Source organism: Ruegeria sp. BF12 (assembly GCF_056538705.1).
Genome location: NZ_JBQFTP010000017.1, coordinates 1 through 56042, shown reverse-complemented (window position 1 = coordinate 56042; position 56042 = coordinate 1). Strand labels below are relative to the sequence as shown.

The window sequence follows — 56042 nt, the reverse complement described above, 5'->3', positions numbered from 1 at the left end:
CATGCGCAACAGGGTGGACTTTCCGCAACCGGACGGTCCGACGAAGACGATGAACTCACCTTCCTCAATTTTAAGGTCAACGCCCTTGATGACCTGCGCCGAGCCGAACCACTTTTCGACGGACTTTAGTTCGATGCTACCCATCAGGCCCTCCCTGCCCAGTGAAGCCAGACAGCGGCTGTCCAGGTGAATGCCTGGCCGCCCGCTGGGCTGCCAGTTTTGGGGTCGAAGTATTCTGCGAACCCAAACCCTGAGATCAGTTCGGCGGTTTTCTGGCGTAATGCTTCTGCCTGTTGCGTATGTCCCATATCCGCCAGTCCGAAACCGATCATCATGTTCATAAAAGCCCAGGTCGGGCCGCGCCAATATCGGCGCGCGTCGAATTTCGGCATATCCGGATCGTAGCTTGGAACGGGGTAGGGCACGGTATCAAGTGCGGACTTCAGCCGTTCAAGCATTTGGTCAGACTCGATACTGGCGTACCAGCACAGGTAGGACGCGTTCGAAACACTGTTGGCCATCTCTTTGGTATGTGCGTCACGCGAGTCGAAACTTCCCAAGTCTTCGTTCCATAGCGAACGCGCTCCGGTTTCCAGCAGTTCGATGTCCGCACTCAGGCCTTCGACCACCAGTCCAAGCTTGTCGCTGATTACCAGCAAGTCCCGTGCGGCGCGCAGAGTTGTAAACGTCATCGTCGGGTCCGCAACGCGGAACGGGTTTAAGGACAATAACTCTTGCTGGTCCCAGCCCGCATCTCGGCCGATCTGCACCAATTTGATATATCGGTCATAATCGAACTTTGTGGGCCGGTCGTCGCTGTTTACATGGCTGGTGTCGCGGCGCTGGTATTCCCCCACATCCGACGCATCCATGCGCGCCATAGAATTGTCCCAATCCGGGGCGTTGTCGCGGCCAGCCTCCCACGGATGGGTGGTGCAAACTGCACCGAAATCATCAAGGCGCCATTTTATGATCCAGCGATGCCAAGCCAGAAGTTTGGGGAACAACGCCTTCATGCGAGTATCCCCGAATGCGGTATCCTGTTCCCAGATTTTGCGGGCCATCGTCGCGGCGATCGGGGGCTGTATGATACCCGAAGACGGAATTGGACCATTGCACCCCCAAACGTCGGGGCCGGGGAAATACCCGTCATCCTGCTGGTGGAACAGGATATGCGGGACCATGCCGTCTTCCCATTGTCCGGTGAACAGCGTCTCGATCTCAGTCCAGGCGCGGTCGAGGTCGAATTGGGCAAAACCAAGCGCGGCAATCGCGCTGTCCCAGTTCCACTGGTATGGGTACAGCCCCTCGGTCGGGATGGTGTAGCCTCCGCGATCATTGGCAATCAGGATATTGCGCGCTTCGCGGTCGGGGTTTGTATGTTGGTTCATCTGTGTCATCCTTTGACAGACCCCGCTGTGAGGCCTTTGGTCATGAAACGTTCAAGCCCCAGGAACAGCGCCATGATCGGAACGGTGGCGATCACCGCACCGGCCATCAGGTGCTGACGGGGAATTTCTGAGGAGTTCAGCATCGTGACCCCTCGGGTCAGGGTGAATTTCGACGGGTCGTCCAGCAGCATGAAAGCCAGCAGGAATTCATTCCAGGCGATCATGAAAACGTAAAGCGAGACCGACGCCAGCGCCGGCAGGCTGAGGGGCAGGGTGATCTTCCAGATCACCGCCAGACGCGACAGGCCATCCATCAGCCCGGCCTCTTCCACCTCGGTCGGCAGACCCCGGAAATAGCCTTGCAGCATGTACAGCGCGACCGGGATCGTGGTGACCGGATAGATCATGACGATGCCGAGGATCGAGTTGCGCAAGCCGGTCAGTGAGAAAGCGATATAGATCGGCAGCGCCAGAACGATCATCGGCACCATGTAGATCAACAAGATCGAACGCGAGAACGCCTTTTGACCCTGAAACCGGAACCGCGCCACCGCATAAGCGCCGGGGACGCTGAACAGCAGCGTGATAAACACGGTCAGGACCGAGACGTAAAGCGAGGTCCATAGGTATGTACCGAAGTTGAAGTCCCGGAACAGTTCGGTGTAGCTGCGGAACAGTTCGGTGCCCTGAGACAGGTCGACCGAGAAGTCCAGCGGGTTCTGCAATAGCGCCTGCTGGGATTTCAGGCTGGTCATCACCATCACGTAGAAGGGGATCACGACGATTGCCGTGAAAAAGATATAGCCGAACCCTGTGCAGAAGCGGATCACCGCCTCTTCGTATTCATGGCGCGTGAGCTCCCCGAATGGTGTTTCTTTCAGGATCGCCCCCAAGGAAAGGTGCATGACGACGGCCATGGCGATAACCGTGACCACAACAGCCTGCAGAGATGTGTCTGAGCCGATCAGAACCGGACCAAATCCGGTCAACCCGGACAGCCCCAGCAACGCCGATATCCCCAGACGGGCCGGAGCACGCTGCGCGGGAAAGCGGACATAGACTAAACCGGCGACTGAACCCCAGATCAGACTGAGCAGAACTTGCGGGCGAAAAGCGGCCCCGGTTGAGAACGACATGGTGATGGCAACGGTGGTGGCAACCACGACAAGCCACAGAGCGCCCAGAACCGGGGCAGTAAGATACCCTTTGCGCATCACAGGCCCTCCTCTCGGCTGATGAAACGGAAGAAGACAAAGCTGAAGGCGATCAGGCACACCAGGATCACGACGGCCACCGCCGCACCGGCACCAATATTCGAGATCGCAAAGGCCTGCTCATAGACGTTCACGGTCAACGTGCGGGTGCCCGCATTGCCGCCGGTCAGCAGGAAAATGTCGTCGAACTTGTTGAACGTCCAAATGAAGCGCAGCAGGAACAAGACCGACAGGATGCCCAACAGTTGCGGGATGCTCAGCAGCCAGAACTTCTGGAACGGAGAGGCCCCGTCCATATCCGCCGCCTCGTACATGCTGGAGTCTATGGACTGCATTCGCGCCAGGATGAACAGGAACGACAGCGGGAAATAGCGCCAGATCTCAAACACGGTGACCATGATCAGCGCTAGCGGGCGTTCACCGAAGAAATTGATCGGCTCGCCGCTCAGCCCCATCTGCACCAGCAAAGCGTTAGCGGAACCCGAGAAGGGGTCAAACAGCGTCACCCATGTGAAAGCGACGGCGATGACGGGGGCGACATAAGGGAACAGGTAAAGGCCGCGGATGAAGCCTTGTCCCCTGAAGCTCTTGTTCAACAGCAAAGCTGCGAACAAGCCCATGACCAAAGCGCCAATCGTGCCGAAGACTGTATAGAACAGCGTGACCCAGAGGACGCCCCAGAACTCTGACCCATCAAAGACACGAGCAAAGTTCTCGAGGCTGAATTCAAAGTTGGTCAGAACGTTTGGCCCACTGCCCGTGAGGCGAGGTTCGGAGTCTTCGACGATTTCCTCGAATGCGTCGGGATCGCTGTTGATCGTGACCGGGATGCGGACACGCTCACGCTGGCCGCCGTTTAAAGTGCCGAAATCGCAAAACAATTCCTGCCCGTCTAAAACGCACGGCGCGGCAATTTCTCCGACGGCAACACCGTCGGGTAGCACATCAGTCAGGGTTACGCCGTCGATGGCGATTTCCTGACTGGAATTGCGCAGCCGGTATTCAATCCGCAGATCGTCACCAGAGCCGCGCAGGCTTTCGCGAACGACCGGAGCAGGCGGGCGGAGGTCGGACAGGGTAAACGGTTTGAAGCTGATCCAGATGATCGCCAGCAAGGGCAAAATCACCACAAGCGACACGCTGATCACGGTCGGAGCCAGCAGCGCCCAGGCCAGACGCGCCTCGCGTTTGGCAAGAGCCCCGGTTCCGGTCGGTGGGGTGGCCGAAGACATGAGTTACCTCGAAGGTTTGGGTGCAGCGGCACGAACGCCGCTGCAGATGCCAATAATTGGTGGCGTTACTCGACCTTGGCGAGTTCTTCATTCATCGCGGCAACGGCTGCTGCTGCGTCGATTTCGTCATCGATATATTGGCGGACAACGCGGTTGATGGCCTGACTGTTGATCATCTTCGACGCCAGCGCCAACTGACCTTCGGCCACGCCCCAGCGCTGTGCAACGTCCAGGCCGCCTACGATCTCGTCGATCATCGCTTGGTCATAAAGCTCACCCAAAGGTGCTTTGCGGTCAACGCCTACAGGCAGCTCGGCCCATGCTTCGGCAAAGGCCGTCGGATTGTCGGCGTTGCCGCGACGAACCGGGAACTTGCCCTCGGGCGCAATCGCCAGGGTTTGCGTGTATCCATCATCCATCGCGAATTTCACGAACTCCATCGCGGCATCCGTATCCGCATCGTTGGTAATGCCGAAATACCGCACGTCGCCCCACGCTGCGCCATCCGGGTTAGATGGGCCCGCGAAATTGGTCACGATACCGGTTTTGCTCGCCAGTTCGCTTGAGGTCGGATCGTCTGAAATTGTTGGCGGCGCGCTGTCACGCAATCCGGCAAGTTCATCCAGAATGAAGGGCGACCAGATGATCATCGCGGCCTTGCCGTCGAAATAAAGTTCGCGCGACTGCTTCCAGTAAAGCTCACCCGGAGGCGAGGCTTTCGAGATCGCCTTGTAGAAATCCAGAACTTCGGTTGTCTTGGCCTCATCCAGCGGCTGGAAACCATCCGCGCCAACCGGCGAGACGCCGTTGGCAAGGAACACATGCTCCAGCACCTGGCTCATGAAGTTCTCATCGACCTTGGTCGCGGCAACAAAGCCATACATTTCGGGCGGGTTGTGCAGTTTTTCCAGCGCGGCCAATACGTTGTCGAAAGAATTCGGCGCTTCCAATCCCGCCTCGTCAAACAGGTCTTTGCGATAGACAACCATCTGGGTCCAGCCATCAACCGGAACCGAGGCCGTTTCGCCATTGAATGCAGCCATCCCCAGCGCACCGGGGGCGAAAGTGTCGGCACCCAGTTCCTCGATCACTTCGGTTGCAGCTTCGGTGTCAAGGATGCCTGCTTCGGCCCAGGGCAGGGCGTATTGCAGCGGGTGGTAGACCACGTCAGGCAGGTCTCCGGCAGCGAATGCAGCAGTGGCTCGGGTACCGAGATCGGTTTCTGTCACCGGGATCACTTCAACCGTGGTGCCGGTTTCCGCCTTGAACTGGTCCGCCATTTCCTGCTGCTTTGCAAGCCGCTCTGGCTGTTCTTCGGTTGTCCAAAAGCGAATTGTATCTGCCTGTGCGGACATTGCTGCCAAAGCCAGTGCAAGTGATGTTCCCAGCATCAGTCGAGATGCCTTGGGTGTGAGTTTCATGGTCGGTCTCCTCCCCGGTTACCATTTTTGAATTGCGTAATTTTTTGCGCCAGTTCCTCGGGTGTCAGGCGCGGTGGTCCATCAGATTCCCGTTCCAAAAGAACGGCTTCGCCAAGCTCACGCAGGCTTTCAGGCGCTTCACCACGGGTCTGCCGTATGAGCATTTCAGCAAGACGCTCTCCGGCCCGCTGTGAGTCGACGCTGAATGTCGTAAGCCCCGGGCTGACATATTGGCATTCAGGTATGCCATCATAGCCAAGGATCGAAACATCCCGTCCGATCTGCAGGCCAAATTCGGCGCAAACAGAATAAGACCCCAACGCAGCCAGATCTGTCGCAAAGACGATTCCGGTAGGCGGGTTCTCAAGCTCCAACAAGGCCCGCGCTTGGGTTGCCCCTTCATCGCGGGTGCGCGCGCCTTCACGGATCAGATCAGGATCGATAGGCAAACCAGCGGCCTTCAGGCCGTCAAGATACCCATCGCGGCGGAGGTGGCTGTAGTTGAATTTCGGATCGCTACCGACAAAGCCGATGCGACGATGGCCAAACCCGCTCAAACGGCTGACCGCACTGCGGATTGCCGTTTCGCCGGAGATATCAAACCATGACGTATCGCCGTGAAGGTCGCCCTGACCATACCCTGTTCGACCATAGAGAATGAATGGAACCTTCAACGCCCTCAGGTACTCGACACGGGCGTCGTCGACTTCGGTTCTGGGCAGGATAAACCCATCCGCCTTGCGCTCTTCCACAAGCCGTCCCAGAACGTCGAGCATATCTTTTTCGGACTTGGCCGTTGATATGGTCATCGTCCAATCGAATACGCTGGCGGCTTCGCAAGCACCTGCCAGAAAGTCCTGAAGAAACGGATTGTGCCGGTCCGGTTCTCCGCTGTTGATAACCATCGCAATGGCACGCACTTTTCCTGTGCGGATCGCCTGCGCGTGGCTGAGCGGGCGATAGCCCATCTTTCGCGCAGTGGCTTCAACCCTCTTCCTCGTGGACTCAGAGATATCGGAATACCCGTTCAAAGCGCGTGACACTGTGCTCTTTGAAAGACCGAGATGATCAGCCAGTTCGTCCAACTTCACCCGGCCGGACGCCGAGTGGCGCCGGAGCTGAGTTTGAGGCTGTGGTAGACTAGGATTCGGTCTCATCTTGCCAATTGTTCGTTCCGAAACCGGTTTCGGCAACGAGAAATTTGAATGCTCGACATTCCGGTTTCTGCAAAAAGGGTGAACGGAGAGGCTCGGTTTTCAGGAACGTGGCACGAAAACTACAAAGCCCGCTATTTGCAGCATCGCTGCCGCTTGCGTCGATTAACGCCCTTAAACGTGTTGCGGTGCAGTATGCGCGCTATCAGTACGTTAGGCATTATCAGCCCAAAGAAGATACTCGGCCGGGCCACCTAAGGCGGATAGTTGTCATTTGTCGCTTAACACTCTGACGTGCGCATTGAACTCAAACGGTTCAACTCGTGATGGTGGACGTCCTTTTGTGATCCCTGTCAGGCGACGCTTAGGTTCTTCTCTACCATTTCCACAAAGGCAACCGCTGCCGGGGATGGCGTTGCATGGGGATGCATCGCGAGACCGATGGTGCGTGTTCTGACCGGACTCAATGGTTTTCTGATCCAACCTTCCTTTTCGGTCCAGGGTGGCAGAGCCATTTCGGCCACGACCGACACGCCTTGCCCGCGAGCCACCATAGTCAGGGTGCTTAGGACCTGAGAGGTCCGATAACGGACCTTGGGGCTTAGGCGAGATTGGGTGAACAGACGACGGATGATACCGGCGGAACCAGATTCTGGCATTATGAAGGGCGCTTCGCACAATTCGTTCAGCCGGATGGAGGGTTGCCGCGCCAATGGGCTTTCAGCGGCAACCAAGGCGACAAACTGGTCTTTCGCAACGGGCCATGTCCGAAAACGGTCATCAGGCAAAACGACAAAACCAAGGTCGACACGCCTATCTTCGATCCACCGGATGACCTCTTCGTCGGCAGCTTCTTCGACCATCACCTCGATGCCTGGGTGGGCTTTGTGAAATGTTTCGAGAAGGCGCGGCAAGATTTGCAATGAAGATGTCGCGCCGAAGGACCCGATGCGCAAACTGCCGGTCTGAACACCGCGATATTCGGACGCCTCTTGCAGCATGGCATCCGACAGCCCGAGAATCTGGCGGGCGCGGGCCAAAAGGCTCTTGCCCAGTGGTGTCAGTGCGATCGGCGAGGAACTGCGATCGAACAGAATGACGCCAAGCTCTTCTTCGAGATTTTTGAGCGCAAGCGACACTGCTGGCTGACTGACGCCCAGTCTGAGGGCCGCCGCGGTGAAACCGCGTGTCTCAGCCAATGTGGCGAAGATTTTAAGCTGCCCGAAAGTCATAAGTAAATCCTTATTTGACTATACTACTGTATAACTGAAATCAGGTGCAGGCAATTGGATCTATCAGGTGGCCCGTATGTCCCAAACCCTGTCACACTCAATCAGCCCGCTGAACTTCCTGCTCTATCTCCGGCTCACCATGATGGCTTTCCTCTGGGGCGGCACCTTTGTCGCCGGACGCATAGTTGCAAACGAACTATCCCCTCTGGTGGCTGCAACGGCTCGGTTTGGCTTGGCCGCAATGGTGTTGTTGTCGATCTTGTGGAGGATCGAAGGCCGTTTGCCGCGGCTCACCTGGCGGCAGGCCGTATTGATAGGGCTGCTTGGGCTGACCGGTGTTTGCCTTTACAACCTGTTCTTCTTTGCCGCTTTGTCAGAGATGCCCGCCTCCAGAACGGCTCTGTTCGTGGCTTTCAATCCTATCGCTGTGGCTTTGACTGGCGGTGTAATCGCACGTCGGCTCTTACCGTTTGGGCAGGTTGCCGGGATTTCAGTGGCTTTTGTCGGGGCGCTCATAGTCCTCACCCAGGGAAATGTTGTCGGAGTGCTAGCTGGCGTTCGGCAAAGTTTTGGGCAAGGAGAGATGTTTATGCTGGCCGCAGTGGGCAGCTGGGTAGCCTTTACCCTTCTGGGACGAAGGGTACTTGGGGATATCTCACCTCTGGCGGCTACCACCTGGGCGGCGCTGATCGGTTTTCTGTTGCTGATGTTGGGGCTGTTGTTCACCGGTCCGGCTCAGGTGCCGCAGCTTCCGACGCCAACTTGCGCCTTAGCCATCGTCTATCTGGCTATCGGCGGTACTGTGGTGCCTTTTGTTTGGTTTTGCCACGGGGTGAGCGCGCTTGGACCTGAACGTACTGCGGTCTTTACCAATCTCGTCCCTGTATTTGGGGTGTTGCTCGGCGCCACACTTTTGCAAGAGCCGTTGAGCCTTGCCATGCTGGTCGGCGGCGCAATGGTGCTTGTCGGGGTGTCCCTCACCAACCGTGGCTAGTGCCTTGGATCACAAAGCGTTGTGGCTGATTTGGGTGTCGGGGCAAGTAAACCGATTCGTCGTTTAGAAGCTCTGAAGCTGGATCACCTGTCTCCCGGGTCAGTTCGGAAACGTTAAAAAGCTCAGACATTTTGTTTTCATGGATACAAATGTGGCGTCAAACAGGCCGGGCACCTCTCCAATCGACGCGAGTTGCCACATTGCGGCCACAGACCAAAGGTGCATAACTTATTAGTGAAGTTTGATCTGATTTTCCCCCTTAACGTGTGCTGTGACCTTTGTTAGCGAGAAGCTAATAAAATAAACAAAAGGTTACGGAATGCGTATTTTGAAGACCGCTTTTGGCGGAGCTGCTTCCGCATCTATTGCGTGTGCTGCATTTGCTGACGTTCCCGCGGGCATAGCCGCCCTTGAAGCTGGTAATGTTTCGGGCGCAGTCGAGGAGTTCCAGGCTGGTTTTGATGACGGTGACGCGGATGGTGCGTTTTTCATCGGGCGCCTGTTTGAGATGGGTCTGGGAACTGAGCGCGACATGCGCCGTGCTGTCGAGCTCTATAGCGCGGCCGCTGATCAGGGGAGCGCGCTGGCGCAGAACCGGCTCGGTTTAATGTACCTGAACGGTGAACTTGTCTTGCAGGACTACAAGCGCGCTGCAGAGTTAATTTGTGCGGCGGCTGAGTCTGGAGATGCCAACAGCGCATTCAACTGCGGGTTGCTATTCACAGGTGGACAAGGCGTGGAGCAGGATGCGGTCAAAGCCGTGACCTATTGGCAGCAAGCCGCAGAGCAGAACCACGTGGCGGCAATCAACTACCTCGGTCAAGCCTATTACGATGGTGACGGCGTTGCGCAGAGCTATGAAACCGCCTTCAAGAACTTCTCGCGCACCGGAGGGGCTGGCAATCCTCTGGGTCTCTTCGAGCTGGCCAAAGCCTATCAGTCAGGCAACGGCGTGGAGAGGGATCTGATTAAAGCGCATGGCTATGCCAATCTGGCGTCTGCGCGGGGCATGGAAGAGGCCCGTGTGCTGCGAGATACGCTGAGTGCACAGCTGGATCGTGATGATCTGGAGGCAGCACAGAGTTTTGCCCGCGAATGGGAAGCAATGCCGCTGGATCAGGCTGCGCAGTAGCGCGCTTTCAGGCTTTGAGTTCTCGTCGGTTCAGATTGGTTCATCTGTTATGAAAACCCCACTTCTATTCTCCGTGGCTGTTGTGTGCCTCCTGAGCGGTTGTTCAGAAACTTCACCAGAACGGCTGAAGGAGATTTATAGCGTTTCTCCGTCAAGCGACGGCGACTATGCGGCATCCATAGAAGTGCGCGCAAACCATGCCGATCAGCAGGGTACGTTCAGCCAGAACGCATTCAACGAGATTTGTGCGGGACCCGCGACCATCACGTCCCGAAGCGTTTCGGCGCCATTCGACAAACAAACCACATACACACAAAAGACATGGAATGCAGCTGCCGGGCAATTGGTCCAGACGGCGAGCTTTCCCGTAAACACGCCGCATGTTCGCATAACCTACAGGTTTGAATGCGCATGAGGAGCGGATCTCTATACCGGTTGGCGATGAGTGTGGGTCTCGCCCTCTTCCAGTCGACGGCTTTGGCACAAGTGGCTGAGCCCCAGTCTACGGAAGAGGTGTTTTCGGACTGGCGGGTATTGTGTCAGTCCGTGAAGCAAGGTTCCGCATGCCAGATGCTCCAAAGTGTTGCCGCCGAAGAGAATGGCCCTCCTGTATTCCTGCTGAGTGTTTCTGACGATGAGGACACGGGCCAAAGCTATGCGGTCATAACGGTGCCTGTTGGTGTCTATCTGGCTCCGGGCATCGAGTTGCACGTGGACAAACGCCGTCCCTTCAAGGTTCTGTACGAGGTCTGCGACCAACTTGGTTGTCACGCGGGGTTTCGGATGGACGGCGATGTCCTGGCGGCATTCCGGAAGGGACTGGAAGTCAAAGCCCGAGTTTGGACAGCCCGCGACAAGGCGGTTGATTTCCCGGTTTCTCTGCGCGGGTTCACCGCTGCTTACAATCGGATCAGAACGGCGGGGGACAACTGATGGGTTTGCGATCCCTCTTCCTGACAACAGCACTCGGTCTCAACGCGATCTTGCTGATGGCAGCAGCTGTTTCAGCGCAAGGCGTCGCGCCGGGTGATTTGCAGCGCATCGGCAACGATATTCTTCAACAGCAAACTCAGCAGACGGAAGAACAGGAACGTCGTCGCCGGGAATTCGAAGAACGTGAGGATGTGGTGCAGGATCAAACTGCTGGAGCGGAACTCTATGTCCCTCCTCCGGGCGGGCCGTGCTTTGAGATCCGCAGCATTGACCTCGAGGGTTTTGAAGCGTTCAAACGTAAGCCGGTAGGCTATCGCAATCTGATTGGCACCTGTGCGACAGCGGCCGACATCGCGCAGACATTGAACCTGATCAATACATTCTATCAGGAGCTGGGGTTCATCACGACCCGCGCTTACGTGCCAGAACAGGATATTGCAGACGGGTCTCTTGCGATCACCATCGTGCCGGGCCGCATCGAAGGCTATGTCTACGGAACTGGCAAGCCTGCGGATGTGCGTCTGAATACGGCCTTTCCGACTGCACGCGGAGACCTCTTGAACCTGCGCGATCTGGAACAGGGGTTAGAGAATATTAACGCGCCCCGGTCGGCGAGCGGACAATTCCAGCTAGTGCCCGGAGAGACGCCTGGTGGTTCGTTCATCCAGGTTGACGTGCAGGACCGCCGCCCATGGTACTTGGATTTCCAATTCGACAATTCCGGTTTCGAATCCACCGGCCGGATAAAAGGTACCAGCACCTTTGGTCTCGACAATGCATTGAATCTTAATGACCAGCTGCGGATTGGGATCACCACCACCCCCTTTGAAGAACGCGGTGAGCGTTATTCGGATTCTGTTTCTCTCAACTGGGGTCTGCCGGTGGGCAACTGGTTGTTCAATGCGGATCTTGGAGCCAGTGACTATCGCTTCATCACCCAGGGCATCAATCAATCCTTTGTCACAGAGGGGCGCAGCCAGTACCTGATCCTTCTGACCGAACGGCTATTGATGCGAAACCAGACATCCAAGGTTTATGCCTATGGCGATCTGAAGCTGAACAGAACCAAAACCTCGATCAATGGCATTGAGATCACCAGTCAGCGCCAGCGCCTGACAATCGCCTCGCTGGGCCTGAGAGGTGAACAGACCATCGGACAGGGGCGGCTGTTCTGGAACATAGGCTTAAAGGCCGGACTCGATGCGCTGGGAGCTGACATTCCAGAACGGAGCGTCATTGATCAGGATTTCAGACTGGTAAAACTCCGCGCTGATTTCTCTACTCCGATTGGGGAAAGCGGTTTGACCTATCGGGGTACGCTGGCCGGGCAATATTCGGACGATATCCTGCCGGGGATTGAGCAGTTCGGTATCGGTGGCTGGAGCACGGTTCGCGGCTTTCACGACAATAGCCTCTATGGCGATACCGGTATCTATCTGCGCAACACCGTAGAATGGGGTGCTTACAAGGCACCCAGATTTGAGGTGCGCATGAATGCTGGCCTCGATCTTGGGTATATCAAGCCGTCGGCCTTGCGCCGCTGGTCACAGGATCATCTGGCAGGTGTCAGTCTCGGCGCGGATATTATCATGAACAGTCAGGTCACGTTGCAGATGCAGGTGGCGCACGCGTTAAGCCGACCTGAAGATTCCCCACCCAACAACAATCCAGCCTTCGAGTCCGACAAGACCGTTGGGTATGTCAGTCTGAGGTTGCAATTCTGATGAGATTTCCGGCCGTTCAAAGTAATTTGGGAAGTGTTGTCCATGCGTAGAAGTGTTTTTGAGAAAGTCGTTTCTTCAATTCTGACGCTGGCGCTGACGATACAACCCGCCCTGCTACATGCGCAGAACATCCAACCTGTGAACCCAAATACAGGTCCGCGTCCACATGTCGACCAGTCTCTGAACGGCACCTCCGTAATCAACATCTCGACTCCGAATGGTGCGGGCGTCAGCCACGATGTCTACACCAACTTTCAGGCTAATGACCTTATCCTGAACAACTCGGCCACGATTACCAATACGCAACTGGGCGGCGTGATCGAAGGCAACGGGAATCTGACGCCGGGACAAGAGGCCAATCTGTGGATCGGTGAGGTTGTCGGCGGCAATCAGACCCAGCTGGGCGGCATTCTCGAAGTGGCCGGAAAGCGCATGGATGTGGTGGTCGCCAACGAGTTTGGCATCACCTGCAACGGCTGTGGTTTCATCAACACAGGACGTGCGACCCTGACGACCGGAAAGCCGCATTTCGGCAGCAATGGAGCACTGACTGGGTTCGATGTACGCCGAGGCACGGTTACAATCGGGGCCGGAGGTCTGAACCCGGAAAACCGGATAGGTCTGACCGACACCAGCCGTGTCGATGTGATTGCACGAGCGGCCGCGATTTACGGCAAGATGCGTGCGGATCAGCTCAATGTCGTCGCCGGTGCCAATCAGGTGGACTATAATTGGTCCTACGATCCTGAGACCGGCGCCGTAACAGGGATCACCGAGCAGGCCGGAGAAGGTGCGGCCCCGGTGTTGGCTGTGGATGTCGCCGCTCTTGGTGGCATGTATGCCAATGCGATCCGTTTGATTGCCACCGAGAACGGCGTGGGTGTGCGTCTGAACGGGGACATGGCCTCCTCGACCAATATCGCGCTGCGGGCTGACGGGCAGCTGACGCTGGGTGCTCCTGCTGGTGGTCACACACCGCAAATTCGTGCGGGCGGTCGCATTCAGGTCCGCAACCAGGGACCAATCCTTCTTGAAGGCGCGATCACTTCCGAGAGCGGCGCTCTGATCGACATCAGAACCAGCAACGGAGACCTGACCTTCAACGGTCAGGCAGCGGGCGGTGCAATCCGTCTGGAAAGCGCCGGTATGCTGAACATCTCCGGCGCGATTGTTGCGCGCGAGGCGTTTGAGGCAGCATCAACCGGTGCTTCCGTAGCGCTGAACGGCACGTCGGAAATCTTCGCACAGTCCATTGATGTGAATGCGCTGACACAGCTGACATTCGACGGAAAGGCAGCTGCCCTTGAAACAGCTTCGCTGACGGCCGGAACCGAGCTTAGAACAGGTGCCAGCTCAGAACTGGTCGCGGAATCTGCGGCTCTTACCGGGGGTGACGCTCGGATTGAAGGCCAGGTGCAGGCACTTGAAAACCTGACCATTGAAGCGACAGACGGGAGCGTCGACCACAGGGGCACTTCTCGCGGGCAAGCTGTCACAATAACAGGTGAAGACGTTCAAACGAGCGATGGATCACAGATCGCCGCAGTAGGTGATTTGAGCGTGACCGCTGCAGATCAAGCTAAGATCAGCGGAGAGCTCGTCGCCGGGAAGGGGCTGACGCTCAAATCCACAGCAGCCGGGATAGCCGTTGAAGCAAATGCCGAGATTCTGGGCGAGTCCCTGAATATTGAGGCACAGACTCGTATTGATTTTGATGGCAAGGCCGCCGCTCTTGAGGCAGCTTCTGTGTCGGCGGGAACCGAGCTGGCCACAGGGGCGGATTCAGAGCTGCTGGCCGACAGCGTGGCGCTCACGGGGGAAACTGCGCAGCTATCTGGTGAACTTCGGGCCGTTGATGGGCTGACGATTGAGGCAACGGTTGGCGCGGTTGAGCATAGCGGCGTGTCTCGTGGGCAGAATGTCTCGATAATTGGCGACACTGTTGAGACTGGCGATACATCGCAGATTGCTGCGGTGGATGGCCTCACGGTGACGGCAAGAGATCAGATCCTCCTCGATGGCGAACTCGCATCGGGGGCAGAGCTTGCAATCACATCGACCGGCGCGTCGGTAACCATCGAAGATGGTGCCGAACTGGTGGCGGATTCGCTCGATGTAGACGCTCAGACCCAAGTCGCTCTAAACGGACGTGCTGCGGTTCAGAACCGAGCCGAACTCAAGGCCGGAGCCTCACTCACAACCGGAGACACATCCGAGCTTGTGGCCGGATCCATTACTTTCTCCGGGACCACGGCTCAGATCGGGGGGCAAGCCGAAGCACAGGACAGTGTTTCCATCGAAGCTCGTGATGGCACACTGGAGCACTCGGGCAGATCTCGTGGGCGGTCAGTCACCCTGTCCGGTGATCGTGTGCAAACCGGGGATAGCTCGCAAATTGCAGCCATTGCAGATGTGCAGGTAACAGCAACGGATCGGGCGGTCATTGATGGCACCATGATTGCAGGCCAAAGGGCCAATCTTTCCGTGACAGCTGGAGACCTTGATCTTCAAGGGCAGATAAACGCCCGCAACACCAATATCACAATCTCCGGACAGACCAGCCTTGGTGCGGAGGCGCTGGCGGTGGGGCAGTCGGTACTGGAGCTGCAATCCGGGTCGCTGAATGGAGGTCTGAGAGACTCGCATTTTGATCAGTTGCGCGCGGGCGATGGTCTTGCGGTCACGTTGGAAACCGGTGGGCTTACTGTCGCCGCGTCAGAAAGGGTTGAGTTCGATGGAGACCTTCTGCTCGATCTCGATGGTGACCTGGAGAACCGGGGTACGATCAAAGCGAGCGGTAATCTTCAACTGCGCAGTGGGTCTGATCTGAACAACCGCGGTGGTTTGCTTAAGTCCGGCGAGACAATGCAACTAGTAGCCCGTGATGGAACGGTGCTGAACCAGTCCGGGCGTATTGAAGCAGATGGTGGTCTGGGCATCGAGGCCGAAACCTTCGTCAACCGTTACGATGGATTGCTGATTGAGCCTTCACAGCCCGGTGTTGAAGTTTTCGCAGGCACTCCGGACAACAAGACACTTACCGAAAATCTTTTCATTGATCCGGCTGACCTGAAACTATCCAGCTGTAGTCAAAGCCGCCAGAACAACTCTGGTGCAGTGTTAGGGGGAAGTTGTGCGACGATCTTCGATTTCAACGGAGTCAGATCAAACACCGGCGGCGTGACGTGGAGCTCCGGCAGCACAGTCACAACATCCGGCCCCGAGCCGGAACTCCTTTCTGGTGCTGGTATTGTCATCCAAGCGAACACGGTCATCAACGATGCAGGGCTGATCTCCGCGGAAGCTGGGGTGGAAATTGAAAGTAACCGCTTTGAGAACAGGGCATATGAGGACGACAAGGTTACTCATACAGCCACGTACACACGCCAGGAAACGGTCGAGGAGAACTTAGGCGGAGACAATGGCTGCGGGTGCCTGACACGCAGGACGGAGACTGTTGTTTATTCTCCGGTGGATCGGGCAGAGGCGGATGGCGCAAACGCAGTAACAGGTACGATTCTGGCGGGTGGAGCCGTCAATATCAGCAGCGCGACAGCGGTTGCGAATGGCGATATCCGATCCGGAACCACAAGTGTCATTTCTCCTAGAGAAAACTCCAACGTAAGCAAGGCGCCTCTACCCGATCTGATCGTCCCGGCTTCATCCCTGACACCAGTTCAGCCGGATGTTCTGGACCTGCCGGCGCTGGCACCGGTTCAACCGAATGTGGTGAACTTGCCGTCTCTCGACCCGGTGCAACCTGAGCTTCAGACACTGGCAAATCTGGATGCCTTGATTGGTGAGGGTCGCACCAGTTTTGGAACAACACCGGTTTCCTATGAGGAATTGCTCTCCTCTGACTATTTCCTGGACCGTTTACAGATTCAGAATGAGCTGTTCCAAAACATCAACCGGCCCACCGAATGGAATGGATATCAAAGCGACGGCGTAAGCTTTGACGGTGAAAACGCAGTCCAAACACCTGGCTCAGAGTTTGTCGGGTTCGGCGACCGGTTTGGCTTGTCCGAAAGCGGAGTGTTGGCATCGCTGGATAAAGCCAATGCATCCGAAAGTGGTGATCTGAAGATTACGGCCGGCAGCATCACGGGTTCAGGTGGGTCGCTGATTGCAGAAGGCGGCTCTCTGTCCCTGACGTCGTTCGGCAACATTGATTTTGAAGACACCGAACTTGGTGGAGACCTGATTAATATCCTCACAGGCGGAGATTTCTCCGGCAAAGCGCTGGTGATCAGATCAAGCTCTGACACATCGATATTTGCCGCCGGAAACGTCACCATCGAAGGACTGGCGCAAACAGAAGAATATTACACCAACACAAGCGTCACTAAGATCACCGAGAATCTTGCCTCGCGCTTTGACGTGGGTGGTGACCTGTCGATCATCTCCTCTGCTGACATGACACTGGCCGGTGTTCAGGCCCAGGTCACAGGGGACACGCGGCTGACTGCGGGTGGCAGCCTTTACCTGCTCGCCGAGCAATCCGGCGTGCAATACAGTGAGGGCGATGCGAAGAATGGCACGGATCGCCTGACCCTGACCGCCCAGGTTACACAACTGTCTACAGGTGGGGACTTTAGCGCCAATGCGGGCGGAGACGCAGTACTGGTCGGTACACAGATTGATGCGGGTGGAAAGGCACATCTGGCAGCGGCTGGCGATGTAGTTCTGGCTGCGGCGCAGGACATAGCTAAATCGGAAACCCGCAAAACCAGCAGAGGGTTCCTGTCGAAGAAGAAGGAGACGCGATCTACGCTTGCCGTCACCAACCGCGGAGTCGGGATCACAGCAGGTGGTGACATCGAGGTTATCGCCGAGACAGGTGACCTGACCACTGCAGGGACAGAGTTCGCCAGCGCATCAGGTGATATCAACCTCACTGCGACTGAAGGCAACATCCTTGTCGGAACCTACACCGATGTGTTTGAAGAGACGCATACCAAAGAGAAGAGTTACCTCGGTGGGCTGCTGAGCAAATCCAGCCAGCTGCACACAGTCGATCACATCAACACCGGCACAGATGCGTTGGCAGCGCTCGATCTCAGCATCGTGTCCGGCTCAGACACCACTTTGGTCGGCGCAACGCTTTCAGCTGGTCAGAACCTGAACATCACAACCGGTGGTAATTTCTCGGTTCAGGCCGCCATCGACAGCCACCGTTCCGAGTTCTTCGAGACCGACATGGGTCTGGTCACCATGACCACGATCACCGAGACCATCTTTACGGAAACGGCCGTGTTGACCGAATTGCTTGCCGGGCAAGGGATGAGTTACGACATCGGCGGTGATGCTGAGTTGGTGGTGTATCAAACCGCAGGTGTTGATGCGCCCAACCCGCAGGATCTCTATCCTGAGGAACTTCTAGCCATCGACGGTCTGGAGCTGATCAGCCAGGAACTGGCGGATGAGTATTTCTACGAAGAGAAAACTCAGCTCTCGCCCGCGTTCAAGGCGCTCGTTGCGATAGTTGTAAGTGCCTACGTTCCGGGCCTTGGCACATCCTTGGGTTTCGCAGAGGGGACGTTCGCGGTCGGTTCGTTAAACGCATTTGGGAATTCTGTCCTGCTTGGCTCTGTTGACGGCGTTGTGTCAGGTGAGTTCGATCTCGGAGAAATTCTTGAAACCGCATCAATCCAGGCATTGTCGGCAGGGCTAACAACCGCAATCGATATTAGTGATCTTGGAATAAATCTGGGAGAAGGTGCGAACGGTAGCCTTATTCCAAATTTTGGAAGTGGACAGATATCGGTCGAAGGTTTGCTTGAAACAGGACTGGATGGTGTCATCACGTCCGGGATCAACTCGGCAGCATACGGGACAGACTTTGGCGATGGTGTGCTGAATACTGTTGTTAGCTATGTCGCCAATGGTGTCGCGGGATCTGCAATTGAAGAGGTTTCCACGAAGTACGGTCATGTTGGCTTCTCGGTTGAGAAAACTGTGGCAAAAGCGCTTATCAACTGCGTTGCTGCCGAAGCAAATGGTGCTGACTGCGCATCTGGTGCCGTGGGCACAATTGTAACCGACCTGCTCACTGATGGGCAAAACCCGTTGACGGCAGATGATGACCTAGACAAGCGCATCGAAGTTTCAGCAGCTATTATTGGTGTGCTTTTCTCCGGTGGCGAAGCCGAAAATGTATACGCGACCAGCAATGCAGCCCAACTCGATTTCCAAAACAATTTCGAGGGATGGGGCATGGCTATCGTTGTTCTGAGCGACAAGGCGGAACAGGAATGCCTAGCCGCCGGAGGAGCTTCCGCGGCTTGCGGTGCCCTTGGTGATCAGGTTGCAATGGACCTCATCGAGACAACAGCCGACGTTTCAGCTGAAACAGCCAAAGCACTTGTCGACTTCATTCCTGTTATCGGGGACGTAAAGGGGGCATACGAATGCATCTCGTCCCCTTCTGCATCAACGTGTGGAGGAGCCTTTGTTGGCCTGGTTCCAGGAGTAGGCGACGTAGGCGCGGTTCTGCTAAAAAAGGGTGACGAGGTTATTGCGGTTGTACGCAAGGGAGACGGGAAACTGGAGGTTGCTCCTGCTACACCCGACCAGATATCTTCAGCTACAAATAGAACGATGCCAAGTGGTAGTCCTTATTCTCAAGCGGACTACGACGCTTATGTTCAGCGAAAGTTGGATGCAGGTGAAACCCCACGCTCACCAGAGGATTACGTTCAAAGGCGCCAGCAGTTGGATCAAAATCGTGCAGATGGAACCCGTCGACAAGAGCAGTATCGACAGGAAATGGCCGATATCCATGGTGAAGAAAACGTTTTGACAGAGCGCTTTCTACGCGACGCGAATGGAGATGTTGTACGTGATCCGGTGACAGGTGAAGGGCGGCGCTTGGATTGCGTTGTCGTCAATGGACAGTGTGGATATGCTGCGGAAGTGACTAGTCCGACAGCGGACAAGGGTGCGCAAATTGCCAAAGAGGAAAATATTCGTGATGCGGGCGGCGTATATGTTCAAAACCCAAGAACAGGCGAGTTAGTTGAAGTGGAAAACACTTCAGAAGTAATAAGGTTGGAATAAAATGGCTGAACGAGACCTTACCTTGATTTCGGCAAAGCGTTATCTGTCTCGCAAAGAGCTCATTCGCGTTGATAAAGAAACCAAAGAGCGCATCACGAAACCGCTCTACACTTTCGATCAAGTCATCTACTATCTGTATGTTCCCACAAAGTTCTTGCAAGAAAACGCACTTTTGACGCGGAGGCTTGTAGATGGGCCGGAGAGCATTTCAGAAACATTTGAGTTGCGCAAAAGTGACTTAACTGAGTTGGGATATGAGCTTTTCCGAACGGCTCATTCAAAATGGCTTGGCGCACTTGACCGTAAAGCCGTTGGGAAAGCCGTTGATGCTACGGATGCTGAGGGAATACGGCAGGAATGGTTGCGATCATCCAAAGCGGATCAAATCTTCAAAAATCACCTGAAAAAGCTGAAAGAAGCCCATCCGAATTTGAAATGACTATGAGATGGCAGAGGCAGTCACCACTCACCGCTCCAACTCCTGTGCCACGTTCATCAGCTTCAGTTCAATTGTGATGCATTCGACCAAATCTTGGATTTCTTGGTGTGCGTGGTTGATATTGACAGCGTATGATTTGCCGATGAAGGTGGCGAGGATGGCTTTTGTGACCGCTAACTGCTTAGCACACATATGGGTTTTCTGCGTCATATCATTGGCTTGATCGTTGTGCTTCTGTTCTCAATTTTGAGCGTGTTATCGTTGGCGTCAATAGAGGAGGCACGGTACATTACATTGACCCGCAGCTCGGTAGCATTGTTGATCTACAGCCAAACTTAACAGTTATACCAGGTTATCGTTGATTGAACGACGCGAACTAACTTTTTCGGAAATCCGAACTCTAGCAATACACGCTGGAGAAAATGAATGGTGTGAATTTATCACGAACCAGCAAGAAATACTTGGGACTCAATGTATCGGCTACGGTCGCGCGTGGATGTTCTTTCGTCACTCGGACATTGAGATTCCTGAGCACGCTAATATGCGTAAATGTGCCATCGTTGTAAGCAAATACGGCGAGGTAAGGAAGACAGCTGACTTTTCACCAGATTACAACGAATGCATGATGTATCTAAAAACTATGTCAGAACACTTTGAAGAGCGAAACCTATAGGCGGTGGGGGAAACTTCCAGTTTCTGTGAAAGAAGTTGGTCAGATCTACCTCAAAGCTCAAAAAATGCTCTGATCAAAGCCAGTTTGTTCAAGCCAAATGGTAAGCCAATAAAATGAAGTACGAAACACCTACCAAACGATCACTAAACGAAATTAAATCGGCCTTACTGGAGAAAGGTCTGACCGATGAGGAAGTCTCCGGCCTGGTTTTGTCAGCCATCTATTACGTTGAACCCAGTGCTGCTGCTGACATCTTGTTCGATCAATTTAAAGCTGCGAAAGTTGAAAACAAAGCTAATTTAATGGTTTTGTTTAATACTTTCTACGACATACACAAAACAACTTACAGAATTGAAGAAGGCGTGAATTTGTTGAAAGCGTTTCAGATTGAAGTCCCCGAGTTGTTTGATCGAATACAGTTTGTAATTGACGATGTGCTCTGGGTAAAAAACTGTGTCGTCGGGATGGGTAGGAAAGCAATTTGAGGCCGGTGTGAGGATCCCAGCCAAACGAGCCAAACCCTCCTGATTAGAAAGATTCTAGGTTTAAATTTTGATAATTAATGAAGGGCAGGAAATTGAAGTCAGAAGAAAATAACCGTGCTGTCGAAATCAAAACCGCAAGAGACTTCTGTAATGCACTGAATATTTTGTTGCGTGATCCTGAGTTTCCTGAAGAAAACTTGAATACCAAGTCTTTTGTGGAGGCAATGCAGGCATGGCTGCTAGCTTTCGAGGGGCGCAATAGCCTCTTCGATCAGCCTTGCGAGGAATACATCACTTGGGCCGACTTGTATAAGTTGCTTCAAGCGGCGGCAGTGTACGAGTAGACTTTAGGTAAGCCCTACGGTTCAACATTCTCCTTTGGCTTTCTGACCTCTGCGAAAAAGATAAAACCCGCTACCGAAAGGCAACGGGTTATCTTGCGGCGATAAGGGAAGATGTTGCTCACACCCGCGAACCTCAATGCCATTCGTGGCAAATTTAGATGAGGAATCTGACAAATGCCAACTCGCGGTGCGCAGAGCTATGAATGCAACGATAGAGTTCCGCAGGTGCAGCAATGGTGGCATGGGGTTCTCTTTAGTTCACTGCACAGCGAACTTAGTTCCGTTTCGGCCACAAAGGAAAGTTCTGCTGCCGAAAAGGAAGAACTATGGTTGGCGGATCAGGTAAGATTTGGTGGAGCCTAGGGGAAACGCCGCCGAACGCCTAATGCACTGATAGTAAACACTATTGTAGTGTGTTGGTTTATGGTATGTCTCACCTTAGTGTCACACTTTTAAGTGCGCAATCCTCAGCACCCAATTGACTATGACCTAATCGCAGGACTTCTTTACTGTCCTGTTTACATTCGGCACGGTACTCATTGACAGATGTATTGGTATGGAACAATGCGCATGAAACGGACTGCGAGTGCCTTTGGGTTGATGCTTGCTACCACATCACTAGCAAGTGCGGATGAGGGTAAATACCAAACCCTCATGTTGTCCGGTATCTTATTGGTTCAAACCAATACGGAAACTGGTCAAATGCGAATGTGTCGGGTGGACCCTAAGTTAGTGGTCTCTGCAGAACCAGTGGAGCTGTCTGCACCTGAGTGTGGGCAATGGAGTTCACCAGATAAGGAGGAGCAGTAATAGTGGAGACAATTGTTGCTATTGTGGCAAGCGCCCTTGCACTGGCTTTTGTTGTTTGGCTCTGGATCATCGTGCCTATGAATATGGCGCAGAACCGAAACCGGTCTGGTCTGATCTGGGTGCTCATCTCCATCGTTGGGTCACCGTTGTTAGCAATTCTTCTACTGTATGCTTTGGGTGATGCGCCATCTGCATAAGAGGCCCAGCATTCAAAACAGACTGTTCTCTGTTGGTGTGTAGTTTGAGACCAGGCAAAGTTGATACTGTAGTTCTTAACCATGGTTAGTGGCGCCTGTAGGCAAGCAAACCGAATGACTTTGAAAATGGATAGATTGTCCGAATGTTCAAACCGAATTCACTATAGTTGTAGTCACTAGTGCTAACAAAGGACCTACCATCGAAGTACTTTGCACTGTGCATCAGTTAATAGATTTAGGCGATATTGCGATAGGTAATTTTTTGGACATACTAACGGCAATAGTATGATGTTAAGTATTTGTTTATTATTATATTTCTATTGGCTCAATCACTATGTAGTGGTTTGTTTGTTTAGTCTAGAAGAGCAACCAGTATAATAGCAATTATATATATTATGTATATACTACAACTAAGAGGTATTGATACTCATCTGGTGATAATCCAGCGGGGCAGACAGATCACGCTTTTTGTAATCTGTCTGGCCGGTTATTTGCTCAATTGAGGGAGGGCTTAAGCTGAACCGAAAAACGGACAGCATTTTCTCCAACCTTCTAAGTAGCCTTTCGTGTTCCCCGGCACTTGGGAAATTCCACGCACCCAAAGAAAGCACTACCCGATTTCCTGTTAGTGCGTTTGACCATATTAGCGCCGCATCTCGGGCAAGATGTTCGGCCTATTCGCCCACTAGGCCTGTCTGTCGAGCTTTTTACTTTGGAAGCAGCCATCCTCTCCAGGTTTTTCAGGTGTTCTTTCTTCGTCTCCCTGCCGTTTTCCAAGGCTATGTTGCGTAGTTTCGCTACGTACGCGGTCACTTGTACGTCCGAGAGTGCAATCTTCTTCTCGACTGCAATTAGCCTTCCGAGGTCTTGCAGTCCCCAAGCGACGCTTTCTGGCATCGCCGTTTTTGGTCGGGCCGAGCCCGTAAACACCACAAAGTTGTGTAAAAGACTTTCCTCAATACCCAAGATGACTTGGACGGCCTTCACGTGGGCATAGTTCTGCCGAAGCGGATTTTGAAAACTGCGGCGCTTGCCGCCTTTTAGCACTTGGGTCCAACTACGTTGGTCGGAACTGCCAAAAATCCAACCGGACATGTTCTTTGTCTCAATAACAAAGATGCCATAGCGAGAGATCAGGAGATGGTCGATCTGAGTAGTGCCACCGGCTACGGGAAGCGTTAAATCGGACAAGACCTGATAGTCTTTTTCGTTCAATACTGATGTGAGTGCTGAATGCACCCGACGTTCACCTCTGGCGCCTTTTCTTTCAGGTGTATTGTAACTTGCTTCAAGTGCCCAAAAAGCGGATTTCAACAGGAATTTTAGCATAACAATTCAAACCATTCCTTTGTTGAAGTTGATCTAACGCTGCACTGCTGTGCACCAGGCTCAGAATTTGAATGGACATTTTGTTACTTGGGTTTTTTGAAGTGCGACCGCTTGTTAGCAGGCGCCAAAAGGTTGTTAGATTATGACAAATCTGGTGCACCCTAAGTGCAAAGAAGATAGATTGTTTTGAGCAATGCGCACCAAACAAGAGCCTTTATACATCTCGAAGAAAAGCTATTGTCGAGCACTAAGTATCCGATACACGGACGCCCGACCTATACCCAGCCTACGCGAGATTTCCGTAGCGCCGATCCCTTCACTCGCAAGAGCAATCACATCAACCGACTTTGCCTTTGCCGTAGGTTTGCGACCCTTGTACTTACCTGCAGCCTTTGCCTTAGCAATTCCTTCCCGCTGACGTTCCAGCATAATCTCCCGCTCAAACTCGGCAACGCTTCCCAATAGATTTAACATCAGCTTGCCTTGAGCAGTTGAGGTGTCGAGGTTCAATCCCAAAACTGTTAGATGCGCCCCAACGCCCTCAAGTTGACTGCGGATTTCCATTAGGTGGGCCATAGAGCGTGCAAGACGGTCCAGTTTGGTGACTACCAAGTGATCGCCCTCACGGATGAAATTCAGCGCCTCTGTGAGCTTCTCACGCGCTCTGACATCCACTGAGGATACCTGTTCAGTAAATACCTTCTCGCACCCAGCTCGTTCCAGTTCCCGTAGTTGAGCATCAAGTCCAGCCGTCTGATCTAAAGTGGAAGTCCTGGCATAGCCAACAAGCATGATCTTATCCGTCTCTCAAAGTCTTAGATATTGAGATACATACTGTCTCAAAATGCAAAGTCAACATCTGTGAGACACACCTTGCCTGTGTGCCAGTTGTGTCGCTGGGGCAGGGCCTAATGGGAAAAACCAAAACCGAACGACGCTCAATTATAGGTTGTGATTGCAAACCTTCTACTAGACAGTGCTGCTATGAACACCTGGATATTTCAGACCAACCCCGATCACTATGACGTAGACAGCCTGTTGGCTTCATCGATCAGAACAATTCTATTCACAGCGCGGCAAGGCGCGTCGCGGATGATGCCAGGAGACACCGTTTATCTGTGGCGCTCAAAGGGGAAGGGTGGGGCGGTATCCGGTATTGTCGCAAAAGGTCGCCTTCTCGATACGCCATCTATGCGAGTTGATGACAGCGAGGGGAGCCAATTTTGGATAAATCCAGGTGAAGCCAAAGAACCCGGAATGAGGACAAAGCTGCAGATCGACGAAGTTGCCAACAAAAAGGAAGTCATACAACGCGAATGGCTGGTGCAGGACCCGGTCTTAAGTGATCTAACTATTCTCAAGATGGCAAATAGTTCGAACTACTTTGTCCAACCTGAGCATTTAGAAAGGATCAATGCTCTTTGGGTGCACACCGGCGTAGCTTGGACCAGGGCGGAAAGCTTAGCCGCACTTCACACGTACCAAAAAACGTATGGAGGCAAGCTTTCGCGACTGCCCGGTTCTCCAATCGCTGAAACCTCCGCTCTCATCGGTAGGGCTATCGGAGGGGTTTACAACAAAGTACTTAACTTCCGCCATTTAGACCCCAGAGACCAGCGGGCAGGGCTGTCTGGAGCCGGAGAGGTAGATAGCCAAGTCTGGAGTGAATTCTATGACGTTTCTAGTGAAGAGATCGACACGGATGCCCTTGAGCTTGAGTACCAAAGACTTTGGGAAAAGCCTGCTTCGCAAGAGCGGTCTAGTCGCAATAAAGTGTCTGAAACAGAGGCAACCAGCACCAAAGGAGGCTACCGTCCTGGCCCGGTGCCAATACCCGGTGAATACTCCGCTGTGGTTGAGAAAGCGGATGCATACCTAGTTTATGTCCTGGAGCTTAGTAACAAGAAAGCAGTCAAGGTTGGGATGTCTAGCGACCCTAGTTCTCGCCTAAGCGAATACAATCATAAGATCATTCCAGAGATCACAGGGTTAACCTGGAAACTCGCTTTTACACATCAATTCGAGAGCGCCGAAAAGGCTCTCATAGTCGAGCAGAAAGTCATTAAGAAATTCTCGCAAATGCAGCTTCCGAGTAACGGAGAGGTGTTGAAAGGCGTATCTGCAATGGATGTCCAGCTAGAAGTAATACATGCGGTACGTGAAGAAGAGACCGTACCCTCCTAATACACTGCTTGCTATCGACACTTTCTCAACTCTTACGGTAGTAAGGTTCCCGAAGCGAACGGAGGAGCCATGAAGAAAGTAGAGGTTTTTAAGCAGGTAAAAGGTCCAATGGACAACTATGAGGACTGGTATTATCTGCAAGCTGATGAAGAAGACTTCTCTAGCGTTGTACATGAATGGAGCCATGTAAGTCCCAGTCTCAACGCCAACACCGGGTCAAAATGCTACACCGTTGGAGACTTCCTTGCCAGCTCGGATGTGCACGCCGGGGCACAAGCTGCGGTCCGAGAAAAGATGCGCGGCAGTTAAAGCTCCTTAGCAGCAAAACGCTACATGTGCGGCACGTCGTGTTCAGACAGGACGTGCGCCACCCTATGGGGGGATTTTGTTTGGTCGTACGATTAGATGCCCCTTCGAAAAAATGTGCCGAAAAATCTCATTATTCCCATATCGGTAAGCAGCTCTGCGATACAAAGCCCAGCCTTCTTTAAGCGTAAAACTCACCGAATTGGATTGACAGCGTCCTTTCACGCAAAACTCAGAAACCTATCCGAGTTAGTCTGTGCGCTCATTGGTGGCGACGTTAGGATCTTCCCCTAATCCCTTTCTGATTGGTCTCCCAACTAGAGAGTTTGCCTGGTCGGGAGAGTTAATTCACCATCGCCATATCGTGGACTACACGACAACCGGCATTATTTCACGCTGTTCGTGATACGCGTCCCTAAGCTCTTTTACCAATTCATACTCAAGTCGATGGATATCTTTTTGAGAGCCAAGGTATTTCTGCAAAAGGGTAGGGGGTTTCTCAAATATCTCGTCCGGCCCTGGATCAGATCCTACGAACCGCAACGGTCCAGTTTCAGTATGAAGACAGCATTGCCAAGGGTAGTTTTGTATCGTGTATATCTCAAGCCAGCCGGGTTCAGGCAACTCAGTACCTTCACCGCGCCGCCGTGCCGGCACACTTACTTCGAACCGAAGCGTGATTAACCCATGTTCACCATCGATCGGGAGCCAGTTATTGTTGCGCCAGCCATCATAGTAGAAATGGGCACAGCCCTCATGGGTTTCATCGCAGCCCCTAGCCCCATGAATTTGCCGTTGCTGGAGAATTGAAAGCGCACGCTCATAAGACGTGTCATGCTTCAATATATGACTGTTGCTTCGTTCGATCTTATCAAACCACTGCACTTTTGTTTCCTTCTTTTTTGTCTGCGATTATTTCAGAATGCCGTCGCAGTGTTGGTGCCCAGGCTCAAGAATTGAGACTGCCGCAATTGCTCGAAGATCTTCAGGTTTGTCAGGGACCGACGGCCTGGATCTGCCTATCATTCTCGAAACTCGGACAAGCCCAAACCGTTCTGCCTCCTGGATGCCAGAGAGAAAGTCATATGGGTCGAGATCTTTAGTGAAATCGTGCTGTATGAGGGTTTCGAGATCTATGCCAAGCATTTTCTCGCCAACTACATCCCGAATAGCCATGACAACTCTACTTGCCGCTTCAGAAATCATATGGTGCCTTCCTAATAAGTTCTTGTTTCGATTACCCAATAGCTATCGGATAGCCAAGCCAAATACGAAGCGATGAGAGGGAAATTGTGCCCCGGCAAAGCAGGGCAAGCTGCCACGCTTTGCCGATTACGGCAGGGATCGACAGTTTACCACAGGAAGGCCGCTCTCATCCTGTTGGTGGCCAATGATGTGGCAGAGCGACAAGCCCTTGTGGGTCACATTGCACACCGCCTCATAAAGCACTGGCAGGGGCACATTGCCGTCACCATAGCGCCCTGCCATACCGGGCAGCGCATGACCCAGTAGGATGTCATTGATATCGGGCTGAACGCCAGCGTGACGGCAAGCATCTTTGAAGTTATGGCGGAAAGAGTGGAACGAGGTCTTGCTCGTCTTTGCACCAATTCTGTCGATGTAGCGGCTAAAGTCTTTGCTGGCCTGATCTGAGTAGTAGCCTGTCGCTCCCAGCTTTAGTTCAGGGAATACCCGCTCGTGGCCTGCTTGTCGCTGAGCTTCTACGAAGCGGAGGAAGCCAAGCCGGATTAGCTCGGGGTGTATGGGCACAAGTCTGCTTTTGCCGAATTTGACGCGCTGATCCTCATTGCCTTCGTGCACCCGGATGAAGGGCACACCTTCTTCTTGGTCGATATCGTCAACGCGCAACTGGCACAGTTCGTTCAGTCTTGCGCCGGTCCATAGGCCCAGTAAAGGAAGCCAATACCAACTGGTATCGCTGAGGTCTGTATTTCCCGGCACTGTGCGGAACCGCCCCGATTTGCACCCGGTGTACAGAGGGCTGTTGAAGATGGTTCGCAGTTGCTCTTTGCTAAACGGATCATGTTGGTTTCTGGCATTGTTATTGTCATCTACCTTCATTGGCCCAAAGATGTCGGCTACCTGTAAGTCCAACTGTTTATCTGCCCACTTCCATATGCCCTGCAATCTTCCCAAGGCTTTGTTGACCGTACTTATTGATAGTCTTGGCAACCCGTGGTCTTTGGCAGCTTGTATGGCGTCTCTAGGAGATAAGCCAATCGTTTGCGGCAGTTTGTTCCGGTTGGTAGGAAGCTCAAGCAGCACTTTCTTAAAGTCGCGCGCGTCAGCCTTTTTGTAGTCGAGAATTGGACGGTCGCCTTGCAATTCGATGAATAGGCTTATCCAAGCCTGATAGTCGTTCAACAACTTGGCTGACCACCCGTCTATCTGTTCCACCTCAGCTTTTTTCTCGGCAAACAGGACGGACAGCAGCGGGCCAGAACGCGCCTCAGACGGCTTCTTTGAAACTGTGACTGAGGCACTGCTGGGATTGGCTTGGGCGCTTTCTGGGGTGCTCACAGCCGCGCTGGGCTTCGTGCTGAAATCGTAGTTCTCAAATGTCTTGTCGTATTCAAGCAGAGCCTTGTGCAAACTTGCTTGTGCTTTTCGGATTTCATCAAGGATAGCCCACTTTGTCTCGACAGGCTGGGCTTGGGCTACGTCAGTTGCATCGCAGAAATTTTGGTATTCCCTAGTGGCGTATTCTATGCCCATCAAGTCCCAGTAGTCTTCGTTATCCATCTCATAGTATTGGAGGGTATCAAGCATGCGCTCCTTTTCATCCCCTGTGTATGGGCCGAGTTCGTCCCTGCGAGCCTTTGCCCTTTCCAGTACACTTTTGAAATGCCCATACACCTTTGTGCGTAGTACGCCGTAGTTCATGCCCGATTGTTCTATGTGCTTTGTTATTGTGTCGCCGCACACTGCAAGACGCCGTGCCAGAGTGCCAGCCTCTTTTGGGCATCTTGTACGCAATGACACCCGAAGGGTCCTACGTGTGGTGCTTGGTCTAGTGTGTGGTTTTGGTGTCGTGTCGGGTAGGGGCCAACGAAAGTAATAGATGCCATGTCTGGACAGCGAGAGATACGCATGCAGCTTCATTTTGTGTCACACCTGTGTGTCACACCGCTCTAATGCTTGCTATCTAGTTGTATTGTTAGGTTTTGGTGGAGCCTAGGGGAGTCGAACCCCTGACCTCTTGCATGCCATGCAAGCGCTCTCCCAACTGAGCTAAGGCCCCTTCCAAGTGCCGCTGCTGCGGTGGACGGACGTTTATGAGACGGCGGCGATGAGTGCAAGTCCAAAATTGGATTTTGCCAAAAAGTTTCTGACCCGCATCTGAGGGTGGTTTGAGGCGGCGACAGGGCCGCCCCGGACCGCTTTTAGTTTTCGTCTTCCGACGACATGTCGGTGATATCGTCCAACGAGACGTTGTCGTCGCTGTCGTCATCATCGTCCAGCAGATCATCGTCCAGATCGACGTCGACATTGTCGTCATCATCCAGAACCAGATCGTCATCCGACGCGTTCTCGCGTGCTTTGGCCGATGCGGCATCTTCCGCGTCTGCGGCGATCATCCGGCTTTTGCCGGTTTCAAGCTCCACGATCTCGCCAGTGTAGGGGCTGATGATCGGGTCCTTGTTCAGGTCGTAAAAGCGCTTTCCGGTGGTCGGGCAAACGCGCTTTACGCCCCATTCTTCCTTGGGCATGTCAAATCCCCTTGATATCAGGTGAGTCGTAATAATGATTCAGGTCACGTGCCACATGCAGCGGGCACTGTCAAAGCCTTTGAGCAGGAGAAACAGGCATATGGGGGATCATGCATTGCCCGGAAAACCGCCGGTGCCGCTGACGCTGCGCAAATCGGCCAGGGCGCGGCGCATCAGTCTGCGGATTTCCCAATTGGACGGGCGGGTTACGCTGACCTACCCAAAGGGCGTGGCCGAGTCTGAGGCGTTGAATTTCGCCAAGGTAAAAGAGGACTGGATCCGCCAACATCTTCAGGACCGCCCAAGTCCATCAGCTGTGGAATTCGGCCAAACGATCCCCGTTGAGGGCAAGGACAGGCGAATCGTACCCGCCGAAGGTCGGCGTGTCCTGCTGCGGGATACAGAGGTTGCGGTCCCCGAAAGAGCCGAAGCCCGGCGGTTGGCCCGGTTCCTCAAAGAACTGGCACGGGATCGTCTGACCGAGGCCTGCGACGATTACGCGGCGATGCTAGGCCGGCCCTATTCCAGCCTGACCTTGCGCGACACGCGTTCGCGCTGGGGGTCTTGCAGTTCGACCGGTGGGTTGATGTTTTCGTGGCGTCTGATCCTCGCCCCATCGGACATTCTGCACTATGTCGCTGCTCACGAGGTCGCGCATCTGGCTGAGATGAACCATTCGCCCGCGTTTTGGGCGCAGGTTGAGCGGTTGTTCGGCCCGTGCAAAGACCAGAGGCGCTGGCTGCGCGACAACGGGGCGCAGCTTCACCAGTACAGATTTGGTGCTGACGCGAGTTGACCCCGGGGTAGTATGTGATCACATGGGGGTATGTTAAGTGCCCGTCCAACCGACTCTCAGCCCGCCGCCCATGATCAGGTCTATCGAGCCCTGCGTTCACGTATCATGCACGGTGAGATGGCACCGGGGCAGGCGTTGACCCTGCGAGGGATCGGCAAGGAGTTCGACGTCTCGATGACGCCCGCGCGTGAGGCTGTTCGGCGGTTGGTGGCCGAAGGGGCACTGTTCCTGTCTTCGTCCGGCCGCGTTTCCACGCCCGAGCTGACCAATGACCGTATTGAAGAACTAGCGGCATTACGCGCCCTGTTGGAAGTCGAACTGGCCAGCCGCGCTTTGCCCCGCGCGCACATGGCATTGATTGACCGGTTGCAAAGCATCAACATGAACGTTGCTGAAATGGTCACCAAGCGGGATGCGGTCGGCTATATCCGGTCCAACCTGGAATTTCATCGGACACTGTATCTGCGCGCGCAGGCGCCCGCGATGCTGGCCATTGTCGAGACTGTTTGGCTGCAATTGGGGCCAACCATGCGTGCGCTTTACGGGCGGTTGCGGCGGACAGAGCCGCCGCATTACCACAAGCTGATCATTGCCGCGTTGAAAGCAGGGGACGAACCCGGGCTGCGTCTGGCGGTGCGCTCGGATGTGACCCAGGGGCTTCGGATGCTGGTCAGCTGAGCGGCTTGTTGCCGAATGGCTCGGATTGCTTTTGTGGGGTGTCGCCGCGCTGGCTTGAGCGTCGCGTCTGCGATACTCTGAGCCAAATCACAACAAGAGCAGATTTCAAACATGATCAATCGACGCCTGTTTTCGCTTGGACTCGGATCGACCTTTCTGGCCGCGTGTTCAGGAGGAACTCCGACCAGTGCCCCTGCAACGCGGATGCGGACCGTCCCCAATGCAGGCTGGGACGCCTGGGTCGCCGGTTTCAAATCGCGTGCAGCCTCGCAAGGAATTTCGCAGACGACCATGAGTCGAGCCTTTCAGGGGGCAGGGTACTTGCCTGACGTGATCGAGCGTGACCGCAATCAGGTCGAATTCAAACGCTCGTTAGAGGACTATCTGGCGATTGCGGCGTCAGATGAACGGATCAACACGGGCAAACAGATGATGGTGCGCCATGCTGGCACCCTTTCGGCGATCGAGGCGCAATATGCTGTCGACAAAGAGGTCATCGTGGCCGTCTGGGGCCTGGAAAGCCGCTATGGAGCCCGCCGCGGGGACGTCCCGGTGGTGTCGGCCGTATCGACACTGGCCTATGACGGTCGCCGCGGTGCGTTTTTTGAAAAGCAACTGGTAGCTGCCCTGAAGATTATTCAGGAGGGCGATACGACACCCTCGAATATGACCGGCAGTTGGGCCGGGGCCATGGGGCACACCCAGTTTATTCCCACGTCCTATCTAGCCTACGCGGTCGATTTCACCGGAGACGGGCGGAGAGACATTTGGTCCGAAGACCCGACGGATTCGCTGGCCTCAACAGCTTCCTACCTGGCGCGTGCCGGATGGGTGCGCGGGCAGCCGTGGGGCGGAGAAGTTGGCACCGTGTCCGGCACCCCGACCGCGGTGTTACAGCCGCAGACACCCGGGCCTCGCATTGCGGTGTTCCGCAATTTTCAGGTGATCAAGCGCTACAACAACTCGGACAGTTACGCGATTGGCGTCGGACATCTGTCCGACCGGATTGCGGGCGCCACGCCATTCCAGGCGTCATTCGGGCCGGACGCGACCGGTTTGACGCTTGAGGATCGTAAGGAGCTTCAGCGACGCCTGACATCCGCAGGCCACGACACACAAGGCGCGGACGGTGTCATCGGCAACAACACGAAATCCGCCATCAGTGCGTATCAGCGCGCCAATGGGCAGGCTGTGACCGGAGAGCCTTCGGCGGCGTTGTTGCGCCAGCTTGGCGGCTGACGGTTTAGGCCGCCAGCCCTTTCGAGCCGATATCCAGGAATTTCTGACGGCGGTCCTTGATCAGGGCCGCTGCATCTTTGCCGTCCAGCTCTTTGAGCATGGCATCGATGGCGTTCCGCACGGATTCGACGGTGGCTTCGCGATCCCGATGCGCACCCCCCTTGGGTTCGGTGATAATGTGATCGCAGACACCCAGCTTGTGCAGGTCCTGTGCCGTCAGACGCAGGGCTTCGGCCGCCTCACGCATCTTTTCCGAGTCCTTCCAAAGGATCGAGGCGCAGCCCTCGGGCGAGATCACCGAGTAAACCGAATGCTCCAGCATCGCGACACGGTTTGCCGTTGCAAACGCGACCGCACCACCCGAGCCACCTTCGCCGATAATCACGGACACCAGCGGCACGCCGATCTTAAGGCACATTTCGGTCGATCGCGCGATGGCTTCAGATTGGCCACGTTCTTCGGCGCCCTTGCCGGGGTAGGCGCCCGCTGTATCAATCAGGGTGATGACTGGCAGTCCAAACCGGCCCGCCATTTCCATCAGGCGTACGGCCTTACGATAGCCTTCGGGTCGGGCCATGCCGAAATTCCGTTCGATCCGCGACTTGGTGTCGGAACCTTTTTCGTGCCCGATCACCATAACGGGCTGGTCATTGAACCGGGCCAGACCGCCGATCACCGCCAGATCGTCGGCAAAGTTCCGGTCACCCGCCAGCGGAGTGAATTCGGTGAACAGAGCCTCGACATAATCCTTGCAGTGCGGCCTCTCGGGATGGCGCGCCACTTGGCATTTTCTCCACGGGGTGAGCTCACCATACAGTTCGTCCAGCAGCTTGGCGGCCTTGGCGTCCAGCGCGGCGGCTTCTTCGGCCACGTCCATTTCTTCGTTAGCGCGAGCCAGCGCGCGCAATTCCTCGGCCTTGCCTTCGATCTCGGCCAGGGGTTTTTCGAAATCCAGATACTGGGTCATGACGCCTCTCAACGCGGAAGTTCTTCGCTATATGAACTTGCTGTCGGAGGAATGCAACACAAGGCAAAGCAGCCCCGTTCGGCGGCTGCGCCGGTATAGGTCACTTTGCCGGGACATAACTGGACGGCAATCCGTCCGCATCCGCGTTGACCATGTAGTATTGGTTTTCGCCGCTGTCCCAAACTAGAAAGGCGTCAGCCCCTTCAGGTTTGGTCTGTTCGCCCCAGGGGGCCTGAATGGTCAAAGCTTCGTTTGTCGCATATCCCAGATCGGACACGCGCAGCATTTCAACCGGTGTTGTCTTGAGCGCACCGACAATACCGGGCGTTTGATCCTCGAACATCGCCTTGACCGCAGGGGCCATATCCAGCCGCTCAATCAGTCGCGTATTTTTCAGTGCGACATCGTCCAGTGAAACAAGCTCGTAAGCCTCGTCAAACGTGTTCTTGCCAATGATGTAGAAGTCCGGGCCATCCTTGCGGAACTGGAGAGCTATGATCGAACCGGTGTTCTCGGCCAGATACGCCTGATCGTAGCTTGTGCCATCGACCGAACCGAGGTTGTCGCGGATCGCTTGGGGAATTGCGTCGAAATCATCGCTGGTCAGTTGCCAGCCAAGGATTGGCCGATCCTTGATGTAGGTTTCAGCGGTCGGGCTGTGCTGGCTGACGCGTTCGGCAATCATGGTTTGGGATTGGACGTCATCGGCCTGCGCAATTGCAGGCATTAAAGTAATGAAGGCAGCAATCATAATGTGGCGGAGCGGGAAAGACAGGGTGATCATGACAGTCCTCAGTTCACGTGTTGAATAGTGATTTGTCTATGTGCGTAACGCGTCAAGTGTAACATTTTTGCATGGGCATTCCGATGCAAATTCAGCAAGATTTGTGGCTGGGAAATATGCATCTTCATGAGGGCAGAGCGAAGGGAGGATGTAGATGGCAGCCAGCTATGAAGACCGCGTATTGCGCGTGTTGGTCCATATTCACGACAACCCCGCCGGAGACCTGTCGCTGGACGCGTTGGCGGATGTCGCGGCGATGTCCCGGTTCCACTGGCACCGCGTGTTTCGGGCGATTACTGGCGAGACCTGCGCGCAGGCAGTGCGTCGGGTTCGGCTTCATCGCGCCGCAAGCTGGTTGGTGATGACCGATAAGCCTGTGGTGCAGATCGCGACCGATGTCGGCTATCCAAACCTGAAATCATTTGCGCGGGCCTTTGCTGAGGCCTACGGCAGTAGCCCCGCCGCTTTTCGTCAAGCCGGACAGTTCCTTCCGGCCAATCCACGATTCAAAACCGGAGATTATCCAATGCACCCCGTTGAAACCCGCACTGAACCAGCCCGACGTGTTATCGCTCTGCCGCACAAGGGTGATTATTCGCAAATCGGCAAAAGTTTTGAGGCCTTTGGCGCTCTGTGTGAGTCCCGGCAATTGTGGCCCAAGGTTGGCCCGGTTCTTGCTGTGTATCTGGATAGCCCGGACGACACGCCAGAGGAGCAATTGCGCAGCTTGGCCGGTGCCGAATATCATGGCGACGGAACGCCCGAAGGTATGGAAAGCCTGGAAATTCCGGGCGGGAGAACCGCGGTTCTGACCTATAAGGGCCCGTACTCTGGCATTCGCGCCGCTTACCACAGCTTGTTTGGCAACTGGTTGCCCCAGTCGGGTGAAGAACCCGCGGATCAGCCGTGCTACGAAATCTACCTGAACAACCCGCGTGATACGGCGCCCGAAGATTTGCTGACGGAAATCTGCCTGCCGCTGAAGTAACTCAGTTTGGCCACAGGACCGGGTAAAGCGAGCCCACCAGCAGCGCCGCCATTGTCCAGTTGAACACAACCAACCGGCGCGGGTTCGTCAGGACGCGCGCCATCTGTTGTCCCAGGACGGTCCATGTGCTGACAGAGGGAAGGTTGACTGCTCCGAACACCAGGGCGACAACGACGATGGCCTGCAAGGTCTGATCCGGCGTGTAGGCTGTGGTTGCCGTCAGGGCCATGGCCCAGGCCTTGGGATTGACCCACTGAAATGCGGCCGCTTGAAGGAACGTCATCGGAGTGCCCGTGTCGCTTGCCCCCTTGGCCGGGGCAGCGTTTGCGATTTTCCACGCAAGAAGTAACAGATACGCGACCGAGGCGACCTTCAGCAACGTATAGCTGACCGGATACATATCGAACAGCTGTACCAAACCTGTACCGACCAAAAGCACCATGAATGTGAACCCCAGCCCGATCCCCAGCATGTGCGGGATGCTTTTGCGGAATCCGAAATTCGCCCCCGATGCCATCAGCATCAGGTTGTTTGGGCCCGGCGTAATGGAGGAGACAAAGGCAAAGGTGATCAGGGCCAGAAGGATATCATAGGTCATGAGCGGGATAATTGCCTTAAATTCAACAAATGAAATTGCGTTTTAGTGCGCTTCTTCGCTAATGTCGCAATTAATGACGAAAATTGACCATATAAATCGGCAAATATTGCGAGAGCTCTCGCATGATGGCCGCATCAGCAATCTGGATCTGGCGGATCGGGTAGGGTTGTCGCCGTCTGCCTGCCTGCGCCGCGTTCAGGAACTGGAGCGTTCGGGCGTTATCTCGGGCTATCGTGCGGTTTTGAACCCGACGGCGCTGGGCGTCGGTTTTGTGGCCTATATCGGTGTTGGGCTCGGCGAACATACCAAGGCCGCGCAGGAGGGGTTCGAGCGTGCTCTGCAGTTGTCGCCCGAAGTGGTCGAGTGTCACAACATCACGGGCACGATCGAGTATCTGCTGCGTGTGGAATGTGCCGACCTTCCGTCATACAAAACCTTCCACACTGAAGTACTCGGCACGCTGCCGCATGTGACCTCGATTACCTCATACGTGGTGATGGATTCGCCGAAGGATACGCGCGCCTGACGTTGGGATTGTGAACCTTAACTGCCTTGCAGGGTGAATTTTCAGGGCCTAGTGTCTTCTCAAGGGTCCGGTTGAAGTGAGGGGAAACCTCAATGGGCCGCACACAGGGAGAAGACTATGAAACTCATTCGGATCGGGACGCTGGCTACGGCTATGGCGTTGATCGCAGGCGTGGCCATGTCCGCGCCGCTGAAATTGCAACCTGCTAACCCGCAGCCCAGCCCCAAAGCGGGATTGAATGTGAAATATGCGTGGGAAGGAAACCCGCCGCGCAAGATTCAAAACCTTGCCAAGGTTAAGCACTTGCTGAAAAAGGCGCAGGCTGGCCAGCCTTTGCGCGGTTTGGACTACCGCGACACTGCTGAGGGCGACCCGGTCCTGACGTTCAACGAAGCCTATAACGTTGCTGCTGAGATCACGGGCTACATCCGTTTTGACTCGCCCGGAATTTACGAGCTGGAAACCTGGTCCAATGACGGTATCGACGCCTATGTCGGAGGCCAGCAGATCGGATATGTCAATGGGCGTCAGGGATGCGAGGCCAACCAGCGCACTGAGGTCGAGGTTCCGCAGGCCGGGTGGTATCCGCTGAACATCAAGTATTTTCAGAAATACGGAACATCCTGCCTGATGATGAAATGGGGCAAGCAGGGCGAGCGGGTCACCTGGACGCCCAACGACGTGTTTGGCCGCTAAGAATAAAGGCGCCCGGTGGGCGCCTTTATTTTGTGTTTAGCTTGCTGCGATCAGCTCGGCCTGTGCCACGATGACCTCAGCTTGTTTGATCGACGCAATATCGACCAGGCGGCCTTTGTAGACTGTCGCGCCCTCTCCGTTGGCCTTGGCCTGTTCCATCGCGGCCAGAATTTCGCGCGCTTCGGACACGGCTTCTTCTGACGGGGTAAAGACCTGATTGGCCAGCGCGATCTGCTTGGGGTGAATTGCCCATTTGCCGACCATTCCCAGTGTGGCCGAGCGTTTTGCCTGCGCGATATAGCCTTCGTCATCCGAGAAGTCGCCAAACGGACCGTCCACCGGCAGCACACCGTGAGTGCGACAGGCGGCAACGATGGCCGCCTGCGCCCAATGCCACGGATCAGACCAGTGTTTTTCGCCTTCGCGCAGCATGTAATAGTTTTCCTGCGTTCCACCGATCCCGGTGGTCTGCATACCCATCGAGGCCGCGAAATCCGCCGCACCGAGGCTCATCGCCTGCATACGGGGGGAAGAGGCTGCGATTTTTTCGACATGGGCGATACCCGCAGCGGATTCGATGATGACCTCAAAGCTGACTGGTTTGGTGCGGCCCTTGGCGCGTTCGATGGCCGTGACCAGCGCGTCGACGGCGTAGACATCCGCCGCGCATCCCACTTTGGGGATCATGATCTGATCCAGACGGTCGCCAGCCTGTTCCAGTAGATCAACCACGTCGCGGTACCAATAGGGTGTGTCCAGCCCGTTGATGCGGACCGACATGTACTTGTTGCCCCAGTCGACGGTATTCAGCGCTTCGATCACGTTCGCGCGCGCCACATCCTTGTCCGAAGGCGCGACCGAGTCTTCCAGATCAAGGTTGATCACATCCGCAGTCGAAGCAGCCATTTTCGGGAAAAGCTTGGTGTTTGATCCGGGTCCGAACAATTGGCAGCGATTGGGGCGCGCGGGGGCGGCGGGTTGAATGCGAAAGCTCATCTGGACCTCGTGCGAGAAAGGAAATTACGATTTTCTTGCCTCATGAGGTATTAAATTGCGCAGGGCATGGCAAGTATCTTTGTGCAGCTGCGGCATTGCAATCGCAGCAATCGCCGAAAAACAGGAGCAAAACAGTGATTAAAGTTTAATCGCTTTGAAAACTTGAAAAATTGATGCGCGAAATATGTAAACTGCGCAAAATTTTCCCGCACGATGGGGCGTCGATGGTCGAAAACGCGAAACACTCGTGGAATTCGTCCCCTAGGCTGCGTCGGAATCAAAGGAGTGAACCGCAATGATCGAGACACCGTACCTGCTGTTTTTGGGCGATGCGCCCGACCAATTGGCGGCCAAAGTGGCAGTTGGCATCAAGGACTGGCGTCCTGAAAATGCCGTGGGCCAGTACCGTATGGACGCTTGCAAGGCTGATCTGGGCCTGACCGACATGAGCCTGACCGAAGCGAAAGAAGCTGGCGCAAAGACTCTGGTCATCGGCGTGGCCAACCGTGGCGGCGTCATCAGCCAAGAGTGGAAAAAGGTTCTGGTGATGGCGCTGGAGGAAGGTTTTGACTTGGCCTCGGGCCTGCACAACCTGCTGCGCGACGAGCCCGATCTGGTTGCCGTCGCCGAAGCTACCGGCCGAAAGCTGCACGATGTTCGCGTTCCCGAAGTCGAATATCCGATCGCAAATGGCATCAAGCGCAAGGGAAAGCGTTGTCTGGCCGTGGGCACCGACTGCTCGGTTGGCAAGATGTACACGGCCATGGCGATGGATGCCGAGATGCGCAAGCGCGGCATGAAGTCGACTTTCCGCGCCACCGGACAGACCGGCATCCTGATAACTGGTGACGGCGTGCCGCTGGACGCTGTCATCGCGGACTTCATGGCAGGCTCGGTCGAATGGCTGACACCTGACAATGACGATGACCACTGGGACCTGATCGAAGGGCAGGGCTCGTTGTTCCACGTGTCCTATTCGGGCGTGACCATGGCGCTGATCCACGGCGGCCAACCGGATGCCCTGATCCTGTCGCACGAACCGACCCGCGAGCATATGCGCGGTCTGCCGACGTATCAGTTGCCGACACTGGAAGCCCTGCGGGATACGGCGCTGGCACTGGCCAAGGTGGCCAACCCGGACTGTCAGGTTGTGGGCGTTTCGGTCAACACGCAGCACATGAGTGAAGCCGACGCCACTGCCTATCTGGCGAAGATCGAAGCCGATATGGGACTGCCTGCCACAGACCCATTCCGCTTTGGTTCGGGCAAACTGGTGGATGCACTGGCCGCAATGTGATCTAAGCGGTGCGCCGGAGGCGGGGTTGTCCGCCTCCGGCGGGAGTATTTTTAAAAAGATGAAGGAGCTGGCGCGTGCAGGTAGAAGTCTCTCGTGACGTGTTTCGGCTGGCGCAGGTGTTCACCATCTCGCGCGGGTCTCGGACCGAAGCAAAAGTGCTGACGGTACGGGTGTCTGACGGAATGCATCAGGGGTGGGGCGAATGTGTGCCCTATGCCCGATATGACGAAACGCTGGAATCGGTCGTGGCCGAGATCGACGCGCTGCCTGCCGAGTTCACCCGAGACAGCTTGATGGACCTGTTGCCTGCAGGTGCTGCGCGGAATGCGGTGGACTGTGCGCTGTGGGACCTGGAGGCCAAACGGGCTGGAAAACGGGCCTGGGAACTGGCTGGATTGCCGGTGCCGGGTCCCGAGATCACGGCGTATACTCTGTCGCTCGACACGCCCGAGAAAATGCAGGCGCAGGCGGCCGCGAATGCGCATCGTCCCTTGCTGAAGATCAAGCTTGGTACTCCGGATGACATGCCCCGGCTCGAGGCCGTGCGCGCAGGCGCGCCGGACGCCAAGATCATCGTGGACGCCAACGAGGGCTGGTCGGCCGAGGTTTATGCCGATCTGGCTCCGCACCTGGTGCGACTGGGCGTTGCATTGGTGGAACAACCTCTGCCTGCAGGGGAAGACGACGCGCTGATCGGGATGGATCGTCCGGTGCCTGTATGTGCGGACGAGTCCTGTCACGACCGCACCAGCCTGCCAAAGCTGAAAGGCAAATATGATGTGGTCAACATCAAGCTGGATAAAACCGGCGGCCTGACCGAGGCGCTGGCATTGCGTGAAGCTGCCTTGGCAGAAGGCTACAAAGTCATGGTCGGCTGTATGGTCGGCAGCTCTTTGGCTATGGCCCCTGCGACACTGTTGGCACAGGGCGCAATGGTTACAGACCTTGACGGCCCGCTGTTGCTGGCCGAAGACCGCGACACCCCGCTGATTTTTGATGACGCCGGAGTGCACCCGCCTGTGGCGGCACTTTGGGGCTGAGGAGACAAGACATGACCCGCACCGTTTACGTAAACGGCGACTACCTGCCCGAGACCGAGGCCAAGGTATCCATCTTTGACCGTGGTTTTCTGTTCGCAGACGCCGTTTACGAAGTCACTAGCGTTCTGGACGGCAAGCTGATCGATTTCGAAGGCCACGCCGTGCGCCTGAAGCGGTCGCTGGACGAGCTGGAGATGGCCGAGCCCTGCACCAAGGAAGAACTGCTGGAGATTCACCGCAAACTGGTGGAGCTGAACGGCATCGAAGAAGGTCTGGTCTATCTGCAGGTCAGCCGTGGCTCGGATGGCGATCGGGACTTTGTATTCCCGTCGGCGGATACCAAGCCCAGCCTCGTTCTGTTCACTCAGAACAAGCCGGGCCTGGCCGATAGCCCCGCAGCCAAGAAGGGTGCCAAGATCATCTCGATCGAGGATATTCGCTGGGGCCGTCGCGACATTAAGACCGTGCAGTTGCTGTACCCGTCGATGGGCAAGATGATGGCCAAGAAGGCAGGTTGTGACGACGCGTGGCTGGTTGAAGACGGTTATGTGACCGAAGGCACCAGCAACAACGCATACTTCGTCAAAGGCGGCAAGATTGTCACCCGCCCGCTGTCGAACGACATTCTGCACGGTATCACCCGCAAGGCGGTTCTGCGCATGGCGGCAGAGGCCCAAATGGAAGTGGAAGAACGCCTGTTCACCATTGAAGAGGCGAAAGAGGCAGACGAGGCCTTCACCACCTCGGCCAGCGCCTTTGTCATGCCGGTGGTTGAGATCGACGGCGTGACCTTGGGCGACGGAACGCCCGGCCCAATCGCGAAACGGTTGCGCGAGATTTACCTGGACGAAAGCCGCAAGGCCGCAATCTAAAGAAAGAGGCCCGCCGATCTGGCGGGCCTTCTTCGTTTCAGGACTAGCCCTTATCAGTGACGTTCTCTTCGAACGCGACCTTGAAAGCGGCCTGTTTTTCGGGACTCGCCTCGGTCTGGTATTTGGCCTTCCACTCATCCATCGTCATGCCATAGAAAATCTCGCGGGCCTCGTCTTTGCCCATCTCAATGCCTTTTTCATTGGCGGCTTCCTGATACCACCGCGACAGGCAGTTGCGGCAGAACCCGGCCAGATTCATCATGTCGATGTTCTGCACATCCTTGCGGTCTTCCATCAGGTGCTTTTGCAACCGGCGGAACGCGGCGGCCTGAAGTTCGATTTCGGTTTGCTTGTCCATGGTCTGGCTCCGACTGGTTTTCTGGCGTTCTGAGCCTGACTTAACGATCCAAACGCGGTCTTACAACAAACACGAAGGGCCTTGCGGCCCTTCGCGGCTTTGGACATTGGTCCTATGCCAGTTTAAGTGCCAGCCATGGCATCATGCAGAACACGATTGTCAGGATCTTGTAGTTGGCAAGATACCTAAAGTAGGCCCTTTTGACCTCTGCACGTTCCATTTGGAACATTCTGCTGTGTATTCCGGCGATCCAGTCCCGAAAGCCTATGATCATCAGCGTGGTAAAAAGCAGAAGGGCGATGTTTAGAACCGTCATCCAGCCGAAGACGGTCGTCAGGAATTCCTGAGTCATGGTCGTCTCCTTTCCTGAAATATATGGGGATCAGGAGATGCGCTCACAATGACGTGAGCGCCGAAAACGACCTGCATTGACCTTACGTCACAACCTGCTTTCGTCCAGTGCGTCCTGCAGGATCGGTGCCAGACGCTCTGCCCATTCTCGCTGCCCTGCATTATCTGCAATCAGGTCATTTCTCAGTTCTATCAACGCATTAGGCCGTCCAAAGCTGGTGCAGTGCTTGTCAATCGCATCACCCGGCAGAACACCGGTATACGGCTCATTGACGCCGACGGACAGATCGCCCTCGGCCTTCAGCCGGTTGATCAGGGGGCGCGAGAAGCGTTCGTCCGGCGTGTGCAGAATTCCGATGTGCCATGGGCGCGGTTCTCGTCCCCGCAGCTGCCGTGTGAACGAGTGCATGGAAACGATCACCGCATGGGGCAGCGCGGCCATCTGTGCCAGTGCTTCATGATAGGGGCGGTAGCACATATTCAGACGTCGTTCACGCTCGGCCGCGTCGGCGTGGCGGTTGCCGGGAATGATCGAACCGTCATAAAGCTTCATCAGCAGGGTCGGGTCATCTTCACCTCGGTTCGGGTCGATCACGAGCCGAGAAAAATTGGCGGCGATCACCGGGGCGTTCAGGATCTCTCCCAGATGTTTCGACACCTCATAGGCCCCGACGTCATAAGCGATATGGCGCTCCATATCCTCGCGCGGCAGTCCCAGGTCGCCGCCGTTGATTTCGGGCGGAACCGTGTTGGTTGCGTGGTCGCATGTGATCAGCCAGCGCGAGGGGCGATCGGCGCCGTGGATAAAAAACGGGGAATACGTCATAAGCCTGTCATCTAGTTTGTCGCAGGTGTAGGGCAGTTGCTTTGAAAAGGGAATTGCGCAATAAGCGGCCTGAGCAATGTTTGCGGTAACATTGTTGCCGACTCAAGATAAGACGTTAGGAGAGCAAGACCGATGCGACGCCTGAGAAATGTGAAAATCGTGGCGACGCTGGGACCGGCGTCGAACGATTATGACACCATTCGTGCTTTGCACGAGGCCGGAGCGGATGTGTTCCGCCTGAACATGAGCCACGGCAGCCATGACGAGATCCGTGAACGGCACCGTATTATCCGGCAGGTTGAAAAGGACTTGGAAAGCCCGATTGCGATTCTGGCTGACCTGCAGGGTCCAAAATTGCGGGTTGGTGTCTTTGCCAATGATGCCGAGGAACTGGAGGAGGGGGCTGAATTTCGCCTGGATCTCGACCCTGTGCCCGGCGACGTCAGCCGCGTGTGCCTGCCACATCCCGAGATCTTCGCCGCACTGGAGCCGGGTGCGCGTCTGTTGGTCAATGACGGCAAAATCCGCCTGATCGTGAAAGACTGTGGCCAGGATTTCGCCAATTGCACGGTTGAGGTCGGCGGCACGATTTCGAACCGCAAGGGCGTGAACGTACCCGACGTGGTGCTGCCGCTGGCGGCCTTGTCCGCCAAGGACCGCGACGATCTGGAATTTGTTTGCCAACTGGGTGTGGATTGGTTGGCGCTGAGCTTTGTGCAGCGTGCCAAGGACGTGTTCGAAGCCCGCGCGTTGGCGGATGGCCGCGCCTCTATCCTTTCCAAGATCGAAAAGCCTGCCGCAGTTGAGGCGTTTGACGACATTCTGGATGCGTCGGATGGGATCATGGTCGCTCGCGGCGATCTCGGTGTTGAGCTGCCGGTTTCTGCGGTGCCGCCGATTCAGAAACGGTTGGTCCGGAAATGCCGTGCAGCGGCAAAGCCGGTCATCGTCGCCACCCAGATGCTGGAGAGCATGATCGAAAGCCCGATGCCCACCCGGGCTGAGGTTTCGGACGTCGCAACGGCGATCTATGAAGGTACCGATGCGATCATGCTCAGTGCTGAATCGGCCGCTGGTTCCTATCCCATCGAAGCAGTGCAGACCATGAACAAGGTCGCCATCGAGGTCGAGGCCGATCCGACCTATACGCAGATCATCGCGGCCTCCCGCACGGCCAAGGGGCACTCCGTCGCGGATGGCATTGTGGCCGCTGCGCGTGAGATCGCGGAAAAGACGGATATCAAAGCGATTTGCTGCTTTACACAAAGCGGCACCACCGCATTGCTGACTGCTCGGGAACGTCCCGGCGTGCCTATCATCGCGATGACGCCAGCCACCGGAACTGCGCGGCGTCTGTGTCTGAGCTGGGGGTGCCATTGCGTGATGACGCCTGAACTGGAGCGGTTCAAAGGGGCTGTCGTCAACGCGGCCCGTGCGGCCCGTGCCGGTGGGTTCGCATCCGAAGCCGATCAGATCGTTGTAACCGCTGGCGTGCCTTTCAACGTCCCGGGAACGACCAATATTCTGCGCATCGCACCCTGCGATGAGCGTCTGATCTACAATACAGATCCCGGCTGATCTGAGAGAATTTAGGTGCGCCACAAGCCTGTGCCTTTAATGGCGCGCCTATTTTTTACGCAGAAAATATACAATAATTTCAAAGTAAAACCGAATTCTTGGTTGAATTTGGAAGATAACCCTCTATTTTTTCGTGTTTTTCCGGGATACTTAACCACAGGGCGGTCTACTCAATAAGTTCCAGGTTCCGGCTGCCCTGCCGGGGGCACGGGCCCCGGACAACCAAAAAAATATTGGAGGAACGACATGACAACAAAAATTGTCATTGGACTGGACGGGACAGAAACCGGCGAACGCGCCGTTGCCTTCGCCAAGGATCTGGCAAAACGCATCGGAACGTGTGAATTGCTGGTGGTCTACGTCATCGAATGGTCCCCATTCACATTTCAGACGCCGGAAGAAAACGCGCTTCGGCACAAGCGGCGTGAAGAAGAGGTCGCCTTGGCGACCAACCGCATCGTCACTCCTGTCGTCGATGGGCTGACTGCGGACGGGTTTACGGCAAAGGGCATAGTGCGCCACGGCGACGTCGCTGAAACCTTAAACACGATCACGGTCGACAACGGCGGTTCGCAGATCATCGTCGGGCGCGCCTCGGCGGATGGATTCAAAAAACGCCTGTTTGGCAGCTCGACCCAGAATCTGGTCATGCACGCCGACGTGCCGGTCACCGTCGTCAACTGAGGGGAGGGACAAGAATGAACATGCTTAAACATCTTGGTCTGGCTGCGGCGGCCGCCCTGTTTACCAGCCCCGCAATGGCACAAGAGGCCGTCGGTCTGGACGACAAAATCAATCAGGCATTCGCCGACTTCACCGGGCCGTTCGTCAGTTTCATCTTTGCCCCGTTTCCCGGCACCAGCGTGCCGTGGATCGTGTGTTGGCTGGTGATCGCCGCTTCTGTTTTCACGTTATATTTTGCCTTTGTGCAGCTTAGGTTCTTTGGCCACGCAATCAGCCTTGTGAAAGGTGATTATTCTGATCCCAACGACGCGGGAGAGGTCAGCCACTTTCAGGCTCTGGCCACGGCGCTGTCGGGTACGGTCGGCCTGGGCAACATCGCCGGCGTGGCGGTGGCCGTCGGTATCGGCGGGCCAGGCGCGACCTTCTGGATGATCGTCGCCGGCCTGTTGGGCATGGCGTCGAAATTCACCGAATGTACGCTGGGTGTGAAATATCGAAATGAATACGAGGATGGCACCGTTTCGGGTGGCCCGATGTATTATATGTCCAAAGGGTTTAAAGAACTGGGCCTGCCGGGCGGTAAGATTCTGGCGGTTCTGTTCTCGATCTTCTGTATCCTTGGCGCGCTGGGCGGCGGCAACATGTTCCAGGCCAATCAGGCGCACCAGCAGATCGCGGGTATCACCGGCGACTATCCCGGCTGGATCACAGGCCTTGTCTTCGCCGGTATCGTGTTTGCAGTGATCGTCGGTGGCCTGAAGTCCATCGCACGCGTGACCGAAAAGGTCGTTCCGTTCATGGGCGTCATGTACGTGCTGGCCGCTTTGGTGATTATCATCATGCACGCAGACCAGATCGGCTGGGCCTTTGGTCAGATTTTCGAGGGCGCCTTCACGGGGCTTGGCGTGGCTGGCGGTATGGTCGGCGCGCTGATCCAAGGCTTCCGTCGTGCGGCATTCTCGAACGAAGCGGGCGTGGGTTCTGCGGCGATCGCGCACTCGGCCGTGCGGACCAGTGAGCCGATCACAGAAGGCTTTGTGTCCCTGCTGGAACCGTTCATCGATACGGTCGTGATCTGTACCATGACCGCACTGGTGATCATCATCACCCAGCAGTTGATCATCGATCCGGAAACCGGTCTCTACATGCTGACCGAAGATGGCAGCGCGATTGCAACTGTCGACGGTAACTCGGGCGTCAGCCTGACCTCGGCGGCCTTTGCCAGCGCCTTTAGCTGGTTCCCATATGTGCTGGCGATTGCGGTGGTCTTGTTTGCCTTCTCGACCATGATCAGCTGGTCCTACTATGGCCTCAAGGCCTGGACCTACCTGTTCGGCGAAGGTCACACCAAGGAGCTGGTGTTCAAGGTGATCTTCTGCATTTTCGTTGTCATCGGCGCGGCCGCCAACCTCGGCCCGGTCATCGACTTCTCGGATGCGGCGATCTTTGCGATGGCTGTCGTGAATGTCTTTGCGCTCTACTTCCTGATGAAAGTGGTACGCGAAGAACTGGCATCTTACGCATCGCGGCTGAAGAGCGGTGAAATCCGCAAATTCGAACATTAAACCAATCCACCGGGGCGGCGATGTCGCCCCGGTGCCAGACCAAGCTGCGAAAAGCGCAGATTCTGGTCCAAACCCCCTTGCCAGTATGACTGAACTTGCGTAAACGGCGCTTCTGATCGCGTGACCGGCCGAGATGGCATGCCGAGTCGCGTTTAGTACCGAACCCTGAAAGGAGACGGAAATGCCTAAGATGAAGACCAAGTCGAGCGCCAAGAAGCGCTTTAAGGTGACTGCGACCGGTAAGGTCCTTGCTGGCCAAGCCGGCAAACGGCACGGCATGATCAAGCGGACCAAGAAGTTCATCCGCGATGCCCGTGGCAACACCACCCTGTCCGCCCCCGACGCCAAGATCGTCAAGGGCTACATGCCCTACGACCGCTAAGAGGAGATTAAGAGATGTCCCGCGTTAAAGGTGGAACCGTAACTCACGCCCGTCACAAGAAGGTCATCAAGGCCGCCAAAGGTTACTATGGCCGCCGCAAGAGCACCTTCAAGGTTGCCCGTCAGGCCGTCGACAAGGCCAATCAGTACGCAACCCGCGACCGTAAGAACCGCAAGCGCAACTTCCGCGCGCTGTGGATCCAGCGTATCAACGCTGCTGTCCGTTCGCATGACGAAGCACTGACATATTCCCGCTTCATCAACGGCCTGAACCTGGCCGGTATCGAAGTGGACCGCAAAGTTCTGGCCGATCTGGCCGTGCACGAACCGGAAGCGTTCGGCGCGATCGTCGCCAAAGCTCAGGCTGCTCTGACTGCCTGATCCTCTGAAAAGAGACAGTGAAAGAAGGGCCGTCCCGCTTGGGGCGGCTTTTTTGTTGTGTGTATCTGTCGTGGGCTTTTGTACTTTCGCCTGCTTGTTCCCGACATCCGGCCCTGCAGGTTGGGTTCTTGGTTACACGCTAAGTCGGGCTGACGATCAGTACGTTAAGCAAACTTAATCGAAGCACAGTTTTTGAAGCCAGAATCCATCAACACGTGAAGGTCACCTATCTGGAGTTGATGTGATGATACGCACCGCTGCTTTGGGCCTTGTGGCCCTAAATTTAGCTTTTCTAAGCAACCCTGCGTCTGCAGCCTGTACTTTCGGAACTGATGAAGTGACAGGTATGGAGACAATCATCTGTGAAACGGGCAGTGAAACCTCGGTCTGGGGAACCCTGATCGCCGAAGCCTGATACTTTTTCAGATGTACGCGTTGTTTAGCCTGAGGGGGAAGTAACGATGTTCAAGAGTACTATTGCAGTAGTTGCGTTCGTTGCCCTGTCCGGCCCCGCCATATCAGGCGAGTTCTACCCTGCGAACAGCGTCGATACCGTGGGGCTGATTGGCCCGCCTGCCGAACCCGGCTCGCCGGCGTTCGAAAAGGAAATGTTCACCGTCATGTGGCTGCAGGAAAGCCGGACGGCCGAACAAATTGACTTTGTCCAACAATCGGTAGATCTGGAGCGCTTTGCATCCATCGTTGCAACGGGACTTTTGGACGTCGACACACAGCTTTTGAGTGAGACGCTGGATCAAATTATCAATGAAGTTCGTGACGACTACAACTTGGTTAAGGCGACATATGACATACCGCGGCCTTTCGTGATCAACGACGCTGTTGAACCTGTCGCTACGGCATTCCCGGTCACGTCATATCCCAGCGGGCATACAATCCGCGCCATTGTCTATACGTCGGTCCTCTCGGATGTCTTCCCCGAGCATTCAGAGACGCTTGAGAAGCTAGGACGCGAAATCGGTTACGGACGTGTTATCGGAGGCGTGCACTATCCTATGGACGTTGTTTCCGGCCAGGTTTTGGGCGAGACCTATATGGATGTGATCAGAGATCAACCAGCCTATCAACAGGCGTTGGAGGCAATTCGGGGCGCCGGTGAAGCGGTGGAAACGCCAATCACTCAATAGTCAGCCGTCGCTGCTGCGGGCTAAATCCAGGGTTAAACTGTATTCTATCAAGCGTCTGACGCGCTGCCGTGATCTGTTCAAACTGATGTGTTTCGTCAAGACGGATTACTGATCCGCGCCTTTCTTCACCAACTGCGCAGCGAAGGACACGCCGGTTCCCGGTCCGGCATAGGTGACCATGATCACGTCATCCAGATAAACGCCGTTGAAAATCCCGGCCGAAACGTCCTCGCCTGAAATCCCAGCTTCGGCCAACACAAAGCGGGTCGGTTCGTCCAGGCTGAACGTACCCATGGCTTCTTCCACAATCCATTCCGTGTCGCCAATCCGCCGCCAGCGGTTGGTGGCGGTGATCAGGTTGCCGTCCAGTTTGGTGATCTCCAGCTCCATTTCTGTCTTCAACAGACCTTTCTCGTGGTTCGGGTTCGATTTGGCGAAGGCCACCAGGTAAGTGCCGTGCCAAGTGCCGACGATCTGGGGGAAGCCACTGCCATCATCGGCGCTGGCTGGGGCGGCGACCGCGATAAGGGCAAGGGTGGCAAGGCTCCGGATTAGATTGAGTACCATTGGACACGTCTCCTGCATGGGGTGTGGTCGGTATAGGGTACTCGAGGTGTGGGAATTGGCAAACCCGTGTCAGAAAACACAAAAAAACCGGCGCGGTGGGCGCGCCGGTTCAAGTTCATCTGCCGGAAGTGCGTGAGTGGTGGCAGATGTATTCAGTTAGGTTCAGCCGAATACGCGACCCAGTGCGCCATCGACCGCGTCGGTGATCTGGTCGATATCGTCCGCAGTGGCGATCAGCGCAGGCGAGAAGCACAGCGTGTTATTGCGGCTTGGGATCGAGCGGTTGGTGGCTCCGATGATGACGCCCTGCGCCATACAGTCAGCCACAACCGCCTGAACCTTTTTCTCGTCCATCGGCTCTTTGGTGGCACGGTCAGCGACCAGTTCTGCGCCCAGGAACAGACCCTTGCCGCGCACGTCGCCGATGACTTTGTGCTTTTCCATCAGCGCCTGCAGGTTGCCCATCATGCGATTGCCCATGTCGGTGCAGTTCTGCAGCAGATTTTCGTCTTCGATGATACGCATGTTCTCGATCGCGGCAGCCGGACCGGCGGTGCAGCCACCAAAGGTCGAGATGTCGCGGAAATAGCTCAGCGGATCCGACATGTCGTCTTTGAACATGTCAAAGACTTCTTCGGTGGTGACCATAACGGCGATTGCGGCATAGCCCGAGGCAACGCCTTTGGCCATGGTCACGAAGTCGGGCTTGATGCCGTACTGCTGATAGCCGAACCACGTGCCGGTACGACCCACGCCGCAAACAACTTCATCGATGTGCAGCAGGATGTCGTACTTTTTGCAGATCTCTTGTACCCGCTCCCAGTAGCCTGCTGGCGCTTCAATCACGCCGCCGCCTGCGGTTACCGGCTCAAGGCACAGCGCACCAACGGTTTCCGGACCTTCGCGCAGGATCACCTCTTCGATGGCGTCAGCGGCTGCTTTGCCGAATGCCTCGCCGGACAGGTCTTCCATACCCAGCTCGTGCTTGCGGTATTCCATGCAGTGCGGAACGCGGACGAAGTCGGGTGCGAAGGGGCCATACTGCGCCGTACGCTCGTCCTGACCGCCTGCCGACATGGTTGCCAGGGTCGAGCCGTGATAGTCGCGGTCACGATACAGGATCTTGGTTTTCTTGCCGCCATAGCGCTTGTGCGCGATCTGGCGAACCATCTTGAAGGCCTTCTCGTTGGCTTCAGAACCGGAGTTGGTGTAGTACACCCGGCTCATGCCCGGCATCTTGTCGATCAGCTTTTCAGCAAAGATCGAACCAGGGATCGAACCCGCGGTATTGGCGAAATAGCACAGCTTCATCAGCTGGTCGTGAACCGCCTTACAGATCGATTCGCGGCCATAGCCGACGTTTACGGTCCAGACACCACCGGACACGGCATCCAGGTGCTCTTTGCCGTTCTGGTCCCAGACACGCATGCCTTTGCCTTCAACAATGATCTTCGGATCATTGGTTTCCAATGGCTTATGCTGCAGCAGGTGGTGCCAGATATGGGCGCGGTCTGCTTCGACTACGTGGGAAAGATCGTTTTCGTTGAACGTGCCGTCCATGACATGTCCTTTCAGAATGGCTGGTGCGCGGGTTGCCATAAATCGGCGGTCCCGGCCTTTTGTTTTCGATGGCTCAGATCACCGCGAAAGCACTGTCGGAGATAGGGCCAGATTGCACCATCCCGTAATTCCAGTCCATGGCCGTGACGTATTTTTACGGGTTTGTCAGATGAACGACTTTGTGCTCAATTCGCCGGAATTGAAGAGGGAGGATCAGCAAATGACACAAGCCAACATCTATGAGCGTCATTTGGACAAATGCCGGGCAAATTACACGCCGCTGTCGCCGCTGAGTTTTATCGAGCGGACCGCGCTGATCTACCCGGATTACCCTTCGGTGGTTTATGGCGGACGCCGTTTCACATGGGCTGAAACCTATGCTCGCTGTCGTCGTATGGCGGGCGCATTGTCTGCACGTGGTATCGGGGCGGGTGACACGGTTTCGATGATCGCCGCCAACATCCCCGAGATGTATGAGGCGCATTTTGGCGTACCAATGGCGGGCGCGGTCCTGAACACCATCAACACACGGCTGGATGCGCCAATCATTGCCTTCATCCTGAATCACGCAGAATCAAAGATTCTGTTCGTCGATCCCGAGTTTTCAGGGGTGGTGAAAGAGGCGCTGGAACAAGTCGATCACGACCTGTTGGTTATCGATATTGAGGACCCAAGCTTTGACGGAGGCGAGAGGCTCGGCAACCTGACCTATGACGCGTTGCTGGCCGAAGGCGACCCTGAGTTCAACTGGTCCCTTCCCAGGGATGAGTGGGACGCAATCACGCTGAACTACACGTCCGGCACCACAGGCAACCCGAAGGGAGTCGTGTACCACCACAGGGGGGCCACGTTGAATGCGCAGTCGGACCTGCTGGACTGGAACATGCCGAAGCACTCGGTCTACCTATGGACGCTGCCGATGTTCCATTGCAATGGTTGGTGTTTCCCGTGGGCGATGGCCGCGAACGCCGGCGTTTCGGTCTGTCTGCGAGCCGTTCGGGACGAGCCGATCTATGCGGCGTTCCGGGACGAGAAAGTGACCCATTTCTGCGGTGCGCCGATCGTGCTGAACATGTTGGCAAATGCGCCCGATCACCTCAAGGATTTCGATCATGAGATCAAAGTGATGACTGCGGGCGCGCCGCCGCCCGCAGCCGTTATCGAAAGCATGGAGAACATGGGCGTAGAGGTCACGCATGTTTACGGTCTGACCGAGACGTATGGTCCCTCGGTCGTCTGCGCCTGGAAAGACGAGTGGAACGACAAAGCGGCCGAAGAACGCGCTGCGCTAAAGGTCCGTCAGGGCGTTCGTTACACGGCTTTGTCAGGGCTGATGGTTGCCGATTCGGACACGCTCGAACCTGTGCCCGCGGATGGCGAGACGATGGGTGAGATTTTCATGCAGGGCAACGTCGTCATGAAAGGCTACCTGAAGAATGCCGATGCCACGGACAAGGCATTCAGGGGCGGCTGGTTTGCGTCGGGCGACCTGGGTGTGATGCACCCGGACGGCTATGTCGCGCTTAAGGATCGCTCAAAGGACATCATCATTTCGGGCGGCGAGAATATCTCATCGGTCGAGGTCGAGGATATTCTTTATAAGCATCCTGCCGTGATGGAAGCCGCCGTAGTCGCGCGTCCGGATGAGAAATGGGGCGAAACGCCCTGTGCGTTCATCGAGTTAAAGCCAAATGCGCAGGCGACCGATGCTGAGATCATCGCGTTCTGCCGGGATAACATGGCCCATTTCAAGGCCCCAAAAACGGTTGTGTTCGGACCTTTGCCTAAGACCTCGACCGGTAAGATTCAAAAATTCAAACTGCGGGATCAGGCGCGGGCGCTGACTTAAGCGCCCAACTTGTCAAAGATCGACAGATCAAGTTCCAGCATTTCACCCATCCAGATGGCCCGATCCCGGTGATCCGCAAGATGGTCGCCGGTTTCCGGGTGGGTGAAGATTGTCAGGCCCTGCCGGTTCAGCATCAACCACGGAATCACCTGATCGAATGCGTCTGGGCCAAAGCCCAGTTGGCAACTCCACCGGGGATGCGGGCCAACATTGCGGGCGTGCATCCGGCCCATTTGCACGGGAAACTGGCGCGCCGCCTCTTCGCAGACCTGCTGGGCGATGTCCTGAGTTTCGGCGTCGAAATAGATGTGGGCGTGATAGCCGGTGATTTCAGGCATAAAGACCTCCTGCCTTCGTTTCGACGAATTTAGGCTGGTACGACAGGCATTACCACTTGCGCCCAAACACAGACGCTGTGCGTTGTTCAAGGCGGTGCATTGGCATCTGGGTGTGCTGCGATAATGGCAGGATGTTTCGCGCAATTCGGACCCGGTAACTGGCCGATGACCGCCAGAAATCATACAGCACCACGCCACCCAGGCCGTTCTCCTTAATCCATCAGCTGTCTTTCAGCGTGGCGGCTTTCAGAGCTTGTGACAAGACGTCCTCGTTGCCGATGTGATTGGCCAGGATCAGCACCAGACGCGCATTCAGGGCGTCGCTGTCAGGCCTGTCCAGCCCCTCATGGGCTGCTACCAGATCGGCATAGAACCCATCGGCATTGTCCAGATTGGGGGTGAGGATCAGATCGGTCATGTCGCTTACTCCTTACCGGTTGCCCGGCGGATTGCCTGCCGGAATGCGTTTTCCTCGAACGTGTCACGCCGCGCGGCAACGTGTTGATCCGGACGGATCAGATAAACCGCGCTGGTAGCATCACCCAGATATCGGCGTTTCAGTTCCAGCGTCGGATCGTCTTTGACCGAGAGCGCCAGACGCGTGGCCTTGATCCCGCCTTCTTCGATGCTGTCCGGAGCATCCGCATCAATTGTCAGCAGCGTGAATTTACCCGCCAGTTTCGGCAACAGGAACTCATCGCCCAACGGCGCGTCCGGGCAGGCCGAGCCGGGGCGCGTGATGTCCGGCCCGTTCAACGCATCCGCCGAGCTGAGCGACGATGCGCTATAGGCGCAAGGGGTGCTTAGCCGGCCTGAATTTACCAGCGGTCGCGCAAATTCGTAATGTTCGCTGAGGTCCAGAACCGCGTCGCGCAACAGACGGGACATATCGGATTTCGGCGTGATGAACTCGGTCGAGCGTGTGGACATGCGGATGTTCTCATCTGCGGCCTCCACCCTCTCGCGGCTGTAGCTATCCAGCAAAAGCTCGGGCGCTTGTCCGTCGATTACAAGTTTCAGCTTCCAACAGAGGTTGTCCGTGTCCTGCAGTCCGGAATTGGCGCCACGGGCCCCGAACGGGCTGACCTGATGGGCGCTGTCACCGGCGAACAGCACACGCCCGTAACGGAACCGTTCCATCCGGCGGCATTGGAAGGTGTAGATCGACACCCATTCCAGATCGAACTTGACGTCTTCGCCCAGCATCGCCTTGAGGCGGGGGATGACATTTTCGGGCCGCTTTTCCTGCTCTTTGTCGATGTCCCAGCCCAATTGCAGATCGATGCGCCAGACATTGTCAGGCTGTTTGTGCAGCAATGCGGATTGTCCCCGGTTGAAAGGCGGATCGAACCAGAACCAGCGCTCGCTTGGGAAATCGGCCTCCATCACCACATCGGCGATCAGGAAATTGTCTTCGAACACGCGGCCTTCGAAATCCAGACCCAGCATGCGGCGGGTCGGCGAATTCGCTCCGTCGCAGGCGATCAGCCAATCAGCTTCAATGTTGTAAGGGCCTTCTGGCGTTTGGACTTCAAGCTTGACGTGGTCGTCGTGGGTGCCAATGGCTTCGACCTTGTTGCGTCCGCGGATTTCAACAGGCGCGCCCTCGGCCTGCAATTCCCGAATACGATCGACGAGGGCTTTTTCGAAGTAATACTGCTGCAGGTTTATGAAAGCCGGGTTGGCGTAGCCCGTGTCCGGTTGCAGGTTGAATTCATAGACCTGCCGGTCGTCGAAATAGACCTTTCCGGCATCCCAGAATACGCCTTTTTCGACCATCGGCTGGCCCGCGCCCAGACGGTCTGCGATGTCAAGCGTGCGTTGCGAGAAGCAGATCGCGCGGCTGCCGAAACTGACCTTGTCATTGTCGTCCAGCACAACGACCTCGACCCCTTGCTGGGCCAGATCGATTGCCGCGGCCAGGCCAATTGGCCCCGCACCGATCACGATCACTTTGTGCCGCACCGAGCTTGCCGCATCCTGATCCGGGCTGCGTTCATAGGCATAGAGTGGAACTTCGAAGATCTTGTTCATGGGTTCTCCCCCGATACTCTGGCGCCGACGGCGCACACGATCCTGTCCTTCGGCATGGTCATGCCGAGGGCTTCAGGTCATGATTCCACCTATTTCCGCGGCGCAAAACGATCTGGATCAAGTTTACACGACTTCTTCAGCCGTGCAGGGCCTCCCACATCTCGGGATCGCACCAGCCGATAGGTGCTGTCTACGAAGTCGCGCGTGTTTTTGATTACACCAATCGACGAACTGCCCGCTGCCGATTTCGAAAAAAAAGACTGTCTTTTCCTACATGTCCCCGCCACTGGGACGCACAGGTATTGGCCATTCAGTTCAATGCTTGATGCTGTAGTCGATTTGTAAAATGCCGCCTGGGTGTTGCGAGACTTCGTTCAGATCCAGATATCGCTGATCTCCGGGCGCAAAGCAGGGAAGACCCCGACCCAAAAGGATAGGCATAATGAAAACACGCACTTTATCGAACATCCCGGCTTCCAGAGCCGCACGTTGCGTTTCACCGCCGCCCATAACCCAGACGCGCTGATGCCCGGCCTGTTCAATGGCATTTCGCAGCGCATCGATATTCCCTGCAGCAGCAACGTGCTTTCCCTGATAACCCATTTGCCGCGTCAGCACGTATCCAGCGCGGTCTTCGTAGGGCCAGCCCCAGCCAAGCACTTGCTCATAGGTTGACCGGCCCATGATCAGCGCGTCAATTCCGCTGATGAAGTCACCATAGCCGCCGTCGTCCCCGTCGGCGGCCAGCTTCTCGTTGAAAGGGTTGAGCCAGTCGACGCTGCCGTTCTCATTTGCGATGAACCCGTCGAGGCTCATTGCGATGTATCCGACATACGATACGCCTTGGCCCATTTCCATCACCGTTTGAACGGGTTTTCGATCGGTGGTTGGACGGTTCCGATGCAGTCGCCGAAGCCGATGGTATAGCCGTCTCCCTTTGCGCTGCCGCGCAGTGTCAGCGTGT

General features: G+C 55.7%; 55 protein-coding genes and 1 tRNA gene (1 of these 56 running past the window's edge). 28 read left to right on the top strand and 28 right to left on the bottom strand.

Going from position 1 to position 56042, the window contains the following annotated elements:
* The 7 genes from ACR0J0_RS20605 to ACR0J0_RS20575 form a co-directional block, all read right to left on the bottom strand.
* Positions 1-144, bottom strand: partial view of an ABC transporter ATP-binding protein gene (locus ACR0J0_RS20605; protein ID WP_480665868.1) — the start only. 912 nt of this gene lie to the left of the window's left edge; only the first 144 of its 1056 coding nucleotides appear in the window; its start codon is at positions 142-144; its stop codon lies beyond the left edge, outside the window.
* Positions 144-1391 (bottom strand): MGH1-like glycoside hydrolase domain-containing protein, encoded by a 1248-nt coding sequence (locus ACR0J0_RS20600; protein WP_480665867.1) that lies wholly within the window; start codon positions 1389-1391, stop codon positions 144-146. Before ACR0J0_RS20600 ends, ACR0J0_RS20605 begins: the two co-directional genes overlap by 1 nt.
* A 5-nt stretch (positions 1392-1396) precedes the next feature.
* Entirely contained in the window at positions 1397-2605 is a 1209-nt protein-coding gene (locus tag ACR0J0_RS20595; RefSeq protein ID WP_480665866.1) for a carbohydrate ABC transporter permease, read from the bottom strand.
* Positions 2605-3837 (bottom strand): carbohydrate ABC transporter permease, encoded by a 1233-nt coding sequence (locus ACR0J0_RS20590; RefSeq protein WP_480665865.1) that lies wholly within the window; start codon positions 3835-3837, stop codon positions 2605-2607. The genes ACR0J0_RS20595 and ACR0J0_RS20590 overlap by 1 nt, the downstream gene beginning before the upstream one ends.
* A 65-nt stretch (positions 3838-3902) precedes the next feature.
* On the bottom strand, positions 3903-5258 hold the full coding sequence (locus tag ACR0J0_RS20585; protein ID WP_480665864.1) for an ABC transporter substrate-binding protein: 1356 nt from the start codon (positions 5256-5258) through the stop codon (positions 3903-3905).
* Positions 5255-6415, bottom strand: a complete 1161-nt coding sequence (locus ACR0J0_RS20580; RefSeq protein ID WP_480665863.1) for a LacI family DNA-binding transcriptional regulator — start codon at positions 6413-6415, stop codon at positions 5255-5257. The genes ACR0J0_RS20585 and ACR0J0_RS20580 overlap by 4 nt, the downstream gene beginning before the upstream one ends.
* Before the next feature lie 350 nt (positions 6416-6765).
* Positions 6766-7644, bottom strand: a complete 879-nt coding sequence (locus tag ACR0J0_RS20575) for a LysR family transcriptional regulator (RefSeq protein WP_480665862.1) — start codon at positions 7642-7644, stop codon at positions 6766-6768.
* A gap of 76 nt (positions 7645-7720) precedes the next feature.
* Here ACR0J0_RS20575 and ACR0J0_RS20570 point away from each other — a divergent pair, with 76 nt between their 5' ends.
* From ACR0J0_RS20570 to ACR0J0_RS20545, 6 genes are all read left to right on the top strand, one after another.
* Positions 7721-8638, top strand: a complete 918-nt coding sequence (locus ACR0J0_RS20570; protein WP_480665861.1) for a DMT family transporter — start codon at positions 7721-7723, stop codon at positions 8636-8638.
* A gap of 319 nt (positions 8639-8957) precedes the next feature.
* Positions 8958-9770, top strand: coding sequence for a tetratricopeptide repeat protein (locus ACR0J0_RS20565; protein WP_480665860.1), 813 nt, complete (start codon positions 8958-8960; stop codon positions 9768-9770).
* 447 nt (positions 9771-10217) lie between these two features.
* Entirely contained in the window at positions 10218-10703 is a 486-nt protein-coding gene (locus ACR0J0_RS20560) for an invasion associated locus B family protein (RefSeq protein WP_480665859.1), read from the top strand.
* The gene (locus tag ACR0J0_RS20555) at positions 10703-12427 is read left to right on the top strand and encodes a ShlB/FhaC/HecB family hemolysin secretion/activation protein (RefSeq protein WP_480665858.1); all 1725 of its coding nucleotides are present in this window, start codon (positions 10703-10705) and stop codon (positions 12425-12427) included. The genes ACR0J0_RS20560 and ACR0J0_RS20555 overlap by 1 nt, the downstream gene beginning before the upstream one ends.
* A 42-nt stretch (positions 12428-12469) precedes the next feature.
* Positions 12470-19486: a two-partner secretion domain-containing protein gene (locus ACR0J0_RS20550; RefSeq protein ID WP_480665857.1), complete on the top strand. Its 7017-nt coding sequence runs from the start codon at positions 12470-12472 to the stop codon at positions 19484-19486.
* A 1-nt stretch (position 19487) separates the two neighbouring features.
* A complete protein-coding gene (locus ACR0J0_RS20545) occupies positions 19488-19925 on the top strand; it encodes a hypothetical protein (protein ID WP_480665856.1) in 438 nt (145 codons plus the stop codon).
* 27 nt (positions 19926-19952) lie between these two features.
* Here the strand turns inward: ACR0J0_RS20545 and ACR0J0_RS20540 are convergent, their stop codons facing one another.
* Positions 19953-20135 carry a hypothetical protein gene (locus ACR0J0_RS20540; protein WP_480665855.1) on the bottom strand — a complete coding sequence of 61 codons (183 nt, stop codon included), beginning with the start codon at positions 20133-20135 and terminating at the stop codon, positions 19953-19955.
* Between the two features lie 576 nt (positions 20136-20711).
* Here ACR0J0_RS20540 and ACR0J0_RS20535 point away from each other — a divergent pair.
* The 3 genes from ACR0J0_RS20535 (at position 20712) to ACR0J0_RS20525 (ending at position 22434) form a co-directional block, all read left to right on the top strand.
* Entirely contained in the window at positions 20712-21083 is a 372-nt protein-coding gene (locus ACR0J0_RS20535; protein ID WP_480665854.1) for a hypothetical protein, read from the top strand.
* Between the two features lie 92 nt (positions 21084-21175).
* Positions 21176-21427, top strand: coding sequence for a DUF7660 family protein (locus tag ACR0J0_RS20530; protein ID WP_480665853.1), 252 nt, complete (start codon positions 21176-21178; stop codon positions 21425-21427).
* A gap of 812 nt (positions 21428-22239) precedes the next feature.
* Positions 22240-22434, top strand: coding sequence for a hypothetical protein (locus ACR0J0_RS20525; RefSeq protein WP_480665852.1), 195 nt, complete (start codon positions 22240-22242; stop codon positions 22432-22434).
* A 552-nt stretch (positions 22435-22986) separates the two neighbouring features.
* On the opposite strand, the gene ACR0J0_RS20520 is transcribed toward ACR0J0_RS20525, so the two are convergent.
* Positions 22987-23763 carry a nuclease-related domain-containing protein gene (locus ACR0J0_RS20520; RefSeq protein WP_480665851.1) on the bottom strand — a complete coding sequence of 259 codons (777 nt, stop codon included), beginning with the start codon at positions 23761-23763 and terminating at the stop codon, positions 22987-22989.
* Between the two features lie 234 nt (positions 23764-23997).
* Positions 23998-24555: a recombinase family protein gene (locus tag ACR0J0_RS20515; RefSeq protein WP_480665850.1), complete on the bottom strand. Its 558-nt coding sequence runs from the start codon at positions 24553-24555 to the stop codon at positions 23998-24000.
* Between the two features lie 192 nt (positions 24556-24747).
* Between ACR0J0_RS20515 and ACR0J0_RS20510 the strand changes: the two genes are divergently transcribed.
* Together ACR0J0_RS20510 and ACR0J0_RS20505 are read left to right on the top strand one after the other, a co-directional pair.
* A complete protein-coding gene (locus ACR0J0_RS20510) occupies positions 24748-25947 on the top strand; it encodes an EVE domain-containing protein (protein ID WP_480665849.1) in 1200 nt (399 codons plus the stop codon).
* A gap of 69 nt (positions 25948-26016) precedes the next feature.
* Positions 26017-26256: a hypothetical protein gene (locus ACR0J0_RS20505; protein WP_480665848.1), complete on the top strand. Its 240-nt coding sequence runs from the start codon at positions 26017-26019 to the stop codon at positions 26254-26256.
* 366 nt (positions 26257-26622) lie between these two features.
* Here ACR0J0_RS20505 and ACR0J0_RS20500 read toward each other — a convergent pair whose 3' ends face one another.
* From ACR0J0_RS20500 to ACR0J0_RS20480, 5 genes are all read right to left on the bottom strand, one after another.
* A complete protein-coding gene (locus ACR0J0_RS20500) occupies positions 26623-27138 on the bottom strand; it encodes a hypothetical protein (RefSeq protein WP_480665847.1) in 516 nt (171 codons plus the stop codon).
* A gap of 27 nt (positions 27139-27165) precedes the next feature.
* On the bottom strand, positions 27166-27459 hold the full coding sequence (locus tag ACR0J0_RS20495) for a hypothetical protein (protein ID WP_480665846.1): 294 nt from the start codon (positions 27457-27459) through the stop codon (positions 27166-27168).
* A gap of 126 nt (positions 27460-27585) precedes the next feature.
* Positions 27586-29043, bottom strand: a complete 1458-nt coding sequence (locus ACR0J0_RS20490; RefSeq protein WP_480665845.1) for a site-specific integrase — start codon at positions 29041-29043, stop codon at positions 27586-27588.
* 396 nt (positions 29044-29439) lie between these two features.
* Positions 29440-29515, bottom strand: a tRNA-Ala gene (locus ACR0J0_RS20485).
* A 142-nt stretch (positions 29516-29657) separates the two neighbouring features.
* Positions 29658-29984: a TIGR02300 family protein gene (locus ACR0J0_RS20480; protein WP_480665844.1), complete on the bottom strand. Its 327-nt coding sequence runs from the start codon at positions 29982-29984 to the stop codon at positions 29658-29660.
* Between the two features lie 100 nt (positions 29985-30084).
* On the opposite strand from ACR0J0_RS20480, the gene ACR0J0_RS20475 reads away from it, so the two are divergent.
* From ACR0J0_RS20475 to ACR0J0_RS20465, 3 genes are all read left to right on the top strand, one after another.
* Positions 30085-30780: a M48 family metallopeptidase gene (locus ACR0J0_RS20475; protein ID WP_480665843.1), complete on the top strand. Its 696-nt coding sequence runs from the start codon at positions 30085-30087 to the stop codon at positions 30778-30780.
* 30 nt (positions 30781-30810) lie between these two features.
* Positions 30811-31458 (top strand): GntR family transcriptional regulator, encoded by a 648-nt coding sequence (locus ACR0J0_RS20470; RefSeq protein ID WP_480665842.1) that lies wholly within the window; start codon positions 30811-30813, stop codon positions 31456-31458.
* 111 nt (positions 31459-31569) lie between these two features.
* Positions 31570-32697, top strand: a complete 1128-nt coding sequence (locus ACR0J0_RS20465) for a lytic murein transglycosylase (RefSeq protein WP_480665841.1) — start codon at positions 31570-31572, stop codon at positions 32695-32697.
* Between the two features lie 4 nt (positions 32698-32701).
* Here ACR0J0_RS20465 and ACR0J0_RS20460 read toward each other — a convergent pair whose 3' ends face one another.
* The gene (locus ACR0J0_RS20460) at positions 32702-33664 is read right to left on the bottom strand and encodes an acetyl-CoA carboxylase carboxyltransferase subunit alpha (RefSeq protein ID WP_480665840.1); all 963 of its coding nucleotides are present in this window, start codon (positions 33662-33664) and stop codon (positions 32702-32704) included.
* A 100-nt stretch (positions 33665-33764) separates the two neighbouring features.
* The gene (locus ACR0J0_RS20455; RefSeq protein ID WP_480665839.1) at positions 33765-34448 is read right to left on the bottom strand and encodes a hypothetical protein; all 684 of its coding nucleotides are present in this window, start codon (positions 34446-34448) and stop codon (positions 33765-33767) included.
* Between the two features lie 154 nt (positions 34449-34602).
* Here ACR0J0_RS20455 and ACR0J0_RS20450 point away from each other — a divergent pair, with 154 nt between their 5' ends.
* Complete coding sequence (locus ACR0J0_RS20450; RefSeq protein WP_480665838.1) at positions 34603-35436, top strand: AraC family transcriptional regulator; 834 nt, start codon at positions 34603-34605, stop codon at positions 35434-35436.
* Position 35437: 1 nt separating this feature from the next.
* Here the strand turns inward: ACR0J0_RS20450 and ACR0J0_RS20445 are convergent, their stop codons facing one another.
* Positions 35438-36034 carry a LysE family translocator gene (locus tag ACR0J0_RS20445; RefSeq protein ID WP_480665837.1) on the bottom strand — a complete coding sequence of 199 codons (597 nt, stop codon included), beginning with the start codon at positions 36032-36034 and terminating at the stop codon, positions 35438-35440.
* A gap of 73 nt (positions 36035-36107) precedes the next feature.
* Between ACR0J0_RS20445 and ACR0J0_RS20440 the strand changes: the two genes are divergently transcribed.
* Both ACR0J0_RS20440 and ACR0J0_RS20435 read left to right on the top strand, forming a co-directional pair.
* Positions 36108-36560 (top strand): Lrp/AsnC family transcriptional regulator, encoded by a 453-nt coding sequence (locus ACR0J0_RS20440; protein ID WP_480665836.1) that lies wholly within the window; start codon positions 36108-36110, stop codon positions 36558-36560.
* A 117-nt stretch (positions 36561-36677) separates the two neighbouring features.
* Entirely contained in the window at positions 36678-37256 is a 579-nt protein-coding gene (locus ACR0J0_RS20435) for a PA14 domain-containing protein (protein ID WP_480665835.1), read from the top strand.
* Between the two features lie 36 nt (positions 37257-37292).
* Here ACR0J0_RS20435 and ACR0J0_RS20430 read toward each other — a convergent pair whose 3' ends face one another.
* The gene (locus ACR0J0_RS20430; protein ID WP_480665834.1) at positions 37293-38252 is read right to left on the bottom strand and encodes an L-malyl-CoA/beta-methylmalyl-CoA lyase; all 960 of its coding nucleotides are present in this window, start codon (positions 38250-38252) and stop codon (positions 37293-37295) included.
* 295 nt (positions 38253-38547) lie between these two features.
* Between ACR0J0_RS20430 and dgcN the strand changes: the two genes are divergently transcribed.
* The 3 genes from dgcN to ACR0J0_RS20415 all read left to right on the top strand — a co-directional run bounded on the left by dgcN (position 38548) and on the right by ACR0J0_RS20415 (position 41461).
* A complete protein-coding gene (dgcN, locus tag ACR0J0_RS20425) occupies positions 38548-39549 on the top strand; it encodes an N-acetyltransferase DgcN (protein ID WP_480665833.1) in 1002 nt (333 codons plus the stop codon).
* Between the two features lie 74 nt (positions 39550-39623).
* Positions 39624-40589, top strand: coding sequence for an N-acetyl-D-Glu racemase DgcA (gene dgcA / locus ACR0J0_RS20420; RefSeq protein WP_480665832.1), 966 nt, complete (start codon positions 39624-39626; stop codon positions 40587-40589).
* Between the two features lie 11 nt (positions 40590-40600).
* Complete coding sequence (locus ACR0J0_RS20415; protein ID WP_480665831.1) at positions 40601-41461, top strand: D-amino-acid transaminase; 861 nt, start codon at positions 40601-40603, stop codon at positions 41459-41461.
* A gap of 43 nt (positions 41462-41504) precedes the next feature.
* Here the strand turns inward: ACR0J0_RS20415 and ACR0J0_RS20410 are convergent, their stop codons facing one another.
* The 3 genes from ACR0J0_RS20410 to ACR0J0_RS20400 all read right to left on the bottom strand — a co-directional run bounded on the left by ACR0J0_RS20410 (position 41505) and on the right by ACR0J0_RS20400 (position 42996).
* On the bottom strand, positions 41505-41819 hold the full coding sequence (locus ACR0J0_RS20410) for a DUF1244 domain-containing protein (RefSeq protein ID WP_480665830.1): 315 nt from the start codon (positions 41817-41819) through the stop codon (positions 41505-41507).
* A 112-nt stretch (positions 41820-41931) separates the two neighbouring features.
* A complete protein-coding gene (locus ACR0J0_RS20405) occupies positions 41932-42171 on the bottom strand; it encodes a DUF6868 family protein (RefSeq protein WP_480665829.1) in 240 nt (79 codons plus the stop codon).
* 87 nt (positions 42172-42258) lie between these two features.
* A complete protein-coding gene (locus ACR0J0_RS20400; RefSeq protein ID WP_480665828.1) occupies positions 42259-42996 on the bottom strand; it encodes an N-formylglutamate amidohydrolase in 738 nt (245 codons plus the stop codon).
* A gap of 132 nt (positions 42997-43128) precedes the next feature.
* Between ACR0J0_RS20400 and pyk the strand changes: the two genes are divergently transcribed.
* The 7 genes from pyk (at position 43129) to ACR0J0_RS20365 (ending at position 48730) form a co-directional block, all read left to right on the top strand.
* A complete protein-coding gene (gene pyk / locus ACR0J0_RS20395; protein ID WP_480665827.1) occupies positions 43129-44574 on the top strand; it encodes a pyruvate kinase in 1446 nt (481 codons plus the stop codon).
* A gap of 246 nt (positions 44575-44820) precedes the next feature.
* Entirely contained in the window at positions 44821-45258 is a 438-nt protein-coding gene (locus ACR0J0_RS20390) for a universal stress protein (protein ID WP_480665826.1), read from the top strand.
* Between the two features lie 14 nt (positions 45259-45272).
* Positions 45273-46823 (top strand): alanine/glycine:cation symporter family protein, encoded by a 1551-nt coding sequence (locus ACR0J0_RS20385; protein WP_480665825.1) that lies wholly within the window; start codon positions 45273-45275, stop codon positions 46821-46823.
* A 181-nt stretch (positions 46824-47004) separates the two neighbouring features.
* Positions 47005-47205, top strand: a complete 201-nt coding sequence (rpmI, locus tag ACR0J0_RS20380; protein ID WP_010443552.1) for a 50S ribosomal protein L35 — start codon at positions 47005-47007, stop codon at positions 47203-47205.
* A 14-nt stretch (positions 47206-47219) separates the two neighbouring features.
* Positions 47220-47585, top strand: coding sequence for a 50S ribosomal protein L20 (gene rplT, locus ACR0J0_RS20375; RefSeq protein WP_152457001.1), 366 nt, complete (start codon positions 47220-47222; stop codon positions 47583-47585).
* Between the two features lie 244 nt (positions 47586-47829).
* Entirely contained in the window at positions 47830-48000 is a 171-nt protein-coding gene (locus ACR0J0_RS20370) for a hypothetical protein (RefSeq protein ID WP_480665824.1), read from the top strand.
* Between the two features lie 46 nt (positions 48001-48046).
* Positions 48047-48730 (top strand): phosphatase PAP2 family protein, encoded by a 684-nt coding sequence (locus ACR0J0_RS20365; protein ID WP_480665823.1) that lies wholly within the window; start codon positions 48047-48049, stop codon positions 48728-48730.
* Positions 48731-48835: 105 nt separating this feature from the next.
* Here ACR0J0_RS20365 and ACR0J0_RS20360 read toward each other — a convergent pair whose 3' ends face one another.
* The gene (locus tag ACR0J0_RS20360) at positions 48836-49297 is read right to left on the bottom strand and encodes a hypothetical protein (RefSeq protein WP_480665822.1); all 462 of its coding nucleotides are present in this window, start codon (positions 49295-49297) and stop codon (positions 48836-48838) included.
* A 162-nt stretch (positions 49298-49459) separates the two neighbouring features.
* Positions 49460-50857, bottom strand: coding sequence for an aminotransferase family protein (locus ACR0J0_RS20355; RefSeq protein WP_480665879.1), 1398 nt, complete (start codon positions 50855-50857; stop codon positions 49460-49462).
* 220 nt (positions 50858-51077) lie between these two features.
* Between ACR0J0_RS20355 and ACR0J0_RS20350 the strand changes: the two genes are divergently transcribed.
* Entirely contained in the window at positions 51078-52706 is a 1629-nt protein-coding gene (locus ACR0J0_RS20350; RefSeq protein WP_480665821.1) for an acyl-CoA synthetase, read from the top strand.
* Here ACR0J0_RS20350 and ACR0J0_RS20345 read toward each other — a convergent pair.
* The 4 genes from ACR0J0_RS20345 to ACR0J0_RS20330 all read right to left on the bottom strand — a co-directional run bounded on the left by ACR0J0_RS20345 (position 52703) and on the right by ACR0J0_RS20330 (position 55930).
* Positions 52703-53044, bottom strand: a complete 342-nt coding sequence (locus tag ACR0J0_RS20345) for a DOPA 4,5-dioxygenase family protein (RefSeq protein ID WP_480665820.1) — start codon at positions 53042-53044, stop codon at positions 52703-52705. The genes ACR0J0_RS20350 and ACR0J0_RS20345 overlap by 4 nt on opposite strands.
* Before the next feature lie 220 nt (positions 53045-53264).
* Positions 53265-53462: a DUF2783 domain-containing protein gene (locus tag ACR0J0_RS20340; protein ID WP_480665819.1), complete on the bottom strand. Its 198-nt coding sequence runs from the start codon at positions 53460-53462 to the stop codon at positions 53265-53267.
* A gap of 5 nt (positions 53463-53467) precedes the next feature.
* Positions 53468-55078: an FAD-dependent oxidoreductase gene (locus ACR0J0_RS20335; protein WP_480665818.1), complete on the bottom strand. Its 1611-nt coding sequence runs from the start codon at positions 55076-55078 to the stop codon at positions 53468-53470.
* Positions 55079-55393: 315 nt separating this feature from the next.
* On the bottom strand, positions 55394-55930 hold the full coding sequence (locus ACR0J0_RS20330) for a dihydrofolate reductase family protein (protein ID WP_480665816.1): 537 nt from the start codon (positions 55928-55930) through the stop codon (positions 55394-55396).
* Positions 55931-56042: the final 112 nt, after the last annotated feature.

What these genes read in the sequence shown, in the direction of transcription:
- ACR0J0_RS20595 (WP_480665866.1), bottom strand. Translation starts at nt 2,605, where the DNA reads ATGCGCAAAGGGTATCTTACTGCCCCGGTTCTGGGCGCTCTGTGGCTT.
- ACR0J0_RS20365 (WP_480665823.1), top strand. Translation starts at nt 48,047, where the DNA reads ATGTTCAAGAGTACTATTGCAGTAGTTGCGTTCGTTGCCCTGTCCGGC.
- ACR0J0_RS20515 (WP_480665850.1), bottom strand. Translation starts at nt 24,555, where the DNA reads ATGCTTGTTGGCTATGCCAGGACTTCCACTTTAGATCAGACGGCTGGA.
- ACR0J0_RS20330 (WP_480665816.1), bottom strand. Translation starts at nt 55,930, where the DNA reads ATGGGCCAAGGCGTATCGTATGTCGGATACATCGCAATGAGCCTCGAC.
- ACR0J0_RS20390 (WP_480665826.1), top strand. Translation starts at nt 44,821, where the DNA reads ATGACAACAAAAATTGTCATTGGACTGGACGGGACAGAAACCGGCGAA.
- ACR0J0_RS20415 (WP_480665831.1), top strand. Translation starts at nt 40,601, where the DNA reads ATGACCCGCACCGTTTACGTAAACGGCGACTACCTGCCCGAGACCGAG.
- ACR0J0_RS20570 (WP_480665861.1), top strand. Translation starts at nt 7,721, where the DNA reads ATGTCCCAAACCCTGTCACACTCAATCAGCCCGCTGAACTTCCTGCTC.
- rpmI (WP_010443552.1), top strand. Translation starts at nt 47,005, where the DNA reads ATGCCTAAGATGAAGACCAAGTCGAGCGCCAAGAAGCGCTTTAAGGTG.
- ACR0J0_RS20350 (WP_480665821.1), top strand. Translation starts at nt 51,078, where the DNA reads ATGACACAAGCCAACATCTATGAGCGTCATTTGGACAAATGCCGGGCA.
- ACR0J0_RS20505 (WP_480665848.1), top strand. Translation starts at nt 26,017, where the DNA reads ATGAAGAAAGTAGAGGTTTTTAAGCAGGTAAAAGGTCCAATGGACAAC.
- ACR0J0_RS20490 (WP_480665845.1), bottom strand. Translation starts at nt 29,043, where the DNA reads ATGCTTGATACCCTCCAATACTATGAGATGGATAACGAAGACTACTGG.
- pyk (WP_480665827.1), top strand. Translation starts at nt 43,129, where the DNA reads ATGCGACGCCTGAGAAATGTGAAAATCGTGGCGACGCTGGGACCGGCG.
- ACR0J0_RS20575 (WP_480665862.1), bottom strand. Translation starts at nt 7,644, where the DNA reads ATGACTTTCGGGCAGCTTAAAATCTTCGCCACATTGGCTGAGACACGC.
- ACR0J0_RS20435 (WP_480665835.1), top strand. Translation starts at nt 36,678, where the DNA reads ATGAAACTCATTCGGATCGGGACGCTGGCTACGGCTATGGCGTTGATC.
- ACR0J0_RS20540 (WP_480665855.1), bottom strand. Translation starts at nt 20,135, where the DNA reads ATGACGCAGAAAACCCATATGTGTGCTAAGCAGTTAGCGGTCACAAAA.
- ACR0J0_RS20590 (WP_480665865.1), bottom strand. Translation starts at nt 3,837, where the DNA reads ATGTCTTCGGCCACCCCACCGACCGGAACCGGGGCTCTTGCCAAACGC.
- ACR0J0_RS20585 (WP_480665864.1), bottom strand. Translation starts at nt 5,258, where the DNA reads ATGAAACTCACACCCAAGGCATCTCGACTGATGCTGGGAACATCACTT.
- ACR0J0_RS20400 (WP_480665828.1), bottom strand. Translation starts at nt 42,996, where the DNA reads ATGACGTATTCCCCGTTTTTTATCCACGGCGCCGATCGCCCCTCGCGC.
- ACR0J0_RS20480 (WP_480665844.1), bottom strand. Translation starts at nt 29,984, where the DNA reads ATGCCCAAGGAAGAATGGGGCGTAAAGCGCGTTTGCCCGACCACCGGA.
- ACR0J0_RS20445 (WP_480665837.1), bottom strand. Translation starts at nt 36,034, where the DNA reads ATGACCTATGATATCCTTCTGGCCCTGATCACCTTTGCCTTTGTCTCC.
- ACR0J0_RS20410 (WP_480665830.1), bottom strand. Translation starts at nt 41,819, where the DNA reads ATGGACAAGCAAACCGAAATCGAACTTCAGGCCGCCGCGTTCCGCCGG.
- ACR0J0_RS20345 (WP_480665820.1), bottom strand. Translation starts at nt 53,044, where the DNA reads ATGCCTGAAATCACCGGCTATCACGCCCACATCTATTTCGACGCCGAA.
- ACR0J0_RS20565 (WP_480665860.1), top strand. Translation starts at nt 8,958, where the DNA reads ATGCGTATTTTGAAGACCGCTTTTGGCGGAGCTGCTTCCGCATCTATT.
- ACR0J0_RS20385 (WP_480665825.1), top strand. Translation starts at nt 45,273, where the DNA reads ATGAACATGCTTAAACATCTTGGTCTGGCTGCGGCGGCCGCCCTGTTT.
- ACR0J0_RS20335 (WP_480665818.1), bottom strand. Translation starts at nt 55,078, where the DNA reads ATGAACAAGATCTTCGAAGTTCCACTCTATGCCTATGAACGCAGCCCG.
- ACR0J0_RS20545 (WP_480665856.1), top strand. Translation starts at nt 19,488, where the DNA reads ATGGCTGAACGAGACCTTACCTTGATTTCGGCAAAGCGTTATCTGTCT.
- ACR0J0_RS20475 (WP_480665843.1), top strand. Translation starts at nt 30,085, where the DNA reads ATGGGGGATCATGCATTGCCCGGAAAACCGCCGGTGCCGCTGACGCTG.
- ACR0J0_RS20370 (WP_480665824.1), top strand. Translation starts at nt 47,830, where the DNA reads ATGATACGCACCGCTGCTTTGGGCCTTGTGGCCCTAAATTTAGCTTTT.
- ACR0J0_RS20580 (WP_480665863.1), bottom strand. Translation starts at nt 6,415, where the DNA reads ATGAGACCGAATCCTAGTCTACCACAGCCTCAAACTCAGCTCCGGCGC.
- ACR0J0_RS20535 (WP_480665854.1), top strand. Translation starts at nt 20,712, where the DNA reads ATGAAGTACGAAACACCTACCAAACGATCACTAAACGAAATTAAATCG.
- ACR0J0_RS20440 (WP_480665836.1), top strand. Translation starts at nt 36,108, where the DNA reads ATGACGAAAATTGACCATATAAATCGGCAAATATTGCGAGAGCTCTCG.
- ACR0J0_RS20455 (WP_480665839.1), bottom strand. Translation starts at nt 34,448, where the DNA reads ATGATCACCCTGTCTTTCCCGCTCCGCCACATTATGATTGCTGCCTTC.
- ACR0J0_RS20550 (WP_480665857.1), top strand. Translation starts at nt 12,470, where the DNA reads ATGCGTAGAAGTGTTTTTGAGAAAGTCGTTTCTTCAATTCTGACGCTG.
- ACR0J0_RS20470 (WP_480665842.1), top strand. Translation starts at nt 30,811, where the DNA reads ATGTTAAGTGCCCGTCCAACCGACTCTCAGCCCGCCGCCCATGATCAG.
- ACR0J0_RS20520 (WP_480665851.1), bottom strand. Translation starts at nt 23,763, where the DNA reads ATGCTAAAATTCCTGTTGAAATCCGCTTTTTGGGCACTTGAAGCAAGT.
- dgcN (WP_480665833.1), top strand. Translation starts at nt 38,548, where the DNA reads ATGATCGAGACACCGTACCTGCTGTTTTTGGGCGATGCGCCCGACCAA.
- ACR0J0_RS20450 (WP_480665838.1), top strand. Translation starts at nt 34,603, where the DNA reads ATGGCAGCCAGCTATGAAGACCGCGTATTGCGCGTGTTGGTCCATATT.
- ACR0J0_RS20495 (WP_480665846.1), bottom strand. Translation starts at nt 27,459, where the DNA reads ATGATTTCTGAAGCGGCAAGTAGAGTTGTCATGGCTATTCGGGATGTA.
- ACR0J0_RS20600 (WP_480665867.1), bottom strand. Translation starts at nt 1,391, where the DNA reads ATGAACCAACATACAAACCCCGACCGCGAAGCGCGCAATATCCTGATT.
- ACR0J0_RS20555 (WP_480665858.1), top strand. Translation starts at nt 10,703, where the DNA reads ATGGGTTTGCGATCCCTCTTCCTGACAACAGCACTCGGTCTCAACGCG.
- ACR0J0_RS20340 (WP_480665819.1), bottom strand. Translation starts at nt 53,462, where the DNA reads ATGACCGATCTGATCCTCACCCCCAATCTGGACAATGCCGATGGGTTC.
- ACR0J0_RS20510 (WP_480665849.1), top strand. Translation starts at nt 24,748, where the DNA reads ATGAACACCTGGATATTTCAGACCAACCCCGATCACTATGACGTAGAC.
- ACR0J0_RS20405 (WP_480665829.1), bottom strand. Translation starts at nt 42,171, where the DNA reads ATGACTCAGGAATTCCTGACGACCGTCTTCGGCTGGATGACGGTTCTA.
- ACR0J0_RS20360 (WP_480665822.1), bottom strand. Translation starts at nt 49,297, where the DNA reads ATGGTACTCAATCTAATCCGGAGCCTTGCCACCCTTGCCCTTATCGCG.
- ACR0J0_RS20355 (WP_480665879.1), bottom strand. Translation starts at nt 50,857, where the DNA reads ATGGACGGCACGTTCAACGAAAACGATCTTTCCCACGTAGTCGAAGCA.
- ACR0J0_RS20460 (WP_480665840.1), bottom strand. Translation starts at nt 33,664, where the DNA reads ATGACCCAGTATCTGGATTTCGAAAAACCCCTGGCCGAGATCGAAGGC.
- ACR0J0_RS20430 (WP_480665834.1), bottom strand. Translation starts at nt 38,252, where the DNA reads ATGAGCTTTCGCATTCAACCCGCCGCCCCCGCGCGCCCCAATCGCTGC.
- rplT (WP_152457001.1), top strand. Translation starts at nt 47,220, where the DNA reads ATGTCCCGCGTTAAAGGTGGAACCGTAACTCACGCCCGTCACAAGAAG.
- ACR0J0_RS20465 (WP_480665841.1), top strand. Translation starts at nt 31,570, where the DNA reads ATGATCAATCGACGCCTGTTTTCGCTTGGACTCGGATCGACCTTTCTG.